Source organism: Mesorhizobium sp. BHscii, assembly GCF_053848065.1.
In genome coordinates, this window is record NZ_JBSPKW010000018.1 from 1 (window position 1) to 56,167 (window position 56,167).

Sequence of the window (56,167 nt, forward strand, 5' to 3'; positions counted from 1 at the left end):
TACCTGAAGGTTGAAACCCAGGAGCCCGAACGCGAGAACCGGCGCGTCGCGATCCGCCGCATCGCGCCGCTGGTCGCACCCGTGGCGAGCTCCGAATAGGCCCCCATCCTTGTTTTTGAGCCGGCCGGGCAGGTAGCGCCAGGCTCACCATTGCAAGCCCGCTCATATACCCTGCGTATCGAGCGGGCCAAATAGGGGACACGCATCTAGCTCGGTCAAGATCCGCTTTCGCCACCTCTTGCGACATTGAGGTCGAAATCGAGTAACAACTGGATTGGGTCAAAGCGGTGAGTTCCACTGGAGGTCCCTATCTGGGAGAAAATTTGGGCCTGGAATGTCCGACTAGGGTCATGGGCGTGAATTCGGCAGGGTCGAACGAACTTCCGCAACGGGTCGAAAAGCGGTCGCAGGGAGCCTAACATGAAGGTCTGCGGCCCCGGTTCCAAAAAACCTCAGAACTTGTGTCGGATTGGTCAGGACCCGTTCGTCCTTGGGCAGGATCGACACTCCAATCACAAGGATAAATGATATGCCCAGTACCGTACGCCTGCACCGCGTCCTGGCAACCAGCCCAGAAAAAGTCTATCGCGCATTCGTTGAGGCGGACGCGCTCGCGAAATGGCTACCGCCCAACGGCTTTACCTGCACGGTTTATCATCTGGAACCCAAAGTCGGCGGCACATTCAAGATGTCGTTCCGCAACTTCACAACCGACAAAAGCCACGCGTTCGGCGGCGAATATGTCGAGCTCGTCCCGGGCGAACGCCTGCGCTACACGGACAAGTTCGACGATCCTAACTTGCCCGGCGAGATGCAGGTGACGGTGATACTGAAGAAAGTATCAGTCGGCACGGAGCTGGATATCACGCAGGCAGGCGTGCCGGACGTCATTCCAGCTGAGGCTTGTTATCTCGGTTGGCAGGAGTCGCTGCGAAACCTGGCAAGGCTCGTCGAACCGGAGATCAATCAATAGAGCATCATCCCAAAGGGGTCGGCACGGCATGAAAAGGCGGGAAAATTTCCCGCCTTTTTCTTGTTCCTTTGTCGTCTGATCAATGCAGGCGGCCACTGGCGTGGGCAAGCATCGTATAGACCTTGCCGGTGTCCGACGTCAGGTAGGTCTGCGCCATCATGTTGTCGCGGTCGTTGCGCGACACGTCCTTGAGCAGCTTTTCGAAATCGTCGCAGTAGCGGTCGACGGCGACGCGGAACTCCGCCTCCATCTGATATTTGCGGCGAATCTCGTCGAAAGTCTGCTGGCCCTTCAGCGTGTAGAGACGCCGCGTGAACACGTCACGCTCGCCGCGCCGGTAGCGGTCCCACAGCTCGATCGAGGCGTCGTGATCGATGGCGCGGGCGATGTCGACGGAAAGCGAGTTGAGCGACTCCACGACATGAAGGGGCGAGCGCTGGGCAGGGGCCGAGCGTGGCGCTTCCGAGGGTGCCGCGGGCTTGGCGCCCTCTTCGCGCGATGCCCCGGTCAAGAGATCGCGCACCCAGCCGCCCTGCGACGTACGGCCATTGGGGTCGCGCTGGCGCGGCGCCGTCTCAGCCGGGCGTTCCAGGTCGAGCGTGCCGCGCAGTGCGGCGTCACCCGATGGCGCCTGCGGGCCAAGAGGCTCCGGTTGCGGGCCCGGAGGACGGCGCTGCGGCTCAGCGGCGCGCGCGGCAGGCGCTTGCGGCGTAGGACGCAGGTTGCGCGGCTCCGAGGAGTCGGTGTTGCGGCCCGATTTCGCAACGATTTCAGATAGTTCCTTCAGCGCGTTGATCTGCTCGGAAACGGCGCGGCGGATGGCCGTGGTCGATTCCTTTGCCTCTTCCGGCATCTCGATGACGCCCTTCTTGAGCTCGGCGCGGGTGAGGTCGAGCTCGCTCTTGATCGAGCCGGCGGTGCGCCGCATCTCCTCGGTCGCGTCGGCGAAGCGCTTCGTTGCCGAATCAACGACGTCGGCGATGGCGGTACGGATCTTGTCCGCCGACTCCAGCGTCTTGCCTTCGGCGCTCTGCAACGTCTGGCCGACCAGATCCTCGAACGAGCGCATGACCTTTTCGAGATCCTCCGACTTCTTAACCAGGCCTACGGCGAGATCCTCCAGCGACGACTGTCTTTCCAACGTGTGTTCGAGGTTGCTCTGGGCCGAGCTCAACAGATCCGAAGCACTGGACAGCAATCGGCTGTGCTCGTCGAACTTGGTGGCGATCGAGGCAACCTCGCGCAAGGTCGCGGACGACAGCTCGGTAAGCCGTGTCGTGTTCGAATCGACCAGGCGTGCCGAACTGGCGAAGGTCTGCGCGGCTTTTTCCGTGGTCGCTGCAAAGCTTTGCGTGCTGCCGGTCAGGCGTTCGTCGACCTGGCCGAGATTGGCCGCCGCCTGCTCGATCAACTGACCGAGCTGCGAGCTAGAGGTGCTCATGCGGCCGATGAGATCGGCGACACTGTCGGCGAGCGTCGAGCGCGCGCCTTCGACGGCCGACAATGTTTCGGCCGTGCGGCTGGCGAGCGCATTGACAAGGGTGGCGTTTTCACTGCGGAGCTTCTCGGTGGCGCGTTCGGTCACCTCTTCCATGCTCTTTTGCAGTTCCGAGCCGCCCTGGGCGAAGCGCTCGACCAGCGGCCGTGCCGTTTCGTCGAGGATTTTCGAGATCTCGGCCGAACGTGCCGCAAGCATGGTGTTGAGCTCGCGGGTGTTGGTGCCGATGGTCTTCGCCGCGTCGTTGGTGCTCTGGCCGATATGCTGGCCGACCGCAGTGAACGTTTCGGCGATCGCGTTGGCGCGCGAAATAAGTTGCGCCTCAGCGGTCGAAACCTGCTCGTTGAGCTTCTGGCCTATCGTTTCGGTGGTGTAGACGAGACGGTTTTCGACGCCGGCAACCTGCTCCTCGACGCGGGCCGCCGCAGCCGCCGCGCTGGATGCCAGGCGCTCGTCGGCGCCGGCGAGCGCCTGCTCGATTTCACGGGCGTGGACGGCAAGTTCCTCACCGGTCTGCCGCGCACGTTCGGCAACCCGCTGCTCGGTGCTGGCGAAGGCCCCGACGATGTTGTCGGCATGTTCTCCGATCGTCGACGTGCTGTCGGCGATGCGGGATACCAGACGGTGATCCGCCTCGTCGAAGATACGGCCGATCTCCGACGCACGGGCCGACAGCGCCTCCGATCCTTCGGCGATGCGCGAGATCAGCTGTTGGTCGGCGGCATCGAAAATGCGGCCAAGGTCCGATGCTCGCGCTGCGAGCGCTTCGGCCGATTCGCCGATGCGCACGCCGAGCCGTTCGTCGGCGCCTTCGAAATTGCGCAGGATGTCGCCGGCGCGTGCCGCCAGCGACTGCGCCGTTTCGACCGCGCGGGCAACCAGCTTCTGGTCCGCCGCATCGAATGTACCGGCGATCTCGCTGGCACGAGCGGCCAGTTGGTCGGCCGTCTCCTGGGCGCGCGTCAGCAAGGAGTTCGATGTGTCGTCGACCCGGGCCATGATTGCGCTCGATGTATCCTCGGCGCGGGCAATGAGCGCAGTCGACGTGTCTTCGGCACGTGCGGCGAGGCGGCGGTCCGCCTCTTCGAAGGTGCGGGCGATATCCTCCGCCCTGGCGAGCAAGGCGGCCGAGGTCTGCTCGGCACGCTCGGCGATCTTGCGGTCGGCGTCGCTGAACGCCGCGCCGGCCTGCTCATGCAGCGCGCTGGTGACTTCCATTACCTTTTCACGCAACGCTCCCGCGACGAAGACGGCGCTCTTTTCGAGCACGCTGCGGACGTTGTCGACACCGGTCGACAGCGCGCGCTCCATGGTTCCGGCGCGCTCCTCGATGATGCCGGTCTGACGGCTGAACGCCTGCTCGATCTTTTCGACGTCAGCGGCAATGGCGTCCGAAATGTCGGTGCTTCTGGCGGCGATCTGGTCGATATGGCCGGACAGGGAACGGTCGACTTCCTTGCGCGTATCGGCGAGCTTGGAGAGATCGTCCTCCAGCGCACGGGTCAGCGCGTCGCGGCCTTCGGCCAGCTTGCCGACATGCCCGGCGATGATGTCGTCCACCTCGCCGCGGCTCGCCGCAATTTTCTGCAGGTCTGCTTCCAGCGCACGTCTAAGGATATCGCGGCCTTCGGCCAGTTTCTCGACCTGGCCGGCAACCAGCCCGTCGATGCTCGACCGGCTTTCCGCCAGTTTGGCGAGGTCGTCTTCAAGCGCCTTGGACAGGATCGAGCGGTCCTGGATGAGCTTCTCGGCGTGGCTGTTTACGAGACCGTTGACGCTGCCGAGATCGGCCTCCAGCGCCCGCGCAAACTCTGCACGATTGTCGGTCAGCTGCTGCGACTGGTCGGCGACGACACCCTTGATGGTATTGAGGTCTGCTTCCAAGGCGCGTCTGAGGATGTCGCGGCCTTCGGCCAGCTTCTCGACCTGGCCGGCAACCAGCCCGTCGATGCTTGACCGGCTTTCCGCCAGTTTGGCGAGGTCGTCTTCGAGTGCCTTGGACAGGGTCGAGCGCTCCTGGAGGAGTTTCTCGGCATGGCTGTTTACAAGACCGTTGACGCTGCCGAGATCGGCTTCCAGCGCCTGCGCAAACTGAGCGCGATTGTCGGTCAGCTGCTGCGACTGGTCGGCGACGACACCCTTGATGGTATTGAGGTCTGCTTCCAGCGCACGTCTGAGAATGTCGCGGCCTTCGGCCAGCTTTTCGACTTGGCCGGCAACCAGCCCGTCGATGCTCGACCGGCTTTCCGCCAGCTTGGCGAGGTCGTCTTCGAGCGCCTTGGACAGGGTCGAGCGGTCTTCCGCCAGCTTTTCGGACTGGTCTGCGATAACGCTCTTGATCGTGTTGAGATCGGATTCCAGCGCGCGTTTGAGAATGTCGCGGCCCTCGGCCAGCTTCTCGACCTGGCCGGTGACCAGACCATCGATGCTCGACCGGCTTTCGGCCAGCTTGGCGAGGTCGTCTTCGAGTGCCTTCGACAGGATTGAACGGTCCTCGGCGAGCCTGTTCATGTGATCAGAGATAAGCCCGTTCACGCTCTGCAGGTCGATTTCCAACGCCTTCGAGAGCTGGCCACGGTCTTCCGCCAGCTTTTCGGACTGGCCTGCTATGACGTCCTTGATCGTGTTGAGATCGGACTCCAGCGCGCGCTTGAGAATGTCGCGGCCTTCGGCCAGCTTCTCGACCTGGCCGGTAACCAGACCATCGATGCTCGACCGGCTTTCAGCCAGTTTGGCGAGGTCGTCTTCGAGTGCCTTCGACAGGACTGAACGGTCCTCGGCGAGCCTGTTCATGTGATCGGAGATAAGGCCATTCACGCTCTGCAGGTCCGTTTCCAACGCCTTCGAAAGCTGACCACGGTCTTCCGCCAGCTTTTCGGACTGGCCTGATATGACGTCCTTGATCGTGTTGAGATCGGACTCCAGCGCGCGCTTAAGGATGTCGCGGCCTTCGGCCAGCTTCTCGACCTGACCGGCGACCAGCCCGTCGATGCTCGACCGGCTTTCCGCCAATTTGGCGAGGTCTGCCTCGAGCGTTTGCGAAAGCAGGCTGCGATCGTCGGCGAGCCTGCCCGAATGGTCCTCGATCAGGCCTCGGATACCGGACAGGTCGTTTTCGAGCGAGCGCGAAAGCAGGCTGCGGTCTTCCGCCAGTTTGGCGGAATGGCTCTGGATGAGATCCTTGATGCCGACAATGTCGGTTTCCAACGCCTTGGCAAGTATGGCGCGACCTTCGGCGATCTTCTCGACCTGACCGGCGACCAGGCCGTCGATGCTGGCGCGACTGTCGGCCAGCTTGCCGAGATCGGCCTCGAGGGCGCGTGAAAGAATGCTGCGGCCTTCGGCGAGCTTGCCAACATGGCCGGCAACCATTTCGTCAATGATCGTACGGGCTTGTACAAGTTTTCCGGAGTCTTCGTTCAAGGCTTGTGAAAGCCTGTTGCGGCCCTCTTCGAGCCTTTCGAGATGGCTACCGAGCGAAGCATCGATGGCGGCGCTTGACTCGTTGACCTTGCGCAGATCCTCTTCGAGGGCGCGCGAGATCAGGTTGCGGCCTTCGGCAAGCTTCTGCACCTGGTCGGTGACAGCCGCCTCGATGCCGGCGCGGCTTTCGGCGAATTTCGCAAGATCGGCCTGCATTGCCGCCGCCATGCGTTCGCGGCTTTCGGAAAGCTTGCGGCTGTGGTTCTCGACGGCTTCTTCGATGCCGACGCGGGCATCGGAAAGCCGCTGGATGTCGGCGTCGAAGGAGCGCGACACCACATGACGGGCCGCTTCCATGCGCCCTGCGAAATCGCCTGCGCGTGCTTCAAGCATGGACGAAGTCGACGAAACAATGTCGGCCATGTCGGCGCCGATCTGGGTCTTGCCCTGATCGATCATCGCCGACAGCGTCTCCTTGCTCTCCTGGAAGGTATGGGCGATTTCGCGCGCGCGCTCGACCAGCGTCTCGTTGATCTGGCGTGCGCGAGCCTCGAGCGCGGCGTTGAGCTTCTGGGTGCCGGTGTCCAGCGCTTCGGCGCGGGTCTGAAATTCACTAATCAGCGCCTGGCCGCGTTCGGCCAGCGTCCGCTCGATGCCGTCAAGGCTGGCTTCAAATTCGGAGTTGAGCGTACGCGCGGCGCCGCCGAGCAACGACACCATGCCGGAGGTCCGATCGTCGAGCAGGTCGGTCAGCGACCGGGTGAGGCCGTCGGTCGTGTCCGTCAGCTTGGCGATGCGCGTATCGAGAAGGCTGGCGAAGGCTTCGCCGGAGGTCGACAGCCGGTCCGTGATCGATTCGAGCCGGCCTTCCACCGAATCGAAGATCGACAACGAGCTTTGGTTGATCCTGTCGATCAGGGTGTCGCCGGAATTGGTTATGGTCATCGACAGGTTGGTCGAGGCGTTGAGAATGCTGTCGCGAATGATGTCGCTGGCCGCCCCGATTTCGTCCTTCAGCGTCTCATGCGCGCCGGTGATCGAGGCGCGCACGCGTTCGGCGTGGGTGACCACCGCTTCGCGCTCGCTGCCCAGCCCGTCGACAAGCGAGCGGATGCGGGATTCATTCTCCGAGTAGGAGCGTTCGATCTGGTTCACCTCGCTGTGCACCAGGGTTTCGAGCTCGACGGCACGCGCAAGCGTGCGCTCAATGCCTTCACCCATGGCCGCCACCTCGCGGCGGACGGCTTGCCCGATCATCATGACGCGATCCTGGGCAATGTTTTCCGGCTCGGTCAGGCGGAAGGCCACTTCCGTCATCGACTGAGCCGCGATGCGCATCTCCTGCGCGCGGCGAATCATGGCTGCAAACGCCCAAAACAGCAGCACGGGCAGGATCGCAGCGATCGCCAGGCCGATCAGTTCGGGACGGGCGAAAAACTGGCCGGGCGTGCGGATTTGCCAGATGCCTGGTCCAAACAGCAAGTTGGCCAATGCACCGGCGCCCGCGATCCAGGCAAGCGAAACGAGCGCCACGACCCAGTAGATCGTGTTCGAGGCACGCCGATTGAGGGTATGCAGCAGCGTTTTGTAATCTTTTTGACGAGGGTCATTGGCCGGCGTGAAGCCGGCCGGCTGCGTGCCATTGCGCGTTTCCACAGGGCGCAGTTCAGCCTTTGCCGCGGGTTTTGTTTTCTGGTCCTGGGCTTTTTGGTCCTGGTTGGCGGCAGGCTCCGTCTTCTGGCCCTGGCTGGCGACGGGCTCGGCATTCTCGCTCTGGCTGGCGACAGGCTCGGCATTCTGGTTACGGCCTTCGCGTGCCAACTCGTCGGCAGCCTGCGATATCTGCGCTTCCAGATCTTCCATCGACGCTGCGATGTCGAGGTCGCCGCCGGCATCGCCGCTCAGATCGATTTCAAGTGCTTTTTCGAGTTCCCTGGCTACGTCGTTGTCGAGCGTTCTCGTCGTTGTTTTCTTCGCCATGCCTTCGCTACCCTGTACAAGCTGCCGCGGGACTTTTGATTCTGCTTGTCGTGTCCCACGCAAGAGGCTGAAAATGGACCTGTCGTATCGTAATGACACACCGGGGTAAAGAAAACATGCATTCGGCGCGATACGTAAAACTTTAAATATAAGGTTAACAAAACTGTGATTCCGGCGCCGTTATCGCAACATTTTTCCGGGCCAATCATTAACCCGTCATCCACAGGATGGGCCTATTTTTTGCGGCTGGATGAACGGAGTTGCAGAATCATGCGTGGCGAAAACGGCATTGCCTTCTCGATGCCCGGCGGCGACGTATCGGGAACGGCCGGGTCGCGGCCGGTGGACTTGGCGCATTTGGCGCGTCAGACGATGGGCGACCGCAACCTCGAACAGGAGGTGCTGGCGCTGTTCGTGCAGCAGGCGCTGTCCGTTCGCGACAGGATCGTCGACGCCGATGTGGGGCAAAGACTGCTTCTTGCGCACGGGCTGAAAGGTTCGGCGCGCGGCGTCGGCGCCTTCGCTATTGCCGATTGCGCCAGCGCGATCGAACTTCAACCTGAAGATACCAATACCCTCAAGCGGCTTGGCGCGCTGATCGAAGAAGTCCGCGATTTCGTCGCCGCCATCAGCCGTTAAACCGATTTCCGAAAAAAACGGCATAGAGCGCCGCTTTCGCGCGGCAGTTGACTTGTCTGCTGGAGTGATTATCTCGGCTGGAACTCCCTTCAGGTGACAAATGACCAAGCTGACCTTCATCGCCCATGACGGCACACATTTTGACGTGGATGCCGAAAACGGCTCGACCGTCATGGAGAACGCGATCCGCAACGCCGTGCCGGGGATCGAGGCCGAGTGCGGTGGCGCCTGCGCCTGCGCGACCTGCCACGTCTATGTCGACGAGGCATGGGCGGCGGAAGTCGGTGAGCCGGAAGCGATGGAGGAGGACATGCTGGACTTCGCCTACGATGTCCAGCCGAACTCACGGCTCTCCTGTCAGATCAAGGTGCGCGACGCTCTCGACGGCCTGGTTGTGCGCGTGCCCGCCCGCCAGGGCTGAAGCGTGAAGGCTGAAGCGTTGTAGCCGATTTTTCGGGTCCCGGCTTGGCAGCGGGCCAATGGTCATGCAGTGTCTCGCCGTTCTCTATAGCGCCGCGCATCCTCTTGGACACGCAAAGGACGCTATAGCACCGTGATTTGGCGCATGATCTCCAGCGAAAATCGATTTCGATTTTCGCGGTCGTGCGGATTGAAGGCGCATTCATGACCGATATCACCAGGACGGACGTATTGATTGTCGGGGCAGGGCCGGTCGGCCTGTTCGCCGTGTTCGAGCTCGGCCTCTTCGACATGAAATGCCATCTCATCGACATACTCGATCGCCCTGGCGGGCAATGCGCCGAACTCTATCCGGAAAAGCCGATCTACGACATTCCCGGCTGGCCATCGATTTCTGCGCAGGGCCTGGTCGACAGGCTCCTTGAGCAGATCGCGCCGTTCAAGCCCGACTTCACCTTCAACCGCATGGTCTCGAGCCTCGAAAAGCTCGAGGACGGCAGCTTTCGCGTCATCACTGACGAGAACGAGGTTTTTGAAGCCAAGGTTATGGTTATCGCCGCCGGCGGCGGCTCATTCCAGCCGAAGCGGCCGCCGATCCCGCACATCGAGATTTATGAGGGCAAGAGCGTCTTCTACTCGGTTCGCCGGATGGAGGAATTTCGCGGCCACGACCTCATTATCGTCGGCGGCGGCGATTCGGCGCTCGACTGGACGCTGAACCTGCAGCCGGTGGCCAAGAGCGTGACGCTAGTCCACCGGCGGCCGGAGTTTCGCGCGGCGCCCGACAGCGTCAACAAGATGTACGCCATGCAGGAGATGAAGGAGCTGGATTTCCAGGTAGGGCAGGTGGCGGGATTGTCCGGCGCCGACGGCCAGCTTTCCTCCGCGACCATCAAAGGTCCCAGCGGCGATATCGAGGTGCCGTGCACGCGGATGCTGCCGTTCTTCGGCCTGACCATGAAGCTAGGACCGATCGCCGAGTGGGGGCTCAATCTTCACGAGAACTTGATCCCGGTGGACACCGAGAAATTCCAGACATCGGTACCGGGCATCTTCGCCGTCGGCGACATCAACTGGTACCCCGGCAAGCTGAAGCTGATCCTGTCGGGCTTCCATGAGGTCGCCCTGATGGCGCAAGCGGCCAAGCGCATCGTCAGCCCGGGCGAGCGCATCGTGTTCCAGTATACGACCTCGTCGACCAGTCTGCAGAAGAAGCTTGGCGTCGCCGGCTGACGCCCCACTCTTACTCCACGAAAATCGACCTTACCATCTGGCCTGAGCTAACCCGGCAGCCGGCCGTTCTCGATGCGCTCCATGCGATAGCGCAGCAGCCGCAGGATGCGGCTTTCGAAATTGATTGTCTCGACGCGATCGAATTGCATCTGGGCCCGGTCGTGCTTGGCAAGAATAGCGGCGGCGATTTCCGCGGCCTTGGCCTTGGCCTGCTGGCAAGTCTTCTGCGGATAGGTCGCCTTCAGCGCATCCTCGAGCTCGCGGGCATGGTTCTTGGCGATCTCGACATGGCGATCCTCATGGCGCTTGATGTCGGCGGACAATGTATCCCAAAACAGCCTTACGCCCGCATCAGCCTTGCGCGAGCGGCGCCACTCGGGAAGGATCACCTTGACTTTGAGAGTGACGTTGGCGTCAGCAATCGCGCAGGAATTCGATTTTTCTGCATAGCTGATGCGGGTGGTGAACGCCATCTGCGTGGCGCCTGGATGCCGCATCCCTGTACTTTTTACCTGGGGCCCAAGTTTCGTAAGCTGGGTTCCGATATCATCGAGCGTCCTGCCGCCGATGCTAAAGTAGCTATATGTCTTTACCAAACTCGCCGTGCCCGCCGGCAAGGCAGAAAAAGCGAGCATCAGGGCGCAAAGCAGTGATCGTTTCATCATGTTGCCTCTTTGCCCACCATGCGCTACGGCCGCTGCCGGCGCAACGGAATTGATCTTTGGCGGATCACACATGGTTGATGGACAATGACGACACGGCGATGGCAACTGGCGCATGGGCGTCATCTCGACCTCGGCGGCAAAGCGGTGATCGTCGGTATCCTCAATGTCACGCCGGACAGTTTTTCCGACGGGGGACTGTTCGTTGCGCCCGAACAGGCGATGGCCCAGGCCCGCCGGATGGTGGAAGAGGGGGCCTCCGTCATTGACGTCGGTGGAGAATCGACACGCCCCGGCGCATCTCCGGTAGCCCTCGAGGAAGAGCAGGCCCGTGTGCTGCCTGTCGTCGAGGCGCTCGCCAGGCTTGGCAAGGCGCTGATTTCGGTCGACAGCTATCGCGAGGACACCGCTCGGCTTGCCGTCGCCGCCGGCGCCCATATCGTCAACGATGTCTGGGGCCTGCAGCGCGAACCGGGCGTCGCGCGGGTCGCTGCCGAGACCGGCGCCGGGCTGGTCATCATGCACACCGGACGTGACAGGCAAAAACTGCCCGACGTTATCGAGGATCAGTTTTTCTTCCTCGGGAAGTCACTGGAAATCGCCCGGCGAAGCGGGGTTGCCGACGACCAAATCGTGCTCGATCCGGGCTTTGGCTTCGCCAAGGAAACAGCGGAGGAAAATCTCGACCTGATGGCACGGTTTTCCGAACTACATGCCTTGGGCTTTCCGCTGATGGCGGGTACATCGCGAAAGCGCTTCATCGGCGCCGTCACCGGCCGCGACGCCGCGGCCAGGGGAGCCGGAACAGCGGCGACGAGCGTTATCCTGAGACTCAAGGGGGCGCAGCTTTTTCGCGTCCACGATGTCGCAATCAATGTGGATGCGCTGGCGCTTGCCGATGCTATGCTGGCCCGTGAAACCACCGCATAGGCTCGAAAATCAAAATCGATTTTCGGAAAGCAGGATGCGTAGATTGAAAGCGTTAGAGCGTAGTTTTTGCGTCCAAGCGGATGCACGTCGCTCTAATCGAGCGGGACGCTGAGCGATGTATGTCATCCGCATGAAGAACTGCGCCTTCTTCGCCCGGCACGGCGTGCTGGATGAGGAGGAGACGCTCGGCCAGCGTTTCTATGTCGACGCTGCGCTCTCCGTCGAACCCGGCCGGGCGCTGGTCGATGATTCCATCGAGGATACCGTCCACTATGGTGTCGCCTTCGGAGTGATCGAAAAGATCATAACCGGCGAGAGGCGTTTTCTGATAGAGGCGCTGGCGCTGGAGGTGGCCCGGGCGCTGACGGCCCGGTTTCCTCAGATCAAAAAGGCCGAGATCACCGTGCGCAAGCCGAATGCGCCAGTGCCCGGTGTGCTCGATCATGTCGAGGTGACCGTTGTCTGGCCAGAATAACACGGTTTACCTCAGCCTTGGCGGCAATCTCGGGGACCCGGCAAGGTCGATGGGCGCTGCGCTGCGTATGCTGGACGCTGACGAGAACGCGCGCGTCGTTGTCGTCTCCTCGCTTTACCGCACGCCGCCTTGGGGCAAGCTCGACCAGCCGGATTTTCTCAATGCGGCTGCCGAAATTTCGACTGTGCTCGCACCACACGCATTGCTCGATCTCTGTCTCGACGTCGAGCGCAGGCTGAAGCGGGTGCGCGAGGAGCGCTGGGGTCCACGGCTGATCGACATCGACATTTTGGTGTTCGGCGATCGGATTATCCACGAATCCGGGCTGGAAGTGCCGCATCCGCGCATGCTGGAGCGCGCTTTCGTTCTGGCGCCGCTGGCCGAGATCGCGCCTGACCTCACCGTCGACGGCAGAAGCGTGGCGGAGCGGCTTGCCGCGCTCGACAGCGCCGGCATCGAGCGACTGCCGTCTGGCCGGGATTGGTGGCTGACCTAAAGCATCGGACCAAAACCTCTAACCAGTTTTGGCTCCGATGCACTGAGCTCAGCCGGAAAATCCGCCCCCGTCGAGGAACACCTGTTCCTCCGGCGTCGTCTCGCGGCCAAGCATCCTGTTTCGATGCGGAAAGCGGCCGAAGCGCTGAATGATCTCCAGGTGCTCGACCGCATATTTCAGATAGGATTGGGCTTTGGCGGTAAAAAGGTCCATCGATTTGAGCTGGTCGGCGAGATGCTCCGAATGCTCATACGGCAAATAGAGGAAGGCGCGCAGGTCTTCGTCGAGCGCCAGATCCTGGCCGGCGGCGGTCGCCTTTTCGGCAAAATGCCTCGCCAGCGGGTCTGTTGCATACATATGGCCGGTGCCGCGAAAGCAGTTTCGCGGGAACTGGTCGAGCAGGATCATCAGTGCCAGTGAGCCTTCGGCATGCTCCGACCAGTCATCGCATTCACGCCGTGCGGCAGCGAAGTGCAGGTCGAGAAACCGGTTGCGGAACTCCGCGTCGAAGGCGTCATTCTTCTCGAACCACGCATCTTTCCCGGCGTCACGCCAGAATCTGGTGACGGAGAGCGCACGTTCGTCCAGTTCGGTCATCTGTTTGCTCCAGGTATTTAGTCCGCAGGCTCGGATTTGTGCAGAACGCCGGCGGTTTCTTCATTGAGCGCCTGACCGGTGCGGCGCGGCTGGCTGAGCGGTGTCGGAATGGGCGTGCCGATATTGCCCTTGAGGAAGCGCGCTCCGGCGCGAACGCCTTCGGCGAGCTGCAACTCGAAACGGGCAGCATCGCGGTGGCGGACATCCTCGATCACCTCGGCGACTTCCTCCGGGTCGACGCCCAGCGCTTCCAGCGTGGAGCCGCCGAAGACAAGCGCCGATTCGAAGGTTTCGCGAATCTGGAAATCGACGTCGGCACGTATCAACTGCAGTGCGGTTCCGCGGTCGAAAGCCCGTGCCAGCACGGTCAGCAGGGGAAACTCCGCCTTGACGAGCTTTGCGATGCGGACGGCGACATCGGGCTTGTCGACGCAGATCAACACGGCGCGCGCGCGGCCGGCACCTGCGGCACGCAGAATGTCCAGCCGCGTGCCGTCGCCATAATAGACCTTGAAACCGAAATCGGCCGCCGCCTGGATCATCTCGACCTCATTGTCGATGATCGAGACATCGATCCCGCGCAACAGCAGCGGCTGGCTGGCGATCTGGCCGAAGCGGCCGAAGCCGATGATCAGCACGCTGCCGGTAAGGCCATCGGCGATGTCGACGCCTTCGAGCGACTGCTCGTCGCGCGGCGTCAGATACCGCAATGCCAGAATGGCCAGCGGTGTCAGCACCATGGAGATGATGACGATCGCCGTCAGGGTCGCGTTGGCCTGGCTGTCGATGATGCCGACCGCCGCGGCTGCGGAATAGAGAACGAAGGCGAATTCCCCGCCTTGCGCCATGAAGACGGCGCGCTCGAGTGCTTCCCGGTGACCGGTCTTGAGGATGCGGGCGACGAGATAGATGCCGATCGCCTTTATCGCCATGTAGGCAACGACGTAGATGGCGACAAGCCGCCAGTTCTCGATGACCACATGCAGGTCGAGCGACATGCCGACAGCGAGGAAGAACAGCCCGAGCAGCACACCGCGGAATGGTTCGACATCGGCCTCCAGCTGATGGCGGAAGGTGGATTCGGACAAAAGCACGCCGGCCAGGAAGGCGCCCATCGCCATCGACAGGCCGCTGAGCTGCATGGCAAGCGCCGACCCCAGAACGACCAGAAGGGCGGCTGCGGTCATCACTTCGCGGGCGCGGGCGTCCGCCAGGATACGGAAGAAGGGATTGAGCAGATAACGCCCGGCCAGCACCAGCCCGACGATGGCGGCAAGGCCTATGCCCACCTCCGTCAGCCGCTGCGTCAAGCTCATATCGGCGCCGCCCGGCGCCAGGAAGGCGATCAGGGCCAGCAACGGCACGATCGCCAAGTCCTCGAGCAGCAGGATGGAGACGATGCGCTGGCCTTTGGGCGCAGCGATCTCACCACGTTCCTCCAGAAGCTGCATGACGATCGCTGTCGAGGTCAGCACGAAGCCGGCGCCGGCGACGAAGGATTGCGAGATCGGAAAACCTCCCGCCAGTCCGACGCCGGTCAGCAACAGCGCGCATACGCCGACCTGCAATGCCCCAAGGCCGAAGATCTCTCGCCTGAGGCCCCACAGCCGCGACGGTTGCATCTCCAGCCCGATGATGAACAGGAACATGACGACGCCGAGCTCGGCGACGTGAAGAATCGCTTCCGATTCGGAAAAGATGCCGATGCCGAACGGGCCGATGACCACGCCGGCCGCCAGATAGCCGAGGATGGAACCAAGCCCCACGCGCTTGAAGATCGGTACGGCGACAACACCTGCAGCGAGCAGCGCCACCACGTGGATCAGATCGCTGCCCGCTGCTTCTGCTGCCATGCCTGCCGTTCCGTTCTCTCTAGAGACCGCTGCACCTGCTGCGGCATCGAGCAGCCAAGATACGGGCTTCGGCTGAAATCGAACAGTCCGAATCCGGAAACTGGTGCAGCAGTGTTGCAGGCGCGCTCCACAGCTTTATGCACCGCTGCGCTGCGTGTTGCAGCAGTCGGGCGCTAAGGACGCGCGGCTTTGGCCGTGAAGGGCGGACGACGATCAAATCCGCCGCCTTTTTTGGAGGGAGACGACTGACATGAAGATCTTTTGCTTGTTGCCGTTGGCATCGCGGCACTTGCCGGATCGGCCTGCTCGAAGGCGCCGGACTGCACGACTGAAATGCTGACCAAGAAAGCTCAGGACATGACTGCAGCCCTTCAGGAGGCAATTACCAAGGATCCGGCCAAGGCGGCCGATCTCACCGCCAAGGTCCAAGCGGTCACAGCCGAGTATCAGGGCGCGACGACGGCGGACGAGGCCTGCAAGGCCTACTGCCGCCATCAAGGCCTGAGAATCGATTTGAGTTTTGCAAAAGAAGCGGTGGCCGTGGCTGCCGCTTTTTTATAGCGCCGCCGCACGTCCTGTCGGACGCGCAGATAATCGCTCAGTTCGGCGCGATGGAGCCGACTTCGACCGTATCGACGCGCTTCAGCTTCATGCCGATGACCGGCACCAATTGCTGGTCGACGCGCACCGCAACCGTCACCGTCATCGAATTGTCGTTGGGGACAAGAGCCTGCATGACGCCGCGCAACTGATTGCGGTTGATGGTGAAGACGACTTTGTTGGCGCTGACCACGTTGCCGCCGATAATGTCGAGGCCGGAACCGGCGGCACCGCCCATGAAGCTGCCCTTGTAGCCCTCGCGGCCCTTGTGCTGGATCGTCGCCGACATCTGCTGGGTGAACATGCCGACCCGACAACCGCCGTCGAGCGACATGCCGATCTTGCCGTCAGGTGTCGAGCCGGTGAAATTGCAGGTGAATTTCGTGCCCTTGTATTTGCCGGCGACGATTTCCCCCGGGCCGACCCATTCGCCTTCCACGGATTGAAAGAACTTCTTGTCTCGTTCTGCTGCAAAGGTCTTTTCGGCCATGCCGGCAGTTGTTGAAACCACGACCGCTATGGGCAGGACACTGGACAAGATCACGCTTTTCATCGACGACATCCGGCAACAAAGAGTCTGGTTTGGAACCCGTCCGACCATGAACAAGATTGGTTAATGCTTCGTCACCACTAGCGCATGGCCTCGAAAATCGGAAGCGATTTGCGCTGGGATCGTGCGCGAAATCAAAGGGCTACAGCGTCCCACCAGGACGTGCGGTGCTGGAGACGGTTGTCACGTGTCGGAAGCGGATGTCTCCTTCTGCTTTTTGGTTGCAAACGATGTCAGCGCGGACAGGAAATCACCCATGCCGGGCCGTCTCGCGGCGCTGAAGGGCAGGGGCCTTGCGGTCTCCATCGCAGCAATGCCGATGCGCGCCGTCATCATGCCGTTGACGACACCTTCGCCAAGCTTGGCCGAGAGCCGAGCAGCGAGGCCATGGCCGACGATCTGCTGAACGAAACTGTCGCCGACCGCAATCGAGCCGGTCACCGCCAGATGAGCGAGAACGCTGCGCGCCAGCCGGAAGAACCCCAGCGTGCCCGGCCGGCCGCCATAAAGCTCCGACAGGCGGCGAATCAGCCGGCCCGCTTCGAACACGACATAGGCGACGTCGACCAGAGCGCGAGGGCTGACCGCCGTCACCAGCGACACGCGCTTTGCCGCTTCGAGGATCATCACCTTGGCGCGCGCATCGAGGGGGCCGAGGATTTCGGTCTCGGCCAGGCGCACCAGATTGCCACCGTCGATGATCTCGTCGCGCAGGTCAGCCAGAGCGCGTCTGCCGGCCGCGGTTTCGGGCTTGGCCGCGACGAAGGCCGAGAGTTCGTCGACCACGGCGCGAGCGGCCTTCGGATCGTCGCGGGCAATGGCGTCGAGTGCCCGCTTCTGCAGTTTTTCGACCTCGGCGAGGCGGGTGATCGCCAGGAACTCGCGGACGAGGATGATCAGAAGCGCCAGCAGCGCGATCGCGGCGATGCCGGCGGCCAGCCAGCCCAGCCATTCGGCACGCGCGAACAGATCGCGAATCAGCTGGTCGGTCCAAAGGCCGAGGGCCAGCGAAACCAGAACGCCCAATGCGCCGAAGAACAGGGTGCCGAACGTCGAACGCTTCCGCGGCGCGGTCGCCGGCGGCGGTTCGGCGACGATGATGTCCGGCTCGTCGAAAACGTCGATTTCCGCCGGAGTGACGACGGCAAGATCAGCCTTCACGGTGCGCGGCTTTCTGGCCGATGGAGCGTCGGGCTGGCGCAAGGCTGCCCTTTCTTTTGGCGGGGCTTCCGGCTCGATGCGAAATGCCGCCGGCTTGCGGGGCGCGGTCATGCCAGATGATCTCCGATCAGGAACTGCAGGGCGCGGTCGAGCCTGATATGCGGCAGCGACAGCGTGACGCCTTCAGCCGTGCGTTCGAGCTTTGGCGGGCGAAAGCGCACGAAGCGTATCGCCGGGTCCTCATTGCTTTGCCGATGGCCCGGGTTCTGCCGATGGTCTGGTCCAGAGACATCGAACACTGCATCAATTTTCTCCGGCAAATCACCGGGAAATATGGCTGTTTCGGTTCTTCCATCGAATGTTTCGCCGTTGATCTTTTCACCTTTCAACGGTGTGCCAATGATGACCGGCAGCGTCTCACGGCCTTGCTTGACCGTGCCTTCGCGGGTCGCGCGCACCGCCGCCAGGGCGACCACGTCGACATCGGCGCCGGTGAAATTTGCTCGCGCCACGGCGCGGTCGGCAAGCCGCCGCACGATCGCCTGCAGCCGATCGTGGCTTTCGTGATGCAGATGGTCCGCCTTCGTCGCCGCCACCAATATGCGGTCGATCCGCCTTGAAAAAAAGTCAGTCAGGAAATTGCCGCGGCCGGGGCGGAAGCAGGCGAGGATTTCGGTCACCGCACGTTCGAGATCGGCCATCGCGCCGGGGCCTGCGTTCAGGGCCTGCAGGGCGTCTATCACCACGATCTGGCGGTCGAGGCGCGTGATGTGCTCCCGGAAGAACGGCTTTACGACGTATGTCTTGTAGGCCTCGTAGCGCCGCTCCATCATCGCCTGAAGCGACCCGGAACGCGCCCGCCGCTCACTCAGGCCCGGCAAGGGCGCGAAGGTCAGCGCCGGCGAGCCCTCAAGATCGCCGGGCATCAGGAAACGGCCGGGCGGCAGGGTCGAAAGCGCCCGCTCGTCGAGCTTGCATGCCTTGAGGTAAGCGGCGAAGCCCTCGGCGAGGCGTCGCGCCGTCATCTCGTCGGCGTCCGCATTCAGGTCGACTGCGGCGGAGAGCGAGCGCCATTCCTGCGAAAGGTCGGCGCGCACCGGCAGCACGGCCATCTCGAACGCTTCGCGCGAGAAATCAGCGTAGGATTTACCGAGCAACGGTAGGTCCAGCAGCCATTCGCCGGGATAGTCGACGATATCGACCGACAATCGGCCTGATGAAAACATGCGGCTCCAGGCGGAGGCCGATTCATATTCGATGGTGAGCCTCAGCTCGGAAATGGCACGTGTCGAATCCGGCCACAGGCGATCGTTGACCAAAGCCGCTACGTGATCCTCGTACTGGAATCGCGGTACGGCGTCATCCGGTTGCTCTTCGAGGAAGGCACGGGCGATGCGTCCCGATTTCTGCGCCGAGAACAGCGGCAAGCGCCCGCCATGGATGAGATTGTGGACAAAGGCTGAGATGAACACCGTCTTGCCCGCGCGGGAAAGACCAGTGACACCCAGTCGCAGTGATGGCGAAAAAAGCCCGGTAGCGCGCCCCGACAGCGTATCCAGGGCAATCTTCGCCTCGTCGGTGAAAGTGGTCAGCGATGATGCCAAAATGCGGTCTCTCGGGGCTTCGGTACGATCCGATATAGACGCTGCTGCCTAGGTTTGAAATGGCGTCAGAGATCGGCCGGCGTCACGAAGCCTTCGAGATAGCCGGTGCCTTGCGCGGCGTTGGCAAGACTGGCCGGAAAGCGGACGACGGCAAGGCCGGAAGTCGGAAAGCCGTGATTCAGCATTCCCATCGCAGCCTCGTCGCCGTCGCCCGAAAGCGCGATAGTGAGATCTTCCGTCATCGGGTTGTGGCCGATGATGAGCAGCGAGCTAGGCCCGCCATTGCTGCGGATGAGGTTGAGATAGCCGGCGGCGTCCTCACTGTAGAGCGTGTCCAGGAACAGGACCCGGCCTGTATCGATGTGGCCGGCCAGACCTTCCAGGGTCTGGCGCGCTCGCTTTGCGTTGGAGCAAAGGGTGAGGTCCGGAATGTAGCTGCGGGCCCGCATGGCCGCACCCATTGTTTCGGCGTCGGCGACGCCGGATGCGTCGAGGGGACGATCGAAATCGCGCATGCCCGGCAGAGCCCACCCGGCCTTGGCATGCCTCAACAGATAAAGCTTGCTCACCGGCCTCTCGCTTGTGCCAAACACCGAAACTCGTCAAAAGGCGATGCAGGATTAGCCATGAGAAACGCCTTGCGCACAATGGCCGGCACCCTTCAAACCCAACGAATCATACGCGAATTCGGTCGCGCCCTTCATGCGAATGATGCGGCCCATAGCATTTTGCCCGACATTAACAATTGCGTGAAACTGTCGTCGATTGCGCTTGTGCAGTATTCGGTCCGCGAATATATAGGCGCCAAAATTGGGGCTGTTTGGGTGAGTCGAATGAACGACATCGTTACCGCCGATTACGTACCCTCCGAAGATGAGCCGTTCATGAACGAGCGGCAGAAATCCTACTTTCGCCAGAAGCTCGTCACTTGGAAGAACGACATACTGCGCGAAGCGCGCGAAACTCTCGAAATCCTACAGCAGGAAAACGCCAACCACCCCGATCTCGCCGATCGCGCCTCTTCGGAAACCGACCGCGCCATCGAACTTCGCGCCCGCGATCGCCAGCGAAAACTCATTTCAAAGATCGATTCCGCGCTTCAGCGCATTGATGAAGGCACTTACGGTTATTGTGAGGAAACCGGCGAGCCCATCGCGCTGAAGCGGCTCGATGCGCGTCCGATCGCGACCTTGTCGATCGAGGCGCAGGAGCGCCACGAGCGCCGCGAGAAGGTCTACCGCGACGACTGAAGCACAGGCGAATCGCCTAAAGCAGCAACAGCGAATTTTGTCATGGCTGGTCTCCGGCCATTTTTTTTGTTGCCTGTTCGCTGGCCCCGTTTCTGGCCGTTATCTTTTCTGGCTGGAAAGCTCGCCGAGAAGCTTCGTCATCTCGTCATCGAGAGACGACGGCGCCTTTGCCGCCGGCTTGCTCTCCGGCGCGGGCTGCGGGACATCAAACGAGACCTCGAGCTCCCTCATCAGCGTATCGTCAATGGAATCCTGCTTTGCCGGGGAATCCTGTCTTGCCGGCGATGGCGCGTGTCGAACGGCATTGGCGTAGGCGGGCAGCGGCGTGATGGTCGCCGATTGATGGCTTTGCGCTGGCTTCGGCGCTGGCGCTGGTGCAGTCTGATGGGGCCGGACAGGCGTCGGGGCCGCGCTTACCGGCTGCGGAGGCGGTGCTTGCCTCATTGGCGCAGGAGCCGGTTGAGGCGCGCGCGGCCGCGGTGCCGGCTGATGGCCACCGCCATCTCCGGTCAGCGCAGGACGGCGCAGCGCCGACAGCCGGATGTCGCGTTCAACGACGACGTCTGTCGGGCCCCCGATCAGCAGCAGGTGCTCGATGTCGTCGCGGCGCACCAGCACCAACCGGCGGTGGCTGTCGACAGCGGTGGCGTCCATGACGGCCAGCCGCGTCTTGCGGTTCCTGCCGCCGGCAACGAATGTTCCGAAGGTCAGATTGCGGACCAGCTTGACGATGAGGAGAATGATGACCAAAAGGACAAGCGCGACAAACGTCCACAGGATTGCCGCGGCATAACCCGGACCCGCCACACTATCCAGCCACTGCAGCATTGGTGCCCCCAATATCGGCTTTCGAAGAAGACGCGACACTAGACTGTTGCGGCACGCCACTGCAAGTCGCCTTTCGCGCCTCTTGAACAGCTTGAAACACCAATGTGGTGGATTTGAAGTCCCTACGAATTGAGGGCGTCAGCGTTCCGGAATTTCAAATCCACCACACTGGATTTTCAGCACGTTGCTGATGTGGTGAATCCGAAATTCGCTCCCCGCAGCACCCAGGGTAATGCGAATTTCGGATTCACCACACCAGGCGCCGAACGGGCGTCATTTTTAGCGGACATTTGCCGCCAAGGCCTTTTCCGGACCCTGAGAATGTGATTCAACCGGGCAGGGGCAAGTACCGGATTTCACGAGCAGGGGGCACATGGCCAAGGACGCGCGCGGCGATTTCTATCCGGTACCGATCGTCGACCAGAACACGCGACCGGGTGCGGTCACCCGGCTCATCGTCTTCATCGTCGTCCTGACTGGCGCCGCGATCGTCTTCGGCCTTTTCCGCGAACGTCTTGGCGACCCATTCCTGCTTGGAATGCTTGGTGTGCTGGCGATGATCGGTGTCGGCTTCCTGTTCGCCACCGCCATCGGCTTCGTGCAGATCACACCGCGCTCGACGAGTGACGAGCTGTCGAAAGCGTTCGTCGATTCGATGTCGCAAGGTCTTCTAGTCACCGACACCAAGGGTCGTGTCGTCTACGCCAACCGGGCCTATGCCGACATGACGGGCGCGGCGTCCGCGGCGGATCTCAAGACGGTCGAAGGTTTGCTGTCCGACGTTCCCGAGGCCTCAGTGACCATATACCGGCTCGCCTCCGGCCTGCGCGACGGCCAGCCCGGCGACGGGGAGTTTCGGCTTGCGCAATCCATTCGACCCGGCGCCGAGCCGGGCGCGCGCTGGTATCGTGCCCGCGCCCGCGCCTTCAGCGTCCCGGGCCAGCGGCTGCCCTTGCTCGCCTGGCAACTCGCCGACATCTCGGAAGAACGGGCCGAGCAAGAGCGGTTCTTCCTCGATCTGCAGGAGGCCATCGATCATCTCGACCATGCGCCGGCCGGCTTCTTTTCGGCCGATCAGGAAGGCCGCGTCACCTACATCAACGCCACGCTTGCGGAGTGGCTGGGCATCGACCTGGCGAGTTTCACGCCTGGCGCCGTCACCCTTCCGGAGATCGTCGCCGGCGACGGCATGGCGCTGGTCCGCTCGGTCAAGGCCGATCCCGGCACCACGCGCAATGCGGTCATCGATCTCGATCTGACGACAGTGAAGGGCGAGGCGCTGCCCGTGCGTTTCATGCATAGGGTCTCGGCCAGCCGCGAGGGCGTCAACGGTCCGACGCGCACCATCGTGCTCAACCGGACGCAAGGCGAGGACGCTTCCGCCGACCTTCGCGCCTCGGAGATCCGCTTCACCCGCTTTTTCAATTCGACGCCGATGGCAATAGCAGCTGTCGACAACAGCGGGCGCATCTTGCGCACCAACGCGCCTTTCCTGTCGCTGTTTTCCTCCGTCGTCGACGGGGACGCGGTCGATCGGCGCGTGCGGCTGGACTCGGTGATCCATGAGCGCGACCGGCCCGCCTTTGCCGCGGCGTTCGAGAAAGCGCGACAAAGGCAGGCTGACATCGAACCAATCGATACGCTGCTGCCCGGCAATGAAGAACGGCATATGCGCTTCTACGTCAACGCGGTCGCCGACGGCACCGGCGAGGGCGCCGAAGAATCGGCCATCGTCTACGCCGTCGAGACCACCGAGCAAAAGGCGCTCGAGGGCCAGATGGCTCAAAGCCAGAAGATGCAGGCGGTCGGCCAGCTTGCCGGCGGCATCGCACACGACTTCAACAATGTACTGACCGCCATCATCATGGCGTCGGACCTTTTGTTGACCAATCATCGCCCGTCGGACCCGTCCTTCCCGGACATCATGAACATCAAGCAGAACGCCAACCGGGCGGCGTCGCTGGTGCGGCAGCTTCTGGCCTTCTCGCGCAAGCAGACGCTGCGGCCGGAGGTGCTCAACCTGACCGACGTGCTAGCCGATCTGCGGATGCTGCTGGCCCGTCTGGTCGGCAACGACATAAAGCTGAAGGTCGATCATGGCCGCGATCTGTGGCCGGTGAAGGTCGACATCGGGCAGTTCGAGCAGGTGGTGGTCAATCTGGCGGTTAATGCGCGCGATGCGATGCCGAACGGCGGCGACCTCACCGTGCGCACCCGGAATGTGACCATAGAGGAGAGCAAGAGCCTTCCCTACCGCGAACTTGCGCCGGCCGATTATGTGGTGGTCGAAGTCGAAGACACCGGCAGCGGCATCGCCCCCGAAGTACTCAAGAAGATTTTCGAACCGTTCTTCACCACCAAGGAGGTCGGCAAGGGCACTGGCCTCGGCCTGTCGATGGTCTATGGCATCATCAAGCAGACAGGCGGCTTCATCTTCTGCGAATCCGAGGTCGGCAAGGGATCGGTGTTCCGCATCTTCCTGCCGCGCTACATTGCAGAGGCGAGAACGGGGGGCGAACCCGGCGAGGCGCCGGCTGCACCGGCAAAGATCGCCGACGCAGCCAAGGATCTGTCTGGTTCGGCCACGGTGCTGCTCGTCGAGGACGAAGATGCCGTGCGGATGGGCGGCATGCGGGCCCTGACGTCGCGCGGCTATACCGTCCACGAAGCGTCCTCAGGCGTCGAGGCGCTGGAAGTCTTCGAGGCGCTCGGCGGCAAGGTCGACATTGTCGTGTCCGATGTGGTGATGCCTGAGATGGATGGGCCGACGCTGCTTGGCGAATTGCGCAAGCGGCAGCCGGACATCAAATTCGTCTTCGTATCCGGCTACGCGGAGGATGCGTTCGCTAAAAACCTGCCGGCAGACGCGCATTTCGGTTTCCTGCCGAAGCCGTTTTCGCTCAAGCAACTGGCCACAATCGTCAAGGATGTGCTGGAATCTTAGGGCTTACTAATTCTCGCACTTGCGAAATGGCGCGAGACTGCCATGATTATGGGCGAAACGGGCGGCGGGTTTTGGGGGAGCATGCCGTGACGCCGCACAACGAGGCAGGCAAGGGTGATTATGCCGCAACAGTGCTGTTGCCGGGCGACCCGCAGCGTGCCGAATGGATGGCGGAAACCTTTCTGGAGGCGCCGCGCTGCGTTAACCGTCGAAGGGAAGCCCTCGGTTTTACCGGCCTGTTTCGCGGCAAGCCCGTGAGCATCCAGTCCACCGGCATCGGCGTCTCGTCATTCCTGATCTACGCGCATGAATTGCTGGATTTCCACGGCGTGAGGACACTGATCCGCACCGGTACCTGTGGTGCCCTAACTGCCGCGGTTAAACTGCGCAGCCTGGTGATCTCGCAGTCGGTGCGCGGTGAAAGTGCCGAGAGCGGCCAGGTTTTTGGGCTCTATGGTGCTGATGCCGGCCCCGATCCGGCGCTATTTTCCCGAGCCTTAGCCCGAGCTGCCGGAATCGGCATCGAACATCAGGCTGGGCTGACCATCTGCAGCGATATATTCTATCATCCTCAGGGGCGCGATCGCTTCGCCGAAGCGCAGGCCCACGGCGCGCTGGCCGTGGATATGGAGACCAGTGCGCTCTATCGCATCGCGGCGCATTTCGGCGCCCGGGCGCTGTCGATCCTGACTGTCGTCGACAATGTGGTGACCGGCGAGCAAACCGATTATTCCGAACGCCAGGCGCTTTTCACCGATATGACTCGCCTGGCACTCGATGTTGCGATCGAAAGTTAAGCTGCTTGCCGCTTCGGGGCCGTGTGTTCTTCGATGCCCGGCCGATGGCCGCGCAGATAGAGGGCACAGGTCGTGCGCAACATCGAGGCGAAGTTCGGAACCTGGCCATTGATCTCTATGGCCTCGTCATAAAGCTTCGAGATGAATTTCGGCGTCGTTAAACCTTGGCTGTCGGCGATCTCGTCGAGCAATGCCCAGAACGTCGCCTCGAGCTGGATGCTCGTCGAGTGCCCATCGATGCGGATCGATCGATTGATCTGCCGGTAGCCCTCCGGATCCTGCCCGGCAAAAACCCTGCACATCGTTACCTCCCGTTCTTAGTGGTCTTGGCCATTCTTGTTGACTTTAGGCGCAATCAGCAGCGATTCGCGCCTTTGAGCAGTGCCTATTGCGGCCAATTATCTTCAGCCGGAAAGCGGAAAACAGCAATCGGACTTTCGTCCTTAGGCGGTTTGCCACCCCGTCGTTAGATTAGCGCGTGGTAATCGGCTGCCACCACCTTTGCCGCAACCCGCGCATAATCACGCCGACGCGCATAAGGTGCTGGTGCGACGGAGTGTCATTTGGCGAAGACGATCCACACCATGATCCGGGTTCTGCACGAGGCCCGTTCCATCGACTTCTACCGGAAAGCCTTTGGGCTGGACGTCGCTGAACGGCTCGATTTCGAAACCTTCACGCTCGTCTATCTGAGCAATGCCGAGGCGGGCTTCGAAGTCGAGCTCACCGTCAATAAGGGCCGCCAGGAGCCTTATTCGCTCGGCGACGGCTACGGCCATCTCGCGGTTTCGGTCGCCGATCTGGACAGCGAACATGACCGGCTCGGCGCGCTTGGCCTGAGCCCGAAGAAGATCGTCGAGTTCAACCGCGACGGAGCGCTGCTCGCGCGCTTCTTCTTCATCGAGGATCCCGACGGCTACAAGATCGAGGTTCTGCAGCGTCAGGGCCGGTTCAAATAGGAGACGTTACGGCCGTACCGGCCAGCGGGCGCCAGCCAGGGCACCTTCGGGTGCGAACAGCAAGCAAAGGGAGGAACAAATGGTCACGATTTATGAGAGAAAGCCGGCCCATGAAAGGAAGCCCGGGCTATCGCGCCGCGAGCTTCTGAAGCGCGGCGGTGTCGGCGCGTTGCTGGTCATTTCGGGTAGTGCCGTCATCAGCCCGGAACATGCCTGGGGTCTCGAAACATCTGCGCTCAAGCCCGAAACCATGGCGACCCTGATCCAGATGGCGCGCGACATCTATCCGCACGACCAAGTGCCTGACAAATATTACGCAATCGCCGTCAAGGCCCATGACCAGCAGGCCGGCAAAGACCCAGCCCATAAGGACCTCATCGAAAACGGCATCGCCGAACTCGACTCGAAGTCGGGTAAGGGTGGCTACACCAGCCTCGGCTGGGAGGAGCAGCGCGTTGCCGTGCTAAGAGAGATCGAGGACACGCCGTTCTTCCAGGCAGTCCGTGGCGGGCTTGTCGTCGGTCTCTACAACCAAAAAGAGGTCTGGCCGATCTTCGGCTACGAGGGCGAGTCCTACTCCAAGGGCGGCTACATGGCGCGCGGGTTCGACGACATCGAGTGGCTCTGAGCCCCCGTCGTCCCAAACCGTACACAATAGACATCATGGGAGGAAACCATGGCAGCACCATTTGATCTCACGAACGACGGCGTGGTTGTCATCATCGGCTCCGGCGCAGGCGGCGGCACGCTCGGCAATGAACTCGCCCAGAAAGGCATCGATGTCGTCATCCTGGAGGCGGGCGCACGCCACGAATACGAGGATTTCATCAACGACGAGTGGGATTCATTCGCCCAACTCGCCTGGACGGACAGGCGCACGACCTCGGGCGACTGGCGGGTGGCGAAAGATTTTCCCAATCTGCCGGCATGGATCGTCAAGGCGGTCGGCGGCTCGACCACGCACTGGGCGGGCGCCTCGCTGCGCTTTCAGGAGCATGAATTCAGAACGCTTTCGACCTACGGAAAACTAGAAGGCGCGAACCTGCTCGATTGGCCGATCACGCTTGCCGAGCTGGAGCCCTACTACGCAAAGGCCGAAGATAAGCTGGGCGTGACGCTCACCAACAACATCCCAGGCCTTCCCGGCAACAACAACTTCAAGGTGATGAAGGCCGGCGCCGACAAGCTCGGCTACAAGGAGTGCCACACCGGCCGGATGGCAATCAATTCCGAGCCGCGCGACGACCGCAATGCCTGCCAGCAGACCGGCTTCTGCTTCCAGGGCTGCAAATGGGGCGCCAAATGGTCGACGCTCTATAGCGAAATTCCCAAGGGCGAGGCGACCGGCCATCTCGAGGTCAGGCCGAACGCCATGGCTATCAAGATCAACCACGATGCGTCAGGCAAGGTGACCGGCGTCGTCTATGCCGACAAGGACGGCAGACTGCAGGAACAGAAGGCCCGCATCGTCGCCGTGGCCGGAAATTCGATCGAGAGCCCCCGGCTGCTGCTCAATTCGGCATCGAGCCAGTTTCCCGACGGTCTTGCCAATTCATCGGGGCAGGTCGGCAAGAACTACATGCGCCACACCACGGGCTCGGTCTACGGCATCTTCGACAAGCCGGTGCATATGTATCGCGGCACCACCATGGCCGGTATCATCCGCGATGAGGCCCGCAACGATCCTTCGCGCGGCTTCGTCGGCGGCTACGAGCTTGAGACGCTGTCGCTCGGCCTGCCGTTCATGGCCGCCTTCCTCAATCCCGGCGGCTGGGGGCGTTCCTTCACCACGGCGCTCGACCACTACGACCATATGGCCGGCATGTGGATCGTCGGCGAAGACATGCCGCGCGAGGAAAACCGCATCACGCTGCATGCCGATCTCAAGGACGAGCACGGCATGGCGGTGGCGGACGTCCATTTCGACGACCATGCCAACGACACGGCAATGCGAGACCACGCCTACAAGCAGGGCTCGGCGCTTTACGCAGCGGTGGGTGCGACCCGGACCTTCCCGACGCCACCCTATCCGTCGACCCACAATCTCGGCACCAACCGGATGAGCGAGAAGGCGGCCGACGGCGTCGTCAACAAGCATGGCCAGGCGCACGACATCAAGAACCTGTTCGTGTCGGATGGCAGCCAGTTCACCACCGGCGGCGCTGAAAATCCAACATTGACGATCGTGTCGCTGGCGATCCGTCAGGCCGACTATATCGCTGGACAGATGTCGGCCAAGAGCATTTAGCGATACCCTCTCGACTGCCTGTTGGCGCGGAACCTCGCAAGGTTTCGCGCCTCTTCTTGTCGGCTGTTCAACGCTTCGTGCAGGTCGAGGCGGTGAAGGCGCCGTCAGGCTGCTTCATGATGATGTCGAAGGACGGGCTGGTTTGACCGTCCAGGATGGCTTGCGTGAGCGAGATCGAGTTGCCGCCGGTCGTATAGCCGCCCAACGGTCCCAACCATGTAATCTCGCCATTTGTATCCATCTGATAATTGTAGCCCTGCCGGGCGGTTCCGAAGGTCACCGGACCGCTATAGACATTTCCCTTGATGGTGATGTCGCCAAGGCTGAGGAACATGCCAAGCAGATAGACTTCGCAGTGATAGGTCCCGTCCGGCAATTTGCCGTGGGTGAAATCGGCGCGTGCACTGCCGGTGGCCGCAACCAGAAGCATGGTGCTGAAAATACGAGAAATCCTGGAGGTCATGACGTCGCTCTTTTGAAGATCGAGCTTGCCGCATTTTCCTGCGGCGCTGCAACCTTTCGTCGTCTTTGATACGGCGTTGCTCAAAATTCATGCATTAATTCGTGAGTGATCAAAACTTAGGCGAGAGCGGGGAATTTTTTCTCAATCAGAACACCTGCGGCGGCGCTTAACTTTGGCGGCTAATATATTAACTAGCTGATAGAGCAAGAAAATCTAAGCCCACTCAATTTTGCTTCCGCGGTTGGCACAGCGGTTGCATGGTCTGTTTGCGATGCGATCAACCAGCTAGGGAGTTTGAAATATGAGGGGCAGTTTCTCGACAATAACAAAAATGTTTTCGGCAGGCGCTGTCACAGCCGGCTTGCTGATGAGTGTCCCGGCCAGGGCGGCTGACGACACGATCAAGGTGGGTATTCTCCACTCGCTGTCGGGGACCATGGCGATTTCGGAGACGACGCTGAAGGACGCCATGCTGATGCTCATCGAAAAGCAGAATGCAAAGGGCGGCCTGCTCGGCAAGAAGCTCGAAGCGGTCGTCGTCGATCCGGCTTCGAACTGGCCGCTGTTCGCCGAAAAGGCACGCGAACTGATCTCCAAGAACAAGGTCGCGGCGGTGTTCGGTTGCTGGACCTCAGTGTCGCGCAAATCGGTGCTGCCGGTGTTCAGCGAACTCGACAACATCCTTTTCTACCCCGTCCAGTATGAGGGCGAGGAGAGCGAGCGCAACGTGTTCTACACCGGTGCGGCGCCGAACCAGCAGGCTATTCCGGCCGTCGACTATCTGATGAGCGAGGACGGCGGGTCGGTGAAGCGCTGGGTGCTTGAAGGCACCGACTATGTCTATCCACGCACCACCAACAAGATCCTCGAAGCCTATCTGAAGGCCAAGGGCGTCGCTGCCGAAGACATCATGGTCAACTACACGCCGTTCGGCTTCTCCGATTGGCAGACCGAGGTCTCGGCGATCAAGAAGTTCGGCTCGGCCGGCAAGAAGACGGCCGTCGTATCGACCGTCAACGGCGACGCCAACGTGCCGTTCTACAAGGAACTCGGCAACCAGGGCATCAAGGCCGAGGACATCCCGGTCATGGCCTTCTCGGTCGGCGAGGAAGAGCTTGCCGGTCTCGACACCGCGCCGCTCGTCGGTCATCTCGCCGCTTGGAATTATTTCCAGAGCATCGATACGCCCGAGAACGCGAAGTTCATTGCCGACTGGCACAAGTTCATCAAGAACGACAAGCGCACCACCAACGACCCGATGGAAGCCCACTATGTCGGCTTCAACATGTGGGTGAAGGCGGTTGAGAAGGCTGGCACCACCGACCCTGACAAGGTCATCGACGCCGTGATCGGCGTCTCGGTGCCGAACCTGACCGGTGGTTATTCGACCATGATGCCGAACCATCACATCACCAAGCCGGTGCTGATCGGCGAAATCCAGGCCGATGGCCAGTTCGAGACCGTCTCGCAGACGCCTGGCCTGGTGATGGGTGACGAGTGGTCTGACTATCTGGCTGATTCGAAGGACCTGATCTCCGATTGGCGCGCACCTCTGTCCTGCGGCAACTTCAATGTTGCCACCGGCAAGTGCGGCGGTAAGGGAACCAACTGATCCTCCCGGGTCTGACGGTCGCGGATTTCTCCACGACCTAGACCGCGACGCGTCCGGGCGAGCTCCTCCTCTCCTCCAGTCCGCCCGGACGCGAAGTTCAACCCTTCAAGAGTCGCCAGAAATCGATGATCTTCACCCGCGCTATCGGCCTGACGCTGCTGCTCCTCCTGGGGATGCTGTCGCCGTCGAACGCTGCCGAAGCGGATCTGCGCGCCATCATCGCCAAATTTGCCACTGCCTCGAATTTTTCGGCCACCGAAGCTGTCGTGCGCGAGCTGGCGGCCACCGGCGACCCTGCCGTCGAACGCCCGCTTGGCGCGCTTGCGGAGGGCGATCTTTATGTCCGCAAGACCGATTCGCTGGTTTTCATCGGCAAGGAAGGTGGCGGCAGCGTTGAGCTGCTCGACCCCCTGAGCGGTGAAAAGTCCGGCGACGCGGCCAAGGCCGAGATCACCAAGATCAAGGTCAACAATACGCTGCGCCGCGCCATCCGCGATGCTTTGGGCATGCTGACGCTCGGCGCTAAAGACCCGGCTGCGCGCATTGCTGCTGCCGATACAATGTTCAAGACGCCCGATGCCACGAACATCGAGCCACTCGATGCCGCAATCGCAAGCGAAACCGTGGCAAGCGTCAAAGCGCTGCTCGAACAGGCCCGCGCCGCATCGGTTCTGGTGTCGGACAGGCCGAAGGCCGATAAACTCGCGGCGATCGCCCTGATCGGCGCGCGCGGCGACCGCAACGCACTGTCTCTGCTCACCGCCGTCGAGGCCAATTCCGAAGGCGCGGTCAAGGACGCGGCGACGGCGGCGATCGCCAGCATCAATTCGACGCTGGCGCTGTGGGATGCGGGCCAGAACATCTGGTACGGCATTTCGCTCGGATCGGTGCTGCTGCTGGCGGCGATCGGCCTCGCCATCACCTTCGGCGTCATGGGTGTCATCAACATGGCGCATGGCGAAATGGTCATGCTCGGCGCCTACACGACCTTTGTCGTGCAGGAGGTGATCCGCAATTCCTTTCCCGGCCTGTTCGACTGGTCGCTGGTCATCGCGCTGCCGCTCGCCTTCTTGGTCGCGGCGCTCGTCGGCCTTGTCATCGAGCGGGGCGTCATCCGTTTCCTCTACGGCCGGCCGCTGGAGACGCTGCTGGCGACATGGGGGGTCTCGCTGATCCTGCAGCAGGCCGTGCGCACCATCTTCGGGCCGACCAACCAGGAAGTCGGCAACCCGTCATGGATGTCCGGTTCGTTCGATATCGGCCAGCTTGCGGTTACCTGGAACCGGCTCTGGATACTGGTATTCGCGCTCGGTGTGTTCGCGGTGCTGCTTTATGTGATGAAGCGCACGCCCTGGGGCCTGCAGATGCGCGCCGTCACCGCCAATCGCCGCATGGCCGCGTCTATGGGAATCAGGACGCCATGGGTCGACGCGCTGACCTTTGCGTTGGGGTCCGGAATTGCCGGCATCGCCGGTGTCGCGCTCAGCCAGATCGACAATGTCTCGCCCAATCTCGGCCGCGGCTACATCATCGACAGCTTCATGGTCGTCGTCTTCGGCGGCGTCGGCAATCTATGGGGCACGCTGGTCGGCGCCTTCTCGCTCGGCATCGTCAACAAGTTTCTCGAACCCTATGCCGGGGCAGTCCTCGGCAAGATAGTCGTGCTGGTCCTCATCATCCTGTTCATCCAGAAACGCCCGCGCGGCCTTTTCGCACTTAAGGGCAGGTCGGTGGAAGCATGATCACGGGACGCTTCTTCGCCGCCGGCGCCGACCGCCGCATCGCCATCACGATCTTCATCCTTTTGGCGATCGCCTTCATCGTGCCGCTGCTCAATCTTGCGGTCTCGCCGACAAGTGCGTTCTACGTGCCGTCCTATGTCGTCGCGCTCACCGGGAAATACCTCTGCTACGCGCTGCTCGCCTTGGCGCTCGATCTCGTCTGGGGCTATTGCGGCATCCTTTCGCTCGGCCACGGAGCCTTTTTCGCGCTCGGCGGCTATGCGATGGGCATGTATCTGATGCGCCAGATCGGTTCGCGCGGCGTCTACGGCAATCCCCTGCTACCCGACTTCATGGTGTTCCTGAACTACAAGGAGCTGCCGTGGTTCTGGTACGGTTTCGACCATTTCTGGTTTGCGGCGATCATGGTGCTTGCGGTGCCCGGCCTGCTCGCCTTCGTCTTTGGCTGGTTCGCCTTCCGCAGCCGCGTCACCGGCGTCTATCTGTCGATCATCACCCAGGCGATGACCTATGCGCTGCTGCTTGCGTTTTTCCGCAACGACATGGGTTTCGGCGGCAACAACGGCCTGACCGATTTCAAGGATATTCTCGGCTTCAACGTGCAGGCCGATGCGACTCGCTCGGGATTGTTCGCGGCCAGCGCCATAACGCTGGCGCTCGCCGTCTTCGTCACCTGGGCAATCGTAGGTTCAAAATACGGCAAGCTGCTGATGGCGGTGCGCGACGCCGAGAGCCGCACGCGCTTTCTCGGCTGGCGCGCGGAGAACGTCAAACTGTTCGCCTTCACTGTGTCGGCTGTCATGGCCGGCATTGCCGGCGCGCTCTACGTGCCGCAGGTGGGCATCATCAATCCGGGCGAGTTCGAGCCGTCCAACTCGATCGAGGTGGTGGTATGGGCGGCCGTAGGCGGGCGCGGCACCATCGTCGGGCCGATCATCGGCGCACTCGTGGTCAATGCCGGCAAATCCTGGTTCACCGGCGTGCTGCCGGAGTTCTGGCTGTTTGCGCTTGGCGGCCTGTTTGTCGCCGTCACGCTGTTCCTGCCCCAAGGCATTATCGGCATGTGGGATTCCTGGCGCGGCAATGCCAAGGCGCTGCGCGCGGCCTCGATCGCCGAGGAGGCCGGCACCGATCCTGACGTCCAGCCAACGCCGAAGATCGTTCGCTCGGCTGCGAGAACGCCGGGCGACTGGTCCACATCCAGCCCCGAACCGCAGCCGGCGGAGTGAGCGATGTCGAAGAGCAACACCATCCTCTATCTCGACGGCGTCTCGGTTTCCTTCGACGGCTTTCGCGCCATCAACAACCTGTCGCTGGTGCTCGACAAGGGCGAGATGCGGGCGATCATCGGTCCCAACGGCGCCGGCAAGACAACGATGATGGACATCGTCACCGGCAAGACGCGTCCCGACGCGGGCGAGGTTTACTTCGACGGGCAGGTCGACCTGACCAAACATGACGAGGCCGAAATCGCCATGATGGGCATCGGCAGGAAATTCCAGAAGCCGACCGTCTTCGAAAGCCACACGATCGAGGAGAACCTGATGCTGGCGCTGAAGGGCCCACGCTCGATCTTCCCGGCGCTGTTCCATCGCCGCTCGGCCGCGGAGGCGCGGCAGATCGACGATCTTCTCGGCATCACCCGGCTGGGCGACAAGCGCGATGAACTCGCCGCCAATCTCAGCCACGGCCAGAAGCAATGGCTCGAGATCGGTATGCTGCTGGCGCAGGATCCGAAGCTGCTGCTGGTCGACGAACCGGTTGCCGGCATGACCGACGCCGAGACTGAGGAGACAGCGCGGCTGCTCAAGGATATCGCAAGCGACCATTCGGTCATCGTCGTCGAGCACGACATGCATTTCGTGCGCGAGCTCGGCGTCAAGGTCACCTGCCTGCACGAAGGTTCGGTCCTGTCCGAAGGCTCGCTCGATTTCGTTTCGGCCGACGAGCGTGTCGTCGAAGTTTACCTGGGAAGATGATCATGGTCTGGCGCGTTCCGTTCCATCATTTCGACCTTTCGTTCTTCAGGCGTTGGAGAAGGCGCTGACCATGCTCGAAGTCTCCAACGCCACGCTGCACTACGGCGCCGCCCAGGCGCTGCGTGGCGTCTCGCTGAAGGCCGGCGCGGGCAAGATCACTTGCGTGCTCGGCCGCAACGGCGTCGGCAAAACCAGTTTGATGAGATCGATCGTCGGCCACCACCGGTTGACGAGCGGAAGTGTTGCCTTCGAGGGGAAGGCGCTCGACCGGAGCGCGGCGTATGATCGCGCCCGGTCGGGCATCGCATTCGTGCCGCAGGGCAGGGAGATCTTCCCGCTGCTCACCGTGCGGGAAAACCTCGAATCGGGCTTTGCGCCATTGAAGCGCGCCGACCGCAACATTCCCGGCCACGTCTTCGAATTGTTCCCCGTGCTGAAGCAGATGCTCGGCCGCCGGGGCGGCGACCTTTCCGGCGGCCAGCAGCAGCAGCTTGCCATCGGCAGGGCACTGGTGATGCGGCCGAAACTGCTGGTGCTCGACGAGCCGACCGAAGGCATCCAGCCGTCGATCATCAAGGATATCAGCCGCGCCATTCGCTATTTGCGCGACCAGGCAGGCATCGCCGTGCTGCTGGTTGAACAGTATCTAGATTTCTGCCGGGAACTGGCGGACGAGGTCAACATCATGGACCGCGGCCAGATCGTCCACACCGGCCCGGCCGAGGATCTCGACCGCGCCGATGTCCGCAAGTTCCTGACTGTCTAAAGCCTCAGTGGCGAATCCCAAACCCTCTAGGATTAGCTGAACCATCTCTCCCGTCTTCATCCTGGGGCGAGGCAAGGAGCGAAGCGACGCGGTGCAGACCCCCACGAATCCATGCCGTGACACCCGCCGAAGAGTGCAGGGGCGAAGAGAAAAAGCCGTTCTCCGGCGCCCCCCCATCCTGGACCTGCACCGTGGCGATGCCCTGACGTCACGGCATTGACCCTTGCGTCTTCACCCCGCTTCGCGTCGCTGCACCCAAGGATGACGAAATAACGAAGGTTTACGAGATTTTCTTCAACGACACCGTTTGCAACTCTGGCGCGCCGAAGATTGCATGCTAGGCTTTACTTGGCCTTGTTGAGTCGGCCGCTTTCCGTATCAGTCTCGTTGACAGATCAAGGTGAGGCGTGGGCTCAGCCGGCAGGTTCCGTGCAAGCAGCCCCCTTCTTGAGATCTGATTGTTGTTCAACGCATTTGGGGCACTTGGGCCAGGGCAGCCGATGGAACGTTACGTCGAGGACTACCAGAAACGACGGCTCACCGAGCGCGTCGACATCATGACCGCCATCAACATTCTGAAATCACAAGGATACGACCACGACGAGCTGATCGCAGAGATCACCAAGGTCTTCTATGTCGATCTCGATACCTACAACGAGGTCGTGAAGGCGGCGTGAGGGGTGACGGAAGGGGCGGATGCGCTACCGCGAAGCGGCTAGCTTGCGCGTCGGAAGGTCGAGGCGGCGACGCGGTTGCGACCGCCGCGCTTGGCGGCATAGAGCGCCTTGTCGGCCGCGCTGAGCACCTTGTCGAAGCTTATGCCGTCCTTGCTGCCGAAAGCGTATCCGGCGCTGACCGTACATGTCAGGGGACGGGTTTCGGTCGCGATGACGCGCGCGGCGAAGGCGGTGCGTATACGCTCGGCGATGAATTCCACCGTTTCGGGCAGGGTCCGCTTCAGAACCAGCGCGAATTCCTCTCCGCCCATGCGCGCGGCGACATCGGTCGGGCGAAGGTTCTCGACCAGTTCCTCGGCGAACACTTTCAGCACCTGATCGCCCGTGGCGTGGCCGAATTCGTCGTTGATGGCCTTGAAGCGGTCGAGGTCGAACACGACCACAGCCGTGAACGCCCCGATCGGAGCGCCGCCATTGAGGTCGAACAAAGCGCGACGATTGAGCAGGCCGGTCAGCGGATCGGTCAGCGCATCCAGACGGTGATGCCGAGCCAGACGGCCTTGGTTGAGCGCCAGCGAAAGGGCGCCGATGCCGGTCATGCTGGCGATGACCACGACGAGGCTCAGATCCTCGGCCCAGTTGCTGGGCGCATGTCCGAGGACAAGCTTCCCATCCCATGCAAGAGCCATGGCACACAGCACAAAGGAAATGCCGGTGGTCGAGTAGAGCACGGTAAGGCCGATGATCGGGACAGGGGCTTCCGCGCGCCCGATCCAGTACTGATAGGCCGTTGCAAATAGAAGCAGGGCGGCAAGGAGATTTTCGAACATGAAGCCGAGCCCGTCATAGCCGAGCGCCATCGGCGGCAGCGCCAGGGCCAGCGAGATGCAGCTGCCGAGAACCGTCAGCGGGATCGGCGACAGGCCGCTCCTGAACTGGTAGGCGGCGCCCAGCATGGTCGAGAACCCAACCAGGAGCAGGGCGAACGTCGCGATGCCGAGAATGCGTCCGGGCGTCTCGATATAGTCCTTGTAGATAACAACGTCGCCGACGATCAACAAAGCGCTGATCGCCCATGTCAGCAGAAACTTTTCAGTTCGCGCGGTCAGCCAGATGCCGAACAATGTCAGGCTCAGGCAGGCGGCGGAAAAACCGACAGCCAGCAGAAGTGAGTGGTAGTCAAGCGACATGCCCTAACCCGCGGCTGCCTTAGCTCCGCGGATTCATGAAGCAAGGAGGTATCGATAAGGTTACGACGGCGGTGAAGGTGTCACAATTCGAGATCGTCAGCCTGAGACGCGTTTCATCAGCGCCATGGCGCCGAACGGTGCGCGGACCTTGCCCTCGGTGATGAAGTAGACGAACACATCACGCGGTTTTACCGGTGCGTCGGTCGAGGGGTCGACGCGCGGCAGGTCGGCCGGCGCCTTGCCTTCCGACCAGGTTTTGGCACGCGCCGCCCACTCATCGAGCCCCTTCGGCGTGTAGCAGTCGGGATTGTCGTCGCTGCCGGTCTGCAGCCGCGCATAGATGAAATCGCCGGTGATGTCGGCGATCCCTGGATATTTGGCGTGATCGGCATAGACGATCGCGACCTTGTATTTGCGCGCCAGGGCGGCGAATTCCGGCACGACGAAGCTATCGTTGCGCACCTCCACCGCATGGCGCAGCGCAACGCCGTCCTGCTTTTCAGGCAATAGCTTGAGGAAGGCCTCGAAATCGTCCGGGTCGAACTTTTTCGTCGGCGCGAACTGCCACAGGATCGGCCCGAGCTTGTCGCCGAGTGCGGCGACGCCCGACCCCAGGAAGCGCGTCATCGACTCGCCGGCCTCGCCGAGCACGCGTCGGTTGGTGACGAAGCGGTTGCCTTTAAGCGAATAGACGAAGCCATCCGGCGCTTCGTTAGCCCATTTGACGAAGGTCGGCTCCTTGAAACTCGAATAATAGGTGCCGTTGACCTCGATGCTCGGCACCTGCCGGGTTGCGTAGTGCAGTTGCTTCGCCTTGGACAGTTTGTCCGGATAGAAGGACGTGTCCCATGGCTCGAAGCTCCAGCCGCCCATGCCGGCGCGAATTGTTCCTGATTGAGTCACTGTCGTCCTCCCGTTTGCTTCAAAGGATCAGGCGATCGCCGTTGTCTGGGCGGCTTTAGCCATGTCGACGATCGTCCATCCTGGCCGGTACGGATTGGGCCGGCGACCCGTTTCGTGAAAGCCACAGGCTTTGTAGAGCGCGATGTTCCGCTCCATCTTCGCGTTGGTGTAGAGCCGCACCTCGGGCAGATGCCATAGGCGCGTCTGTTCGTCCGCCCATCTCAGTAGGGCGATGCCGAAACCATTGCCCTGGAAGGCAGGGCCGACGGCGACGGAGAAGATCATTGTGTGGTCCGGGTGCCGCTCGATGACAATCAGTCCGGCCGGCTCGCCGCTGCTTTCCAGCAGCCAGACTTCGCCGCGTCCGATCCGCGGCGCATAGTCTTCGGTGACCGGGATCGGCGGCGCGCCGAACAAGGCTGTGTAGGGCGCGTAGGCGGCGTCGGTCAGCTGGGCGACAGCGTCAAGATCACCGGCAAGCGCTCTTCTGATCTTCATTTGAAGGTTCTTCCAGACGCCAGCCAGTCCTCATTCACTCCGCCGCTTCGCGCTTGCCCCCGGGCCGCCGCTCCAGCAGTTCCCGCAGGAACTGGCCGGTGTAGCTGCGCTTCTCGCGGATGATATCCTCCGGCGTGCCGGACGCCACCAGCTCGCCGCCGCCGTCGCCGCCTTCGGGGCCGAGGTCGAGCACCCAGTCGGCGGTCTTGATGACCTCGAGATTGTGCTCGATGACGACCACCGTATTGCCCTGGTCGACCAGCTCGTGCAGCACTTCGAGCAGTTTGGCGACGTCGTGGAAATGCAGGCCGGTGGTCGGCTCGTCGAGGATGTAGAGCGTCTTGCCGGTCGCCTTGCGCGACAGCTCCTTGGCGAGCTTGATGCGCTGCGCCTCGCCGCCCGACAGCGTCGTCGCCTGCTGGCCGACATGGATGTAGCCGAGGCCGACCTGCTTCAGCGTCTCCAGCTTGTCGCGCACGCCGGGCACCGCGGCGAAGAAATCGACGCCCTCCTCGACCGTCATATCGAGCACGTCGGCAATCGACTTGCCCTTGAACAGGACGTCGAGCGTCTCGCGGTTGTAGCGCTTGCCATGGCAGACGTCGCAGGTGACATAGACGTCCGGCAGGAAGTGCATCTCGATCTTGATGACGCCGTCGCCCTGGCAGGCCTCGCAGCGGCCGCCCTTGACGTTGAACGAGAAGCGGCCCGGCTGATAGCCGCGCGCCTTGGATTCTGGCAGGCCGGCGAACCAGTCGCGGATCGGCGTGAAGGCGCCGGTATAGGTGGCGGGATTGGAGCGCGGCGTCCGTCCAATGGGCGACTGGTCGATATCGATGACCTTGTCGAGGAACTCAAGGCCCTCGATGCGGTCATGATCGGCCGGGTGCTCGCGAGAGCCCATGATGCGGCGCGACGCCGCCTTGAACAGCGTTTCGATCAGGAAGGTCGACTTGCCGCCGCCGGAGACGCCTGTGACGGCGGTGAAGGTGCCGAGCGGGATTTCGGCGGTAACGTTCTTCAGATTGTTGCCGCGCGCGCCGACGATCTTCAGACGCCGGTTCTTCTTGGCTTCGCGCCGCACGGCCGGCGTCGCCACTTCGAGCTCGCCCGACAGATACTTGCCGGTGATCGAGGCCGGGCTGGCCATGATCTGCTGCGGCGTTCCCTGCGCGATGATGTGGCCACCATGGATGCCGGCGGCCGGGCCGATGTCGACGACATAGTCGGCATGCAGGATGGCGTCCTCGTCATGCTCGACGACGATCACCGTGTTGCCGATGTCGCGCAGGTGCTTCAGCGTGTCGAGCAGGCGCGCATTGTCGCGCTGGTGCAGGCCGATCGACGGCTCGTCCAGCACATAGAGCACGCCGGTGAGGCCGGAGCCGATCTGCGAGGCCAGGCGAATGCGCTGGCTCTCGCCGCCCGACAGTGTGCCGGAATTACGCGACAGCGTCAGGTAGTCGAGCCCGACATCGTTGAGGAAGCGCAACCGCTCGCGGATCTCTTTGAGCACGCGCACCGCGATCTCGTTCTGCTTGTCGCTGAGCGAGCCGGGCAGGGCGGTAAACCATTGGTCGGCCTTGCGGATCGACAGTTCGGTGACCTCGCCGATATGCTTGCCGGCAATCTTCACCGCAAGCGCTTCCGGCTTCAGCCGGTAGCCGCGGCAGGCCGGGCAAGGCGTGGCCGACATGAAGCGCTCGATCTCCTCGCGCATCCAGGCAGATTCGGTCTCCTTCCAACGCCGCTCGAGATTGGGGATGACCCCTTCGAAGATTTTCGTCGTCTTGTAGGAGCGCAGGCCGTCATCGTACTGGAAGGTGACCTCGCGCTCGCCGGTGCCATGCAGGATGGCTTGCTTTGCCTCTTCGGTCAGATCCCTGAACTTGTCGCCGAGCTTGAAGCCATAGACCTTGCCCAGCGCCTCCAGCGTCTGCACGTAATAGGGCGAGGTCGATTTCGCCCACGGGCTGACGGCGCCGGCACGCAGGGACAGGTTGTCGTCGGGCACGATCAGACTGGCGTCGATGGCGCGCTGGCTGCCGAGGCCGTCGCAGGTCGGGCAAGCGCCGAACGGGTTGTTGAAGGAGAACAGCCGCGGCTCGATCTCGGGAATGGTGAAGCCTGACACCGGGCAGGCGAACTTTTCCGAGAACAGAATACGTTCGTGCGTCTCGTTCTTCGACTTGTTGACCGAATCCTCGCCGGTCTGGCTGGAGTCGAGCGGACGGTCGGCGAATTCGGCCACCGCCAGCCCGTCGGCGAGCTTCAGCGCGGTTTCGATGGAATCGGCAAGCCGCGTCGCCAGATCGCCGCGCACCACGATGCGGTCGACGACGACATCGAGATCATGCTTGTACTTCTTGTCCAGCGCCGGCACGTCGGCGATTTCGTAGAAGACACCGTCGACCTTGACGCGCTGGAAGCCCTTTTTCTGCAGCTCCAGCAGTTCCTTGCGGTACTCGCCTTTGCGGCCTCGCACCATCGGCGCCAGGATGAACAGACGCGTGCCTTCCTCGATCGCCAGCACGCGGTCGACCATCTGCGACACCGTCTGGCTCTCGATCGGCAGGCCGGTGGCCGGCGAGTAGGGGACGCCGACGCGCGCGAACAGCAGCCGCATGTAGTCGTAGATTTCCGTGACGGTGCCGACCGTCGAGCGTGGATTCTTCGAGGTGGTCTTCTGCTCGATCGAGATAGCCGGCGACAGGCCGTCGATCTGGTCGACGTCAGGCTTCTGCATCATTTCGAGGAATTGCCGCGCATAGGCCGACAGACTCTCCACGTAGCGGCGCTGGCCCTCGGCATAGATGGTGTCGAAGGCGAGCGACGACTTGCCGGAGCCCGACAGGCCGGTCATGACGATCAGGCTGTCACGCGGCAGGTCGAGATCGACATTCTTCAGATTGTGTTCGCGCGCCCCGCGAATGGAAAGATATTTATGGTCGGCCATTGCCGGTCGCCGCCTCAGGTCTGGACTTTCGTGGGATGGCGGGTTGTCCCGGCCATCCCCTATGTAGGTAATTTCGCCACCTTTTCGAGAGACGCCACAACTCTCGACCAGAGCCTTTAACCGTCTTTCGCGCGCGCGGGCAAGCGGAAAGAACAAAGGCCGAACACGTTCCTGACAAAAGCGTCCATGTAATCACGGCCGCCGCGGCGCTGCTCAAAACGGATGCAAATTTCGGATTCGCCATCCAAGCGATCACATTTTTTGTAACCGGCTATCCAACGGTTGACGTCTCAGCCTCAGAGAGTCAGACTCCAAACGTCACCGAAGCCGACCGTCTATCGATGGCCTCGCCGCCTAAGGCGGCCTGCGAGACGCCGCAGGCTTTTGCGATATGCACTTCGGACGACACCAGTCGCATGGACAGAAAAGGAGAGCAGAGGAATGACTCCACCGGACAGTCCCTTGAGGCTCCACGTGTCGCTGGAGCCGCGGCAGGCATAAGTGCCAGGGCCAGGCGTTTACGCCGTCCGACAACCGTGACCTGCCGATCCCCATAAAATCAGAGACTACTAGTCGGATCGTCGGCTGAACGCCGCGAAGCATCCGAAATCAAAGCCGGCAGTGTACTCCCGGCAAATTGGATTTCAGATCCAAAAAAGCCCCGACCGTTTGCGGAAGCAGCGGCGGGGCTGTTTGCGTCAGATGGCCGCCGCAAGCGCTCGAGTGCCTTGAGATTGTGGCAGCGATGAAGGCCGATGCGCTATCACCGGGGGGCCTCGAACGCGCCGACGCCGACGTCGAAAGTTATGCTGCCGGAAATCCTGACATCGGTATCGCCGATCTTGAACTGGCCGTTACCGTTGCTGGGCACGGCGTCGTCGGGTTCGGGAGCCGGCTTGGCGATGCGATAGTCATCGGCCACGCCGGGCAACGTGCCGTTTTGCGAAGACGTTGAATTGTCTTCCGCGAACGCCGCGCCGGAAGTCATGGCCGCGACGGCAACACCGATGATTAGCCGGTTCAAGTGGGTGCGTAAAATCTTGTCGAGCATCGGCGGACTATATCCGCCGAGCCCTGGTCGAAGCCAGACCGGTGGCGATGAAACTTGCCGAACGACTTGGCCGCATCGCGCATGAGCCGGCTACCTTTTCACGCCGCCTTCTTACGGGTGTCAAAAACATGATCGACGAGCCCCCAAGTCTTTGCCTCCTCGGCGGTCATGAAATGGTCGCGGTCGAGCGTGCGTTCGACCTCTTCGAACGTGCGACCGCAATGATGCGAGTAAAGCTCGGTCATGCGCCGTTTGGTCCTGAGGATGCCTTCGGCGTGGCGCTGGATGTCGGAGGCTTGGCCCTGGAAACCGCCTGACGGCTGGTGCAGCAGGATGCTGGCATTGGGCAACGCGATACGCCGTCCCGGCGTGCCCGCCATCAGCAGGAACGAGGCCATCGAGGCGGCAAAGCCCATGCAGACGGTCGATACTGGACTGCTTATATACTGCATCGTGTCGTAGATGGCGAAACCGCTGGTCACCACACCGCCCGGCGAGTTGATGTAAAGGGAAATCTCCTTATCGGGATTGTCGGATTCCAGCGATAGAAGCTGGGCACAGACCAGCGCCGACACGCCATCGTCGATCGGACCGTTGATGAAGACGATGCGCTCGCGCAGCAGCCGCGAAAAAATGTCGAAGGCGCGTTCGCCGCGGCTCGACTGCTCGATCACCATCGGCACCAGGTTGGCAAAACCGCTCATCGCTTTTCTCCGTTGTGCCGCTCAGGCCGCGCGCAGGAAAAGGCGAGGCGTGTTTGCGGCAATGGTCTGTTTGGGGCTGTGTGCGTTGAGCGAAAGCCGGCAACCGGCGCCCACCATCAGAACCGCAGACGTAGCGACCCGCGCGAATCCATCGTGGACGATGCGCAGATGCGTACCGCCCGACACGGTGCGGCCGAGCGTGAAGGTGACGATACTGTCGAGCGGATCAGCTGCATTGCCAGGTGCCGGCCGCTCCCGCCAGGAATAGCGCAGCAGGCGTTCGGGCTCAGCGTCGAGGATTTCGCACTCGATCGGTGCACCCGCCTTAGCAAAGGCAAAGCGACTGCCGATCTCGGGTTTGATGTCGTTCGGCATCATCCAGGCCGCGAGCAGGTCCGGCACCGTCAGCGCCCGCCATACTTTTTCCGGCGGGTCTGGAAGCTCGCACTCGAACTCGATCGAATCTGCCGCCATGTCTGAATGCTGTTTTGCCCTCATTGGTCCATATCCTTCAAAACCGCCTTGAGCCTTTCGATGCGCTCGGGCCAGAACGCACGGTACCGCTGGATCCAGCTGAGCAGAGGGGCAAGCCCTTGCGGATCGGCGCGATAATAGGCGTTGCGGCCGGCTCGCCGCTCGACCACCAGGCCGGCGCCGCGCAGCACCGCGAGATGCTGCGACACGGCCGGTTGCGACACGGTCATGCCGCTGCGCAGTTCCGACACGGTCTTCTCGCCGGCGGCGAGCCGTTCGTAGACGGCGCGGCGCGTCGGGTCAGAAAGCGCTCGAAAAATCTCTGCTTCGATCATGATTGAAGCATAAGTCTGCACTTATTGGTTTGGCAAGCAGTCTTTTCGCGCCCATATGGAATGGCACGGCGGACCCCATCGATTGCTGACATTCCTTGACAGCAGGAATTGATTGGGATAGAACGAAAAGAGAACAAAAACCTTGTGGGAAAAGGCAGCCACGGCAGGCGGGGATTGTCCGCAGTCTATAAGGTGAGCGGCAGAAATTTTGTTTCGGATGAGCGCGGAGAAGTATCATGGCGGGTAGCGTCAACAAGGTCATTCTGGTGGGCAATCTCGGGGCGGACCCGGAAATCCGCCGTTTGAATTCGGGTGAGCCGGTCGTCAACATCCGCGTCGCCACGTCGGAAAGCTGGCGCGACAAGACTTCCGGTGAGCGCAAGGAAAAGACCGAGTGGCACAATGTCGTCATCTTCAACGACCAGCTCGCCAAGGTCGCCGAGCAGTATCTGAAGAAGGGCGCGAAGGTTTATGTCGAGGGCCAGTTGCAGACGCGCAAATGGCAGGACCAGACCGGCAATGATCGCTACACGACTGAGATCGTGCTGCAGAAATTCCGTGGCGAGCTGCAGATGCTCGACGCGCGCGGGCAAGGCGAGGGCGGTCAGGTCGGCAGCTATGCCGGTGGCGGCAGCAGCCGCGGTTCCGATTTCGGGCAGTCCGGCCCGGGCGAGAGTTTCAATCGCGGTGGCGGCAACAAGGGCGGTGGTGGCGGCGGTTCGTCGCGCGAACTCGACGACGAAATTCCGTTCTGATTTCTTAGGGCGGACGTCCCTTACGCGGGCGAAAAACGCCAGCTACTTGAGGCCACGAATTGGCGTCCCGAAAATCTGTCTTGGATTTCGGGACGTTCTGCATTTAAGCGGTGCGCAGTGAAAGGACGTGTTAGGTGAAAGCACGGGTCAAATGGGTCGAGGAGCGCACCTTTGTCGGCGAGTCCGGCAGCGGCCACAAGGTGGTGCTGGGGACTGCGTTCGGGCCGGAAGGCAGGACGCCGGGGCCGAGCCCGATGGAGCTTGTGCTGCTCGGCACCGGCGGCTGCTCAGCCTATGATGTCGTCCACATCCTCGAAAAGGGCCGCGAGGCGGTCGAAGACTGCGTGGTCGAACTCGACGCCGATCGGGCGGAGAAGGAGCCGCGGGTGTTCACCCGCATCCATATGCGTTTCATCGTCAAGGGTCGCGCGCTTTCGCGCGACAAGGTGAAACGGGCGATCGACCTGTCGATCGAAAAATACTGCTCGGCGACCGCGATGATGGCCAAGACCGCCGAGATCACCCACGACTTCGAAGTCATCGATACGATGGCGAGGTAGGATAGCGCCTGGTGGCGGCGGTTCGCCGCGCGAGCTGGACGACGATAATGACAGCCTCGGCAATCAAGCGCGAGGCCGCTTTCGTTTTCATGTCGCCATCAGCGCCTTGATGCCGTCGGCGACGAACTGCACGGCGAGCGCCGCCAGAATGACGCCGAGCAGCCGGGTCAGGATCGAGCGGCCGGTCTGGCCGAGGATGCGGTCGATGCGCTCGGCCAGCACGAACACCAGGTAGGTGATGACAAGACAGATCGCGATGATGCCGACAAGGGCTGCCTGCGCGCCAAAACCTGGAAAAGAGCCGGACAGCAGGACGGTCGCTGAAATCGCGCCCGGACCGGCGATCAGGGGGATCGCCAGCGGAAAGGCGGCGATGTTGTGGATCATGTCCTTGGTGATGGCGACGTCGCCGATCTTTTCCTTGCGGTCCTGCCGGCGCTCGAACACCATTTCAAAGGCGATGAAGAACAGCAGGAACCCGCCGGCGACGCGGAACGCCGGCAGCGTGATGCCGAACACCGACAGGATCGATGCACCGGCGATTGCAAACAGCGCCATCACCAGGAGACCGATGATCGAGGCGCGGACGGAAACCTGGTTGCGCTCCTCGCGGTTCATGCCGCGCGTCACGGCGAGGAAGAGCGGTGCCAGGCCTGGCGGGTCGATGGTCACGAGAATGGTGACGAAGGCGTTGAACAGGCTGTCGAAGCTCGGCATCTCTGACCCTCCCCGCCGGGCCGTGCCCGAGACCCCTGCATTGGTAGAGCAAAGCAGCGTCAGGGGAAACCGTGCAGGTCAGGTGCTGCCGGCTCGCTGCGCCAAGAACTCGACTTCGAGCCGCCAGGTCGCGCCATCGTCCTGAGAGCGTTCGCCCAGCCAGCGGAAGGAGTTTTCGGTAATCCGGGAAAAGCTCCAGCGCACCGAGGCGCCGCTGCCGTCAGCGCCGTGCTGGACGATGGTGTCGCCCTCGGCCCGGCCGAGCTGGCGGCTGTAGTACTGGGTGCGCGGATCGCTCCAGAAAATATGCCAAGCGTCGACGCCGGGGTCATAGACACGCAATGTCGTGCCATAGAAAGTCCATTTGCCGAGGGAGGGTGAGGGACCGGCGTCGCGCGCCGGCAGGATCCATACGTCCTGGATCGCGCGGCCCTCGAGCACCCAGCCGAAATGCACCTCGCCGCGCCCGGTCAGCACTTGGCCGTCCTCGAGGTGGCGCGTGGCATCGAATGTCCAGGCGCCGACGAAGCGGCCGTAAAGGTTCAGTTTTCCGGCCAGGCCCCCGGCAGGCTCGTCGCTGTGCAGGGCTTCGACAAAGGAAGATGAATTGAACATGATTTCGACCTCATCTTGTCAGGAGACTGGAGGGAATAGGCGGCGGCAGGGTTCTGTGCTTGGGAAAAATTGCTATCTTTCAAGCCATGACAACGAGCGCGCATACACTGGTGTCCGGACGAGGCTGGCAGGTGTTGGACGTGGTCTGCACCGCCGGCGCCGCCGATCGCCCGTTCGAGGAAGAGCATCGTAATTTCTGCGTCGCCGTGGTGACCAATGGCACATTCCGCTACCGCGCACGCCAGGGCAATGCGATGCTGACGCCGGGCGCGCTCCTGCTCGGCAACCCTGGCACGTGCTATGAGTGTGGGCACGAGCATGGCGCCGGCGACCGCTGCCTCTCCTTCCAGTTCGAGCCGGCCTATATGGAACAGATCGTTACCGACATGCCGGGCGTGAAGAATCTGGCCTTCGAGACGCCGCGGCTGCCGCCCTTGCCGGCGCTGGCACCGCTGCTGGCCGAGGCGGAATCCGCACGCGAGATGGCCGACGTCGACGCGTTCGAGGAAATCGGTCTGCGGATTGCCGGCGCAGCCGTCGCCTCCGGCGTCACGCCTGCTGCCGGGGTGCCGAGCCGCCGCGACGAGAAACGTGTCGCGGAGGCGGTGCGGCGCATTGAGCTGGATGCCGACCGGCCGGTCTCGCTTGCTGCGCTTGCAAGCGAGACGGCGACCAGCCCGTATCATTTCCTGCGCACGTTCCGACGCGTCGCGGGCATGACGCCCTACCAGTTCCTGCTGAAAACCCGGCTGCACAGGGCGGCGGTGCGGCTGCGCATGTCGGACGAGGCGATCTCGACGATCGCCTTCGAGGCGGGGTTCAACGATTTGTCGACCTTCAACCGCCGATTCCGGCGCGTGATGGGGGAGGCGCCCGGCGCCTATCGGGTCCGGCGGCGAGGCGATAAATTGCCGAACGCATCCGCCGTTCCGGCGTTGTGAAGCAAATTGGCCTGACAATGAGCTTTGCCGCGAGAGCAACGAGAAAACGCCTCGGCCATATCGTCGCAATCAGTGATATCCTTTTGAAATCACCACAAAAATCGACACTGGAAAACTACCGCGGACATTGGAGTTTCGACCCGGCTTCCTATATAACCACCGAGTGATTCCCGATTAGATTGTGACCTGATTTGACCGACCAGAAGACACCGCGCGGCGCCGACGGCGGCCCGACCGGCATCGAGCCGATATCCATCATCGAGGAGATGCAGCGCTCCTACCTCGATTACGCCATGAGCGTGATCGTCAGCCGTGCGCTGCCCGATGTGCGCGACGGGCTGAAGCCGGTGCATCGCCGCATCCTCTATGCCGCCCATGAGAGCGGCTACCACTGGAACCGCAAATACGTGAAGTCGGCGCGCCCGGTCGCCGACGTGATGGGTAAATACCATCCGCATGGCGACGCCTCGATCTACGACGCCTTGGTGCGCATGGCGCAGGATTGGTCGCTGCGCGTGCCGCTGATCGACGGGCAGGGCAATTTTGGCTCGATCGACGGTGATCCGCCGGCGGCGATGCGTTACACCGAATCGCGCCTGACGAAGGTCGCGCATGAGTTGCTGGAAGACATCGACAAGGACACCGTCGATTTCCAGGACACTTATGATGCGTCCGGCAGCGAGCCGAAAGTCCTGCCGGCGCGCTTTCCCAACCTGTTGGTCAACGGCTCCGGCGGCATCGCCGTCGGCATGGCCACCAACATTCCGCCGCACAATCTGGGCGAGGTCTGCAACGGCGCCATCGCCCTCATCGACAATCCGGCGATCGATCTGCCGGCGTTGATGGAGATCATTCCGGGGCCAGATTTCCCGACCGGCGGCATCGTGCTCGGCCGCTCCGGCATCTACAGCGCCTATTCGACCGGCCGCGGTTCCATAGTCATGCGGGGGCGCGTCAACGTCGAGGCGCGCGGCAACGACCGTGAATCGATCGTCATCACCGAAGTTCCCTACCAGGTGAACAAGTCGTCGATGATCGAGAAGATGGCGGAGCTGGTGCGCGACAAGCGCATAGAGGGCATTTCCGACATCCGCGACGAGAGCGACCGCCAGGGTTACCGCGTCGTCATCGAACTGAAGCGCGACGCGGTCGCTGACGTCATCCTCAACCAGCTCTACCGTTTCACGCCGCTGCAGACGTCGTTCGGCGCCAATATGGTGGCACTGAACGGCGGCAAGCCGGAATTGCTGACGCTGACCGACATGCTGAAGGCGTTTGTCGCCTTCCGCGAGGACGTGATCAGCCGGCGCACGAAATTCCTGCTGCGCAAGGCGCGCGACCGCGCCCATGTGCTGGTCGGCCTTGCCATTGCCGTCGCCAACATCGACGAGGTCATAAAGCTGATCCGCACCGCGCCGGACCCGCAGACGGCGCGCGAGCAGTTGATGGAGCGGCGCTGGCCTTCGGGCGACGTCGAATCGCTGATCCTGCTGATCGACGATCCGCGCCACCGCATCAACGAGGACGGCACATACAATCTGTCCGAGGAACAGGCGCGCGCCATCCTCGAACTGCGCCTGCAGCGACTGACCGCGCTCGGCCGCGACGAGATCGCCGACGAGTTGAACACGATCGGCGACGAGATCAAGGACTACCTGGACATCCTGTCGTCCCGCGCCCGCATTCAGCAGATCGTCAAGAACGAGCTTGCCGCCGTCCGCGACGAGTTCGGCACGCCGCGCCGTACCGAGCTCTCCGAGGGCGGGGCTGATATGGAAGACGAGGACCTGATCCAGCGCGAGGACATGGTCGTGACGGTCAGCCATTCCGGCTACATCAAGCGCGTGCCGTTATCGCTCTACCGGGCGCAGCGGCGCGGTGGCAAGGGCCGCTCCGGAATGTCGACCAAGGAAGAGGATTTCGTCACTAGGCTGTTCGTTGCCAACACGCACACGCCGGTGCTGTTCTTCTCCTCGCGTGGCATCGTCTACAAGGAAAAGGTCTGGCGCCTGCCGATCGGCAATCCGCAGTCGCGCGGCAAGGCGCTGATCAACATGCTGCCGCTGGAGCAGGGCGAACGCATCACCACCATCATGCCGCTGCCTGAGGACGAGACCAGCTGGGGCGAGCTCGACGTGATGTTCGCCACCACCCGCGGCACGGTGCGCCGCAACAAGCTGTCGGACTTCGTCCAGGTCAACCGCAACGGCAAGATCGCCATGAAGCTGGAAGAGGAAGGCGACGAGATCCTCGGCGTCGAGACCTGCACCGACAATGACGACGTGCTTCTGACCGCAAGCTCCGGCCAGTGCATCCGCTTCTCGGTCAGCGACGTGCGCGTCTTCCAGAGCCGCAACTCGGTCGGCGTGCGCGGCATCGCCATGGCTGCCACCGACCGGGTGATCTCGATGGCGGTGATCGAACATGTCGAGGCGCCGCCGGCCGAGCGCGCCGCTTATCTCAGGCGAGTGGCGGCGGAAAGGCGGCTCGCCGCCGGCATTGCGGCGGGCGAGGACGAAGACATTCAACTCACCAATGAGGAAGTCGGCGAGGAGACGGAGCTTTCCGACGAGCGCTACGAATTCCTCAAGGCACACGAGCAATTCGTGCTGACGGTGACGGAATATGGCTACGGCAAGCGTTCGTCTTCCTATGATTTCCGCCTCACAGGGCGCGGCGGCAAGGGCATCCGCGCCACCGATGTGTCGAAAGTGGCTGAGATCGGCCGTCTGGTGGCGACTTTCCCGGTCGGCAATGACGACCAGATCATGCTTGTCTCGGATGGCGGCACCGTCATCCGCGTGCCGGTCAACGGCATTCGTTTCGCCAGCCGCGCCACCAAGGGCGTGACCATCTTCAACACGGCCGACGGCGAGAAGGTCGTTTCGGTGGAGCGGATATCGGAACCGCAATCGGACGAGGAAGCCGAAGAGAGTGTCGAGGGCGACGCAACTCTGGATACCGGTACTGAAGATGTTGGCCCGGACAACAACGCCGAGTAGGTCTTGACGGGCAATGCCGGCCCGATGGGCCGGCGCCGTCAACAGCTAGCGGTGGCGAAACGGCCTGCGGATACCAAAGCCTCCGAACCGCTTGGCATTGGACTTGGCGCGGACGCGCTCTGCTTCCTGATGCAGCCCGAATACGGTGGCGATCAGCATGGCGACGGTCATTGCGGTGGCGAGCATGTAGATCAGCATGTGCGTGTCTCCTGCACCTAGCAACGATTAAATGGGGTTTTGGTTTCATCTCCTGAAGCTGCAACCTAGTGAACGCTGCGTGAAGGCTTCGTGATCGGCCCGTTCATTGGTCGTTCATCTCGGCCAAAAGGTTCACACAAAGCGCATCGCGATTTCCGTGGCTCAGGCGTTGCGCTTTGAGGCTCTGTTTGGGTGCATGTCGTTGTCCAAAACCGCTGCACACTTTTGGGCGACATGCATTGACGGCTCGCTGATCGGATTTGCCTTTGCGAGAGAGGCTCGCTAGAAGCACCTGCCATGACCGAACGCATCGCCCTTTATGCCGGCTCCTTCGACCCGCTGACCAACGGCCATCTCGATGTGCTGAAGGCGTCGCTGGCCGTGGCGGACAAAGTCTATGCGGCGATCGGCATTCATCCCGGCAAAAAGCCGCTGTTTTCGTTCGAGGAACGGGTCGGCCTCATCGAAGCAGCGACGAAGGCCGAATTTGGCCGCGACGGCGCGCGCATCAAGATTGTCGCTTTCGACGGGCTGGTCATCGACGCGGCCAGGAAGCAGGGCGCCTCGATCATGATCCGCGGCCTGCGCGACGGCACCGATCTCGACTACGAGATGCAGATGGCCGGCATGAACGAGACGATGGCGCCGGAACTGCAGACAGTTTTTCTGCCCGCCAGCCCTTCGGTGCGAACCATTACCGCCACACTTGTCCGTCAGATAGCCTCCATGGGAGGCGACATCCGCCCCTTCGTGCCGGCGGCTGTGGCCGGCGCACTTACCGCCAAATTCGCGAAATAATGCGTGTCGCCCCAACGTGGAACCCGGCTTTGGGACAACGACATGCTTGAAACAAAGGTTTTCGGAGAAATATCCATGCCGCTCAAAAGGCTCGCCACCTGCTTTGTCGTTGTTTTCAGTCTTGTGGCTGCAACCGTTTCGGCGTTCGCGGCCGATCCGGAAAACACCATGATCATAACGCTGAAGGGCGGCGATGTGACAATCGCGCTCAGGCCCGATCTCGCGCCGAAGCATGTCGAGCAGATCAAGAAGCTGGTTCGTCAGGGCGCTTACGACAACGTCGCTTTCCACCGCGTCATCGACGGCTTCATGGCGCAGACCGGCGACGTGAAGTTCGGCAACATGAAGAACGGCTTCAACGCCGATGCTGTCGGTACTGGTGGTTCCGATCTTCCCGACCTACCGGCCGAATTCTCGACGTCCGAGCGCTACGAGCGCGGCGTGGTCGGCATGGCCCGCTCGCAGGACCCGGATTCCGCCAATTCCCAGTTCTTCATCATGTTCGCGCCGGCGCCGCCGCTCGATGGCCAGTACACTATCGTCGGTAATGTCGAGAACGGCATGGAGTTGGTGGACCAGATAAAGAAAGGCGATGCGGCACAGAACGGGGTTGTCACTGATCCCGATCGCATGATCAAGGTGCGCATCGCCGCCGACGGCAAGTAAACCCATTAGTTTCAAAGGATATTCTGACATGGCCGAGATCAAGGACCGCGAGAACGCGCTCATCATGGAAACGACCAAGGGCAAGGTCGTCATCGAACTGTTTCCCGATCTGGCGCCTGGCCATGTCGGCCGCATCAAGGAACTGGCGCGCGAAGGCGCTTATGACGGAGTGGTGTTCCATCGCGTCATCGAGGGGTTCATGGCGCAGACCGGCGACGTGAAATTCGGCAATTCCACCAAGCCCTCTTTCGCACCGGCGCGCGCTGGCACGGGCGGCTCCGACAAGCCCGACCTGAGGGCGGAGTTCTCCAACGCCAATCACGGCCGCGGCACCTGCTCGATGGCGCGCTCGCAAAATCCGAACTCGGCCAATTCGCAGTTCTTCATCTGCTTCGACGATGCCGCCTTCCTCAACCGCCAATACACGGTCTGGGGCCAGGTCATCGAGGGCATGGACAATGTCGACAAGATCAAGCGCGGCGAGCCGGTGCCGGATCCCGACAAGATCGTGTCGCTGAAGGTGGCAGCCGACGTGAAATGACCTACCGGGCTGTCGCGGATATCACTCTGATGCTTGTCGCGGCGGCCACTCCGGCGCTGGCGGCGGAATCGATTGTTTGCAGCGCTGAAAGCGACGCGGCATCGATCGACGTCCTGATGGGGCACACTGCCGTCATCGCGGTTGCGCGTGTATGGCTTGATGCCGGCGGCAGAAACTGGACCACCGACGGTCAGCCGGGTTCGACGAAATTCATCGTCGGACAGGCATTCGAGGACGACCAGCACGTGGCGATCGATCTCACGGATGAGGGTATCAGCTCTATCGTCGCCAAATTGCGACTGGTCAAGGCCAGCGAACAGTCCAATTCGCAATGGGCGGCACGCTGAGCATCGACGGTGTTGGCGCCTGGGCGGTGACCTGCCCGGAATTTTGAGGCGGGATTTTCTTGCGCGTCGATCTTTTCGACTTTCATCTGCCGGAGGAGCGTATCGCGCTTCGACCGGCAGAACCGCGCGACAGCGCCAAAATGCTGGTTGTCAGGCCGGGTGAGGGCCGCGAAGACCGGACGGTGCGCGAGCTGCCGTCCCTGCTCGAGACCGGTGACGTGCTGGTCTTCAACGACACCAAGGTCATTCCGGCACAGTTAAAAGGCATCAGGCGGCGCGGCGAGGCGGTGGCGCAAGTCGAAGCCACGCTGCACATGCGGGTGGCTCCCGACCGCTGGCTGGCTTTCATGCGGCCGGGCAAGCGCATCGCCGCCGGTGACCGTGTCCATTTCGGCCATGACGCCAATTCCTGCTTTCTCGGCCAGCTCGATGCCACGGTGATCGAGAAGCGCGAGGCCGGCGAGGCTTTGCTAGGCTTTGACCTCTCAGGTCCGTTTCTCGATGAGGCGTTGCGCGCCGTCGGTCACATTCCGCTGCCGCCTTACATCGCTTCGAAGCGCGACGACGACGAACGCGACCGCAACGACTACCAGACCATCTATGCTAGGGAGGAGGGGGCCGTGGCGGCACCCACTGCCGGCCTGCATTTCACGCCCGAGCTTTTCGCGGCGCTGGATGCCAAAGGCGTCGAGCGGCGCTTCGTCACCCTGCATGTCGGCGCCGGCACGTTCCTGCCGGTGAAAGTCGACGACACTGCCGATCACAAGATGCATGCCGAAATCGGTTCGGTCAGCCCGGAAACCGCCGAGGCGCTGAACGCGGCGAAAGCGCGCGGCGGGCACATCATCGCCGTCGGTACGACGTCGCTGCGCCTGCTGGAGAGCGCCGCGCGGGAGGACGGCACATTGGCTGGATGGTCGGGTCCGACCGACATCTTCATCACCCCCGGCTACCGTTTTAAGGCCGCCGACATGCTGATGACCAATTTCCATCTGCCGCGTTCGACGCTGTTCATGCTGGTTTCGGCGTTTTGTGGTCTGGAAACAATGCGTGCGGCCTATGCGCATGCCATCGAGAACAGCTACAGGTTCTACTCCTACGGAGATGCAAGCCTTCTGTTCAAAGAGGAGAACGATCGACGCGCGCCCGGTATAGGACAAGGAATTCAATGACTAAGGCGTTCACCTTCGAGGTGCTGGCGACCGACGGGAAAGCGCGGCGCGGCTCCATCACTATGCCGCGCGGAGAAATCCGCACGCCAGCCTTCATGCCGGTCGGCACCGGCGGCACGGTCAAGACCATGTATATGGATCAGGTGCGCGGCGTCGGCTCGGACATTATCCTTGGCAATACCTATCATCTGATGCTGCGGCCTGGCGCCGAACGTGTGGCGCGGCTTGGCGGTCTGCATGAATTCGCCCGCTGGCCGCACCCGATCCTGACCGACAGCGGCGGCTTCCAGGTAATGTCGATGTCGAAACTGAGGAAACTCACCGAAAAGGGCGTCACCTTTCGCTCACATATTGATGGCGCCCCCTATGAGATGTCGCCCGAGCGCTCGATCGAAATCCAGGGACTGCTCGATTCCGAAATCCAGATGCAGCTCGACGAATGCACCGCGCTGCCGGCCATGGAGAAGGAGATCGAGCGGGCCATGGAGCTGTCGCTGCGCTGGGCCGAACGTTGCAAGTCGGCATTCGGCGACCAACCGGGCAAGGCGATGTTCGGCATCGTCCAGGGCGGCGACATACCGGCCCTTCGGCTGCGCTCGGCGCAGGCGCTGAAAGCGATGGACCTCAAGGGCTACGCCATCGGCGGGTTGGCGGTCGGCGAGCCGCAAGCGGTGATGCTCGAAATGCTCGACATCACCTGCCCGGAGCTGCCGGCGGACAGGCCGCGCTATCTGATGGGTGTCGGCACGCCTGACGACATATTGAAATCGGTGGCACGCGGCATCGATATGTTCGATTGCGTGATGCCGACGCGCGCCGGCCGTCATGGCCTCGCCTATACAAGGCGCGGCAAGGTCAATCTGCGCAACGCTCGCCATGCCGACGATCCGCGCCCGCTGGACGAGGAGAGCGACTGCCCGGCCGCCAGAGATTATTCACGCGCCTATCTGCACCATCTGGTCCGCTCGCAAGAGGCGCTGGGGGCGATGCTGCTGACCTGGAACAATCTTTCCTACTACCAGAGGCTGATGCAGGAGATTCGTGCCGCCATCGAAGCCGGCGCCTTCGAGACGCGGGCGGCGGCAATTTCCGAGGGCTGGGCAAGGGGCGATATCCCGGTGATGTGAGCGGGCCCTCGCAGCGAAGCGAACGCGCGCAGGCATAGCCTGCGCTTGGCAGCGCTCCACAGTCTCAGCGCCCGCGTGCATCCGTTGTTTGGCTGTACTAAAGCTTCCCTCAGGTCGCGTTCTGCCTGAGCGCCGTCCTGATGCTTGAAAGCCGGGCGGCAGTCTGCCACAAGGGCCGCTTATGCGTGCAAGTTGAGCAGGACCGGGCAATGAAGGCATTTTTCGTGCAGATAAAGTGCGATCTGGGCAGGGCCTATGACGTTGCCGGCGCATTGGCCGATGCCGAGATCGCTTCGGAAATCTACTCGACAGCCGGCAACTACGATTTGCTCGCCAAATTCTATGTCGACGACGAGGAAGACATAGGCCACTTCGTCAACGAGAAGGTGCAGATTCTTCCCGGCATCAAGGACACGTTTACGGTCGTCACGTTCCGCGCCTTCTGAGTGGCGCCGGCCCCTGCCCGGGCACAAGGCAAAGCCTGACCCAGCCATATCGGCGCTGCCCTAATTTTAGGCAGGTCGCGACATACTGATCGCCAGCATCCTCCAAATCACCGATTGCGCTTGATTTTCTCCCGTGACGCCAGTGAAATGGTCTCACAGGGGAGTATGCGATTGGCAGCGTTCGACGAAATGCTTCCGGAAATCTCCGGATTGAGAAAACCGTATTCGGCTTACGACCGCTGGCTGAAGGAGCAGGATCCGGCCAGGCTTACCGAGAAGATGCAGGACGCCGAACGCGTCTTTCGCAAGACCGGCATCACCTTTGCCGTCTATGGCGAGCAGGAAGCCTCCGAACGCCTTATTCCATTCGATATCGTTCCGCGCATCATTTCCGGCAACGAATGGCGACGGCTGACGCAAGGCATCGAGCAGCGCGTCCAGGCGCTGAACGCGTTTCTCGACGATATCTACCACCGCCAGGAGATATTGCGCGCCGGGCGCCTCCCCAAGGAATTGATCGCCAGGAACGAGGCGTTCCTGCCGGAGATGATCGGGGTAAGGCCGCCGGCCGGCGTCTACACCCATATCATCGGCGTCGATATCGTGCGCATCAGCGAGAACGAATTCTACGTGCTGGAGGACAATGCGCGGACGCCGTCCGGCGTGTCCTACATGCTGGAAAACCGCGAGACGATGATGCAGCTCTTTCCCGAGCTGTTCCAGCAGATCAAGGTGCGGCCGGTGGAAAACTATCCGCAGCTCTTGCGCCAGTCGCTGGCGGCGGTGCGGCCGCACAGCACCAAGGGTGCGCC

At 62.1% G+C, this 56,167-nt stretch carries 54 protein-coding genes (1 of these 54 cut by a window edge); 32 read left to right on the forward strand and 22 right to left on the reverse strand.

The window, feature by feature from the left end:
* The first annotated feature begins 529 nt into the window (after positions 1–529).
* The gene (locus tag ACWTU7_RS22425; RefSeq protein WP_127211979.1) at positions 530–973 is read left to right on the forward strand and encodes an SRPBCC family protein; all 444 of its coding nucleotides are present in this window, start codon (positions 530–532) and stop codon (positions 971–973) included.
* A gap of 79 nt (positions 974–1,052) precedes the next feature.
* On the opposite strand, the gene ACWTU7_RS22430 is transcribed toward ACWTU7_RS22425, so the two are convergent.
* Positions 1,053–7,874, reverse strand: a complete 6,822-nt coding sequence (locus ACWTU7_RS22430; RefSeq protein ID WP_455840384.1) for a kinesin — start codon at positions 7,872–7,874, stop codon at positions 1,053–1,055.
* Positions 7,875–8,144: 270 nt separating this feature from the next.
* Here ACWTU7_RS22430 and ACWTU7_RS22435 point away from each other — a divergent pair, with 270 nt between their 5' ends.
* The 3 genes from ACWTU7_RS22435 (at position 8,145) to ACWTU7_RS22445 (ending at position 10,166) form a co-directional block, all read left to right on the forward strand.
* Complete coding sequence (locus ACWTU7_RS22435) at positions 8,145–8,513, forward strand: Hpt domain-containing protein (protein ID WP_095520463.1); 369 nt, start codon at positions 8,145–8,147, stop codon at positions 8,511–8,513.
* 100 nt (positions 8,514–8,613) lie between these two features.
* Positions 8,614–8,934, forward strand: a complete 321-nt coding sequence (locus tag ACWTU7_RS22440; RefSeq protein WP_455840385.1) for a 2Fe-2S iron-sulfur cluster-binding protein — start codon at positions 8,614–8,616, stop codon at positions 8,932–8,934.
* A gap of 203 nt (positions 8,935–9,137) precedes the next feature.
* Positions 9,138–10,166: an NAD(P)/FAD-dependent oxidoreductase gene (locus ACWTU7_RS22445; RefSeq protein WP_455840386.1), complete on the forward strand. Its 1,029-nt coding sequence runs from the start codon at positions 9,138–9,140 to the stop codon at positions 10,164–10,166.
* A 47-nt stretch (positions 10,167–10,213) separates the two neighbouring features.
* Here the strand turns inward: ACWTU7_RS22445 and ACWTU7_RS22450 are convergent, their stop codons facing one another.
* Positions 10,214–10,831, reverse strand: coding sequence for a DUF922 domain-containing Zn-dependent protease (locus ACWTU7_RS22450; protein WP_455840464.1), 618 nt, complete (start codon positions 10,829–10,831; stop codon positions 10,214–10,216).
* 84 nt (positions 10,832–10,915) lie between these two features.
* Here ACWTU7_RS22450 and folP point away from each other — a divergent pair, with 84 nt between their 5' ends.
* The 3 genes from folP to folK all read left to right on the forward strand — a co-directional run bounded on the left by folP (position 10,916) and on the right by folK (position 12,729).
* The gene (folP, locus tag ACWTU7_RS22455) at positions 10,916–11,758 is read left to right on the forward strand and encodes a dihydropteroate synthase (protein WP_455840387.1); all 843 of its coding nucleotides are present in this window, start codon (positions 10,916–10,918) and stop codon (positions 11,756–11,758) included.
* A gap of 115 nt (positions 11,759–11,873) precedes the next feature.
* A complete protein-coding gene (gene folB, locus ACWTU7_RS22460; protein ID WP_029352935.1) occupies positions 11,874–12,233 on the forward strand; it encodes a dihydroneopterin aldolase in 360 nt (119 codons plus the stop codon).
* The gene (gene folK / locus ACWTU7_RS22465) at positions 12,217–12,729 is read left to right on the forward strand and encodes a 2-amino-4-hydroxy-6-hydroxymethyldihydropteridine diphosphokinase (protein ID WP_128344559.1); all 513 of its coding nucleotides are present in this window, start codon (positions 12,217–12,219) and stop codon (positions 12,727–12,729) included. The genes folB and folK overlap by 17 nt, the downstream gene beginning before the upstream one ends.
* A 48-nt stretch (positions 12,730–12,777) precedes the next feature.
* Here the strand turns inward: folK and ACWTU7_RS22470 are convergent, their stop codons facing one another.
* Together ACWTU7_RS22470 and ACWTU7_RS22475 are read right to left on the reverse strand one after the other, a co-directional pair.
* Positions 12,778–13,326, reverse strand: coding sequence for a DUF924 family protein (locus tag ACWTU7_RS22470; RefSeq protein ID WP_455840388.1), 549 nt, complete (start codon positions 13,324–13,326; stop codon positions 12,778–12,780).
* Between the two features lie 17 nt (positions 13,327–13,343).
* The gene (locus tag ACWTU7_RS22475) at positions 13,344–15,179 is read right to left on the reverse strand and encodes a monovalent cation:proton antiporter-2 (CPA2) family protein (protein WP_455840389.1); all 1,836 of its coding nucleotides are present in this window, start codon (positions 15,177–15,179) and stop codon (positions 13,344–13,346) included.
* Positions 15,180–15,512: 333 nt separating this feature from the next.
* On the opposite strand from ACWTU7_RS22475, the gene ACWTU7_RS22480 reads away from it, so the two are divergent.
* On the forward strand, positions 15,513–15,740 hold the full coding sequence (locus ACWTU7_RS22480; protein ID WP_455840390.1) for a hypothetical protein: 228 nt from the start codon (positions 15,513–15,515) through the stop codon (positions 15,738–15,740).
* A 37-nt stretch (positions 15,741–15,777) separates the two neighbouring features.
* Here ACWTU7_RS22480 and ACWTU7_RS22485 read toward each other — a convergent pair whose 3' ends face one another.
* The 4 genes from ACWTU7_RS22485 to ACWTU7_RS22500 all read right to left on the reverse strand — a co-directional run bounded on the left by ACWTU7_RS22485 (position 15,778) and on the right by ACWTU7_RS22500 (position 19,663).
* Positions 15,778–16,332 (reverse strand): hypothetical protein, encoded by a 555-nt coding sequence (locus ACWTU7_RS22485; protein WP_029352927.1) that lies wholly within the window; start codon positions 16,330–16,332, stop codon positions 15,778–15,780.
* Between the two features lie 180 nt (positions 16,333–16,512).
* A complete protein-coding gene (locus tag ACWTU7_RS22490; RefSeq protein ID WP_455840391.1) occupies positions 16,513–17,601 on the reverse strand; it encodes a YcjF family protein in 1,089 nt (362 codons plus the stop codon).
* On the reverse strand, positions 17,598–19,094 hold the full coding sequence (locus ACWTU7_RS22495; RefSeq protein WP_455840392.1) for a YcjX family protein: 1,497 nt from the start codon (positions 19,092–19,094) through the stop codon (positions 17,598–17,600). The genes ACWTU7_RS22490 and ACWTU7_RS22495 overlap by 4 nt, the downstream gene beginning before the upstream one ends.
* Positions 19,095–19,159: 65 nt before the next feature.
* Entirely contained in the window at positions 19,160–19,663 is a 504-nt protein-coding gene (locus ACWTU7_RS22500; RefSeq protein WP_455840393.1) for a SixA phosphatase family protein, read from the reverse strand.
* Positions 19,664–19,927: 264 nt separating this feature from the next.
* On the opposite strand from ACWTU7_RS22500, the gene dksA reads away from it, so the two are divergent.
* A complete protein-coding gene (dksA, locus tag ACWTU7_RS22505) occupies positions 19,928–20,344 on the forward strand; it encodes an RNA polymerase-binding protein DksA (protein WP_015317688.1) in 417 nt (138 codons plus the stop codon).
* A 99-nt stretch (positions 20,345–20,443) separates the two neighbouring features.
* Here dksA and ACWTU7_RS22510 read toward each other — a convergent pair whose 3' ends face one another.
* The gene (locus ACWTU7_RS22510; protein WP_287339092.1) at positions 20,444–21,172 is read right to left on the reverse strand and encodes a flagellar biosynthetic protein FliO; all 729 of its coding nucleotides are present in this window, start codon (positions 21,170–21,172) and stop codon (positions 20,444–20,446) included.
* A 373-nt stretch (positions 21,173–21,545) separates the two neighbouring features.
* On the opposite strand from ACWTU7_RS22510, the gene cckA reads away from it, so the two are divergent.
* Together cckA and ACWTU7_RS22520 are read left to right on the forward strand one after the other, a co-directional pair.
* A complete protein-coding gene (gene cckA, locus ACWTU7_RS22515; protein WP_455840394.1) occupies positions 21,546–24,116 on the forward strand; it encodes a cell cycle histidine kinase CckA in 2,571 nt (856 codons plus the stop codon).
* Between the two features lie 86 nt (positions 24,117–24,202).
* On the forward strand, positions 24,203–24,913 hold the full coding sequence (locus tag ACWTU7_RS22520) for a purine-nucleoside phosphorylase (protein WP_455840395.1): 711 nt from the start codon (positions 24,203–24,205) through the stop codon (positions 24,911–24,913).
* Here the strand turns inward: ACWTU7_RS22520 and ACWTU7_RS22525 are convergent.
* A complete protein-coding gene (locus ACWTU7_RS22525) occupies positions 24,910–25,215 on the reverse strand; it encodes a ribbon-helix-helix domain-containing protein (protein ID WP_287339090.1) in 306 nt (101 codons plus the stop codon). The two genes, ACWTU7_RS22520 and ACWTU7_RS22525, sit on opposite strands and share 4 nt — an antisense overlap.
* Positions 25,216–25,476: 261 nt before the next feature.
* Here ACWTU7_RS22525 and ACWTU7_RS22530 point away from each other — a divergent pair, with 261 nt between their 5' ends.
* The 3 genes from ACWTU7_RS22530 to ACWTU7_RS22540 all read left to right on the forward strand — a co-directional run bounded on the left by ACWTU7_RS22530 (position 25,477) and on the right by ACWTU7_RS22540 (position 28,120).
* Positions 25,477–25,872 carry a VOC family protein gene (locus tag ACWTU7_RS22530; protein WP_455840396.1) on the forward strand — a complete coding sequence of 132 codons (396 nt, stop codon included), beginning with the start codon at positions 25,477–25,479 and terminating at the stop codon, positions 25,870–25,872.
* Between the two features lie 79 nt (positions 25,873–25,951).
* Positions 25,952–26,500: a gluconate 2-dehydrogenase subunit 3 family protein gene (locus ACWTU7_RS22535; protein WP_455840397.1), complete on the forward strand. Its 549-nt coding sequence runs from the start codon at positions 25,952–25,954 to the stop codon at positions 26,498–26,500.
* Between the two features lie 48 nt (positions 26,501–26,548).
* Complete coding sequence (locus ACWTU7_RS22540) at positions 26,549–28,120, forward strand: GMC family oxidoreductase (protein ID WP_455840398.1); 1,572 nt, start codon at positions 26,549–26,551, stop codon at positions 28,118–28,120.
* 67 nt (positions 28,121–28,187) lie between these two features.
* Here the strand turns inward: ACWTU7_RS22540 and ACWTU7_RS22545 are convergent, their stop codons facing one another.
* On the reverse strand, positions 28,188–28,583 hold the full coding sequence (locus ACWTU7_RS22545; RefSeq protein ID WP_029352905.1) for a hypothetical protein: 396 nt from the start codon (positions 28,581–28,583) through the stop codon (positions 28,188–28,190).
* Between the two features lie 301 nt (positions 28,584–28,884).
* Between ACWTU7_RS22545 and urtA the strand changes: the two genes are divergently transcribed.
* The 6 genes from urtA (at position 28,885) to ACWTU7_RS22575 (ending at position 35,359) form a co-directional block, all read left to right on the forward strand.
* Positions 28,885–30,195: an urea ABC transporter substrate-binding protein gene (gene urtA, locus ACWTU7_RS22550; RefSeq protein ID WP_455840399.1), complete on the forward strand. Its 1,311-nt coding sequence runs from the start codon at positions 28,885–28,887 to the stop codon at positions 30,193–30,195.
* Between the two features lie 125 nt (positions 30,196–30,320).
* Positions 30,321–31,937 (forward strand): urea ABC transporter permease subunit UrtB, encoded by a 1,617-nt coding sequence (gene urtB / locus ACWTU7_RS22555; RefSeq protein WP_455840400.1) that lies wholly within the window; start codon positions 30,321–30,323, stop codon positions 31,935–31,937.
* Entirely contained in the window at positions 31,934–33,166 is a 1,233-nt protein-coding gene (gene urtC, locus ACWTU7_RS22560) for an urea ABC transporter permease subunit UrtC (protein WP_455840401.1), read from the forward strand. The genes urtB and urtC overlap by 4 nt, the downstream gene beginning before the upstream one ends.
* A gap of 3 nt (positions 33,167–33,169) precedes the next feature.
* The gene (gene urtD, locus ACWTU7_RS22565; protein ID WP_455840402.1) at positions 33,170–33,916 is read left to right on the forward strand and encodes an urea ABC transporter ATP-binding protein UrtD; all 747 of its coding nucleotides are present in this window, start codon (positions 33,170–33,172) and stop codon (positions 33,914–33,916) included.
* Between the two features lie 70 nt (positions 33,917–33,986).
* Positions 33,987–34,682: an urea ABC transporter ATP-binding subunit UrtE gene (urtE, locus tag ACWTU7_RS22570; protein ID WP_029352897.1), complete on the forward strand. Its 696-nt coding sequence runs from the start codon at positions 33,987–33,989 to the stop codon at positions 34,680–34,682.
* 500 nt (positions 34,683–35,182) lie between these two features.
* The gene (locus ACWTU7_RS22575) at positions 35,183–35,359 is read left to right on the forward strand and encodes a hypothetical protein (protein WP_082982505.1); all 177 of its coding nucleotides are present in this window, start codon (positions 35,183–35,185) and stop codon (positions 35,357–35,359) included.
* 38 nt (positions 35,360–35,397) lie between these two features.
* Here the strand turns inward: ACWTU7_RS22575 and ACWTU7_RS22580 are convergent, their stop codons facing one another.
* From ACWTU7_RS22580 to ACWTU7_RS22615, 8 genes are all read right to left on the reverse strand, one after another.
* Positions 35,398–36,549, reverse strand: a complete 1,152-nt coding sequence (locus tag ACWTU7_RS22580) for a GGDEF domain-containing protein (protein WP_455840403.1) — start codon at positions 36,547–36,549, stop codon at positions 35,398–35,400.
* 96 nt (positions 36,550–36,645) lie between these two features.
* Positions 36,646–37,452, reverse strand: coding sequence for a DUF72 domain-containing protein (locus ACWTU7_RS22585; protein WP_455840404.1), 807 nt, complete (start codon positions 37,450–37,452; stop codon positions 36,646–36,648).
* A gap of 27 nt (positions 37,453–37,479) precedes the next feature.
* On the reverse strand, positions 37,480–37,950 hold the full coding sequence (locus ACWTU7_RS22590; RefSeq protein ID WP_455840405.1) for a GNAT family N-acetyltransferase: 471 nt from the start codon (positions 37,948–37,950) through the stop codon (positions 37,480–37,482).
* A gap of 34 nt (positions 37,951–37,984) precedes the next feature.
* Positions 37,985–40,906 carry an excinuclease ABC subunit UvrA gene (gene uvrA, locus ACWTU7_RS22595; protein WP_455840406.1) on the reverse strand — a complete coding sequence of 974 codons (2,922 nt, stop codon included), beginning with the start codon at positions 40,904–40,906 and terminating at the stop codon, positions 37,985–37,987.
* A gap of 763 nt (positions 40,907–41,669) precedes the next feature.
* Positions 41,670–41,957 (reverse strand): hypothetical protein, encoded by a 288-nt coding sequence (locus tag ACWTU7_RS22600; RefSeq protein WP_455840407.1) that lies wholly within the window; start codon positions 41,955–41,957, stop codon positions 41,670–41,672.
* Positions 41,958–42,055: 98 nt separating this feature from the next.
* The gene (locus tag ACWTU7_RS22605) at positions 42,056–42,661 is read right to left on the reverse strand and encodes an ATP-dependent Clp protease proteolytic subunit (protein WP_029352889.1); all 606 of its coding nucleotides are present in this window, start codon (positions 42,659–42,661) and stop codon (positions 42,056–42,058) included.
* A gap of 21 nt (positions 42,662–42,682) precedes the next feature.
* Positions 42,683–43,159 (reverse strand): SRPBCC family protein, encoded by a 477-nt coding sequence (locus ACWTU7_RS22610; RefSeq protein WP_455840408.1) that lies wholly within the window; start codon positions 43,157–43,159, stop codon positions 42,683–42,685.
* On the reverse strand, positions 43,156–43,470 hold the full coding sequence (locus ACWTU7_RS22615; RefSeq protein WP_455840409.1) for an ArsR/SmtB family transcription factor: 315 nt from the start codon (positions 43,468–43,470) through the stop codon (positions 43,156–43,158). Before ACWTU7_RS22615 ends, ACWTU7_RS22610 begins: the two co-directional genes overlap by 4 nt.
* 236 nt (positions 43,471–43,706) lie before the next feature.
* Here ACWTU7_RS22615 and ACWTU7_RS22620 point away from each other — a divergent pair, with 236 nt between their 5' ends.
* Together ACWTU7_RS22620 and ACWTU7_RS22625 are read left to right on the forward strand one after the other, a co-directional pair.
* Entirely contained in the window at positions 43,707–44,225 is a 519-nt protein-coding gene (locus ACWTU7_RS22620; protein WP_029352883.1) for a single-stranded DNA-binding protein, read from the forward strand.
* 134 nt (positions 44,226–44,359) lie between these two features.
* The gene (locus tag ACWTU7_RS22625) at positions 44,360–44,785 is read left to right on the forward strand and encodes an OsmC family protein (protein ID WP_029352881.1); all 426 of its coding nucleotides are present in this window, start codon (positions 44,360–44,362) and stop codon (positions 44,783–44,785) included.
* Between the two features lie 87 nt (positions 44,786–44,872).
* Here ACWTU7_RS22625 and ACWTU7_RS22630 read toward each other — a convergent pair whose 3' ends face one another.
* Together ACWTU7_RS22630 and ACWTU7_RS22635 are read right to left on the reverse strand one after the other, a co-directional pair.
* The gene (locus tag ACWTU7_RS22630) at positions 44,873–45,502 is read right to left on the reverse strand and encodes a MarC family protein (protein ID WP_455840410.1); all 630 of its coding nucleotides are present in this window, start codon (positions 45,500–45,502) and stop codon (positions 44,873–44,875) included.
* A gap of 78 nt (positions 45,503–45,580) precedes the next feature.
* The gene (locus ACWTU7_RS22635; RefSeq protein ID WP_455840411.1) at positions 45,581–46,117 is read right to left on the reverse strand and encodes a hypothetical protein; all 537 of its coding nucleotides are present in this window, start codon (positions 46,115–46,117) and stop codon (positions 45,581–45,583) included.
* Positions 46,118–46,203: 86 nt separating this feature from the next.
* Here ACWTU7_RS22635 and ACWTU7_RS22640 point away from each other — a divergent pair, with 86 nt between their 5' ends.
* On the forward strand, positions 46,204–47,058 hold the full coding sequence (locus ACWTU7_RS22640) for a helix-turn-helix transcriptional regulator (RefSeq protein WP_287330414.1): 855 nt from the start codon (positions 46,204–46,206) through the stop codon (positions 47,056–47,058).
* Between the two features lie 191 nt (positions 47,059–47,249).
* Positions 47,250–50,060, forward strand: a complete 2,811-nt coding sequence (gene gyrA, locus ACWTU7_RS22645; protein ID WP_455840412.1) for a DNA gyrase subunit A — start codon at positions 47,250–47,252, stop codon at positions 50,058–50,060.
* Positions 50,061–50,105: 45 nt separating this feature from the next.
* On the opposite strand, the gene ACWTU7_RS22650 is transcribed toward gyrA, so the two are convergent.
* Positions 50,106–50,258 (reverse strand): hypothetical protein, encoded by a 153-nt coding sequence (locus ACWTU7_RS22650; RefSeq protein ID WP_455840413.1) that lies wholly within the window; start codon positions 50,256–50,258, stop codon positions 50,106–50,108.
* 297 nt (positions 50,259–50,555) lie between these two features.
* Between ACWTU7_RS22650 and coaD the strand changes: the two genes are divergently transcribed.
* The 8 genes from coaD to ACWTU7_RS22690 form a co-directional block, all read left to right on the forward strand.
* Complete coding sequence (coaD, locus tag ACWTU7_RS22655) at positions 50,556–51,056, forward strand: pantetheine-phosphate adenylyltransferase (protein ID WP_095520429.1); 501 nt, start codon at positions 50,556–50,558, stop codon at positions 51,054–51,056.
* Between the two features lie 75 nt (positions 51,057–51,131).
* Positions 51,132–51,722 (forward strand): peptidylprolyl isomerase, encoded by a 591-nt coding sequence (locus ACWTU7_RS22660; RefSeq protein WP_029352873.1) that lies wholly within the window; start codon positions 51,132–51,134, stop codon positions 51,720–51,722.
* Positions 51,723–51,750: 28 nt separating this feature from the next.
* Positions 51,751–52,263: a peptidylprolyl isomerase gene (locus ACWTU7_RS22665; RefSeq protein WP_029352871.1), complete on the forward strand. Its 513-nt coding sequence runs from the start codon at positions 51,751–51,753 to the stop codon at positions 52,261–52,263.
* 29 nt (positions 52,264–52,292) lie between these two features.
* The gene (locus ACWTU7_RS22670) at positions 52,293–52,610 is read left to right on the forward strand and encodes a hypothetical protein (RefSeq protein ID WP_455846543.1); all 318 of its coding nucleotides are present in this window, start codon (positions 52,293–52,295) and stop codon (positions 52,608–52,610) included.
* 59 nt (positions 52,611–52,669) lie between these two features.
* Positions 52,670–53,782, forward strand: coding sequence for a tRNA preQ1(34) S-adenosylmethionine ribosyltransferase-isomerase QueA (queA, locus tag ACWTU7_RS22675; RefSeq protein ID WP_455840415.1), 1,113 nt, complete (start codon positions 52,670–52,672; stop codon positions 53,780–53,782).
* Positions 53,779–54,909, forward strand: coding sequence for a tRNA guanosine(34) transglycosylase Tgt (tgt, locus tag ACWTU7_RS22680; RefSeq protein WP_455840416.1), 1,131 nt, complete (start codon positions 53,779–53,781; stop codon positions 54,907–54,909). Before queA ends, tgt begins: the two co-directional genes overlap by 4 nt.
* Positions 54,910–55,118: 209 nt before the next feature.
* Entirely contained in the window at positions 55,119–55,355 is a 237-nt protein-coding gene (locus ACWTU7_RS22685; RefSeq protein WP_029352863.1) for an Lrp/AsnC family transcriptional regulator, read from the forward strand.
* 171 nt (positions 55,356–55,526) lie between these two features.
* A protein-coding gene (locus ACWTU7_RS22690) for a circularly permuted type 2 ATP-grasp protein (protein WP_455840417.1) crosses the window boundary here: on the forward strand, positions 55,527–56,167 show its beginning. 772 nt of this gene lie beyond the right edge of the window; only the first 641 of its 1,413 coding nucleotides appear in the window; its start codon is at positions 55,527–55,529; its stop codon lies beyond the right edge, outside the window.

What these genes read in the sequence shown, in the direction of transcription:
- ACWTU7_RS22425 (WP_127211979.1), top strand. Translation starts at nt 530, where the DNA reads ATGCCCAGTACCGTACGCCTGCACCGCGTCCTGGCAACCAGCCCAGAA.
- ACWTU7_RS22430 (WP_455840384.1), bottom strand. Translation starts at nt 7,874, where the DNA reads ATGGCGAAGAAAACAACGACGAGAACGCTCGACAACGACGTAGCCAGG.
- ACWTU7_RS22435 (WP_095520463.1), top strand. Translation starts at nt 8,145, where the DNA reads ATGCGTGGCGAAAACGGCATTGCCTTCTCGATGCCCGGCGGCGACGTA.
- ACWTU7_RS22440 (WP_455840385.1), top strand. Translation starts at nt 8,614, where the DNA reads ATGACCAAGCTGACCTTCATCGCCCATGACGGCACACATTTTGACGTG.
- ACWTU7_RS22445 (WP_455840386.1), top strand. Translation starts at nt 9,138, where the DNA reads ATGACCGATATCACCAGGACGGACGTATTGATTGTCGGGGCAGGGCCG.
- ACWTU7_RS22450 (WP_455840464.1), bottom strand. Translation starts at nt 10,831, where the DNA reads ATGATGAAACGATCACTGCTTTGCGCCCTGATGCTCGCTTTTTCTGCC.
- folP (WP_455840387.1), top strand. Translation starts at nt 10,916, where the DNA reads ATGACGACACGGCGATGGCAACTGGCGCATGGGCGTCATCTCGACCTC.
- folB (WP_029352935.1), top strand. Translation starts at nt 11,874, where the DNA reads ATGTATGTCATCCGCATGAAGAACTGCGCCTTCTTCGCCCGGCACGGC.
- ACWTU7_RS22470 (WP_455840388.1), bottom strand. Translation starts at nt 13,326, where the DNA reads ATGACCGAACTGGACGAACGTGCGCTCTCCGTCACCAGATTCTGGCGT.
- ACWTU7_RS22475 (WP_455840389.1), bottom strand. Translation starts at nt 15,179, where the DNA reads ATGGCAGCAGAAGCAGCGGGCAGCGATCTGATCCACGTGGTGGCGCTG.
- ACWTU7_RS22480 (WP_455840390.1), top strand. Translation starts at nt 15,513, where the DNA reads ATGCTGACCAAGAAAGCTCAGGACATGACTGCAGCCCTTCAGGAGGCA.
- ACWTU7_RS22485 (WP_029352927.1), bottom strand. Translation starts at nt 16,332, where the DNA reads ATGAAAAGCGTGATCTTGTCCAGTGTCCTGCCCATAGCGGTCGTGGTT.
- ACWTU7_RS22490 (WP_455840391.1), bottom strand. Translation starts at nt 17,601, where the DNA reads ATGACCGCGCCCCGCAAGCCGGCGGCATTTCGCATCGAGCCGGAAGCC.
- dksA (WP_015317688.1), top strand. Translation starts at nt 19,928, where the DNA reads ATGAACGACATCGTTACCGCCGATTACGTACCCTCCGAAGATGAGCCG.
- ACWTU7_RS22510 (WP_287339092.1), bottom strand. Translation starts at nt 21,172, where the DNA reads ATGCTGCAGTGGCTGGATAGTGTGGCGGGTCCGGGTTATGCCGCGGCA.
- cckA (WP_455840394.1), top strand. Translation starts at nt 21,546, where the DNA reads ATGGCCAAGGACGCGCGCGGCGATTTCTATCCGGTACCGATCGTCGAC.
- ACWTU7_RS22525 (WP_287339090.1), bottom strand. Translation starts at nt 25,215, where the DNA reads ATGTGCAGGGTTTTTGCCGGGCAGGATCCGGAGGGCTACCGGCAGATC.
- ACWTU7_RS22535 (WP_455840397.1), top strand. Translation starts at nt 25,952, where the DNA reads ATGGTCACGATTTATGAGAGAAAGCCGGCCCATGAAAGGAAGCCCGGG.
- ACWTU7_RS22540 (WP_455840398.1), top strand. Translation starts at nt 26,549, where the DNA reads ATGGCAGCACCATTTGATCTCACGAACGACGGCGTGGTTGTCATCATC.
- ACWTU7_RS22545 (WP_029352905.1), bottom strand. Translation starts at nt 28,583, where the DNA reads ATGACCTCCAGGATTTCTCGTATTTTCAGCACCATGCTTCTGGTTGCG.
- urtA (WP_455840399.1), top strand. Translation starts at nt 28,885, where the DNA reads ATGAGGGGCAGTTTCTCGACAATAACAAAAATGTTTTCGGCAGGCGCT.
- urtB (WP_455840400.1), top strand. Translation starts at nt 30,321, where the DNA reads ATGATCTTCACCCGCGCTATCGGCCTGACGCTGCTGCTCCTCCTGGGG.
- urtC (WP_455840401.1), top strand. Translation starts at nt 31,934, where the DNA reads ATGATCACGGGACGCTTCTTCGCCGCCGGCGCCGACCGCCGCATCGCC.
- urtD (WP_455840402.1), top strand. Translation starts at nt 33,170, where the DNA reads ATGTCGAAGAGCAACACCATCCTCTATCTCGACGGCGTCTCGGTTTCC.
- urtE (WP_029352897.1), top strand. Translation starts at nt 33,987, where the DNA reads ATGCTCGAAGTCTCCAACGCCACGCTGCACTACGGCGCCGCCCAGGCG.
- ACWTU7_RS22575 (WP_082982505.1), top strand. Translation starts at nt 35,183, where the DNA reads ATGGAACGTTACGTCGAGGACTACCAGAAACGACGGCTCACCGAGCGC.
- ACWTU7_RS22580 (WP_455840403.1), bottom strand. Translation starts at nt 36,549, where the DNA reads ATGTCGCTTGACTACCACTCACTTCTGCTGGCTGTCGGTTTTTCCGCC.
- ACWTU7_RS22590 (WP_455840405.1), bottom strand. Translation starts at nt 37,950, where the DNA reads ATGAAGATCAGAAGAGCGCTTGCCGGTGATCTTGACGCTGTCGCCCAG.
- uvrA (WP_455840406.1), bottom strand. Translation starts at nt 40,906, where the DNA reads ATGGCCGACCATAAATATCTTTCCATTCGCGGGGCGCGCGAACACAAT.
- ACWTU7_RS22600 (WP_455840407.1), bottom strand. Translation starts at nt 41,957, where the DNA reads ATGCTCGACAAGATTTTACGCACCCACTTGAACCGGCTAATCATCGGT.
- ACWTU7_RS22605 (WP_029352889.1), bottom strand. Translation starts at nt 42,661, where the DNA reads ATGAGCGGTTTTGCCAACCTGGTGCCGATGGTGATCGAGCAGTCGAGC.
- ACWTU7_RS22610 (WP_455840408.1), bottom strand. Translation starts at nt 43,159, where the DNA reads ATGAGGGCAAAACAGCATTCAGACATGGCGGCAGATTCGATCGAGTTC.
- ACWTU7_RS22615 (WP_455840409.1), bottom strand. Translation starts at nt 43,470, where the DNA reads ATGATCGAAGCAGAGATTTTTCGAGCGCTTTCTGACCCGACGCGCCGC.
- ACWTU7_RS22620 (WP_029352883.1), top strand. Translation starts at nt 43,707, where the DNA reads ATGGCGGGTAGCGTCAACAAGGTCATTCTGGTGGGCAATCTCGGGGCG.
- ACWTU7_RS22630 (WP_455840410.1), bottom strand. Translation starts at nt 45,502, where the DNA reads ATGCCGAGCTTCGACAGCCTGTTCAACGCCTTCGTCACCATTCTCGTG.
- ACWTU7_RS22635 (WP_455840411.1), bottom strand. Translation starts at nt 46,117, where the DNA reads ATGTTCAATTCATCTTCCTTTGTCGAAGCCCTGCACAGCGACGAGCCT.
- ACWTU7_RS22640 (WP_287330414.1), top strand. Translation starts at nt 46,204, where the DNA reads ATGACAACGAGCGCGCATACACTGGTGTCCGGACGAGGCTGGCAGGTG.
- ACWTU7_RS22650 (WP_455840413.1), bottom strand. Translation starts at nt 50,258, where the DNA reads ATGCTGATCTACATGCTCGCCACCGCAATGACCGTCGCCATGCTGATC.
- coaD (WP_095520429.1), top strand. Translation starts at nt 50,556, where the DNA reads ATGACCGAACGCATCGCCCTTTATGCCGGCTCCTTCGACCCGCTGACC.
- ACWTU7_RS22660 (WP_029352873.1), top strand. Translation starts at nt 51,132, where the DNA reads ATGCCGCTCAAAAGGCTCGCCACCTGCTTTGTCGTTGTTTTCAGTCTT.
- ACWTU7_RS22665 (WP_029352871.1), top strand. Translation starts at nt 51,751, where the DNA reads ATGGCCGAGATCAAGGACCGCGAGAACGCGCTCATCATGGAAACGACC.
- ACWTU7_RS22670 (WP_455846543.1), top strand. Translation starts at nt 52,293, where the DNA reads ATGCTTGTCGCGGCGGCCACTCCGGCGCTGGCGGCGGAATCGATTGTT.
- tgt (WP_455840416.1), top strand. Translation starts at nt 53,779, where the DNA reads ATGACTAAGGCGTTCACCTTCGAGGTGCTGGCGACCGACGGGAAAGCG.
- ACWTU7_RS22685 (WP_029352863.1), top strand. Translation starts at nt 55,119, where the DNA reads ATGAAGGCATTTTTCGTGCAGATAAAGTGCGATCTGGGCAGGGCCTAT.